This window comes from Deinococcus maricopensis DSM 21211 (assembly GCF_000186385.1).
Classification (GTDB): domain Bacteria; phylum Deinococcota; class Deinococci; order Deinococcales; family Deinococcaceae; genus Deinococcus_B; species Deinococcus_B maricopensis.
On the sequence record NC_014958.1, the window covers coordinates 3,180,001 to 3,236,918 of the forward strand.

General features: G+C 68.6%; 52 protein-coding genes. 29 read left to right on the plus strand and 23 right to left on the minus strand.

The window, feature by feature from the left end; all coding sequences use genetic code 11:
• Window positions 1–25: 25 nt before the first annotated feature.
• From DEIMA_RS15070 to DEIMA_RS15080, 3 genes are all read left to right on the plus strand, one after another.
• Window positions 26–2,635, plus strand: a complete 2,610-nt coding sequence (locus DEIMA_RS15070) for a DEAD/DEAH box helicase (RefSeq protein ID WP_013558138.1) — start codon at window positions 26–28, stop codon at window positions 2,633–2,635.
• A 440-nt stretch (window positions 2,636–3,075) separates the two neighbouring features.
• A complete protein-coding gene (gene dnaB / locus DEIMA_RS15075) occupies window positions 3,076–4,428 on the plus strand; it encodes a replicative DNA helicase (protein WP_013558139.1) in 1,353 nt (450 codons plus the stop codon).
• A complete protein-coding gene (locus tag DEIMA_RS15080) occupies window positions 4,425–5,063 on the plus strand; it encodes an NUDIX hydrolase (RefSeq protein WP_043816822.1) in 639 nt (212 codons plus the stop codon). Before dnaB ends, DEIMA_RS15080 begins: the two co-directional genes overlap by 4 nt.
• A 54-nt stretch (window positions 5,064–5,117) precedes the next feature.
• Here the strand turns inward: DEIMA_RS15080 and DEIMA_RS17085 are convergent, their stop codons facing one another.
• The gene (locus DEIMA_RS17085; protein ID WP_013558141.1) at window positions 5,118–7,403 is read right to left on the minus strand and encodes a putative bifunctional diguanylate cyclase/phosphodiesterase; all 2,286 of its coding nucleotides are present in this window, start codon (window positions 7,401–7,403) and stop codon (window positions 5,118–5,120) included.
• Between the two features lie 189 nt (window positions 7,404–7,592).
• Between DEIMA_RS17085 and DEIMA_RS15090 the strand changes: the two genes are divergently transcribed.
• The 3 genes from DEIMA_RS15090 to nrdR are packed head-to-tail and all read left to right on the plus strand — an operon-like array spanning window position 7,593 to window position 8,965.
• Window positions 7,593–7,793: a hypothetical protein gene (locus DEIMA_RS15090; protein WP_013558142.1), complete on the plus strand. Its 201-nt coding sequence runs from the start codon at window positions 7,593–7,595 to the stop codon at window positions 7,791–7,793.
• A 23-nt stretch (window positions 7,794–7,816) separates the two neighbouring features.
• Entirely contained in the window at window positions 7,817–8,512 is a 696-nt protein-coding gene (locus tag DEIMA_RS15095; protein WP_013558143.1) for an SDR family NAD(P)-dependent oxidoreductase, read from the plus strand.
• Window positions 8,513–8,518: 6 nt separating this feature from the next.
• Window positions 8,519–8,965, plus strand: coding sequence for a transcriptional regulator NrdR (gene nrdR, locus DEIMA_RS15100; protein ID WP_013558144.1), 447 nt, complete (start codon window positions 8,519–8,521; stop codon window positions 8,963–8,965).
• Between the two features lie 46 nt (window positions 8,966–9,011).
• On the opposite strand, the gene DEIMA_RS15105 is transcribed toward nrdR, so the two are convergent.
• The 6 genes from DEIMA_RS15105 to DEIMA_RS15130 form a co-directional block, all read right to left on the minus strand.
• A complete protein-coding gene (locus DEIMA_RS15105; protein WP_013558145.1) occupies window positions 9,012–9,971 on the minus strand; it encodes a branched-chain amino acid ABC transporter permease in 960 nt (319 codons plus the stop codon).
• Complete coding sequence (locus tag DEIMA_RS15110; RefSeq protein ID WP_013558146.1) at window positions 9,968–10,858, minus strand: branched-chain amino acid ABC transporter permease; 891 nt, start codon at window positions 10,856–10,858, stop codon at window positions 9,968–9,970. Before DEIMA_RS15110 ends, DEIMA_RS15105 begins: the two co-directional genes overlap by 4 nt.
• 52 nt (window positions 10,859–10,910) lie before the next feature.
• Entirely contained in the window at window positions 10,911–12,128 is a 1,218-nt protein-coding gene (locus DEIMA_RS15115) for an ABC transporter substrate-binding protein (RefSeq protein WP_013558147.1), read from the minus strand.
• Between the two features lie 16 nt (window positions 12,129–12,144).
• Window positions 12,145–12,882 carry an ABC transporter ATP-binding protein gene (locus tag DEIMA_RS15120; protein ID WP_013558148.1) on the minus strand — a complete coding sequence of 246 codons (738 nt, stop codon included), beginning with the start codon at window positions 12,880–12,882 and terminating at the stop codon, window positions 12,145–12,147.
• A complete protein-coding gene (locus tag DEIMA_RS15125; RefSeq protein WP_013558149.1) occupies window positions 12,879–13,631 on the minus strand; it encodes an ABC transporter ATP-binding protein in 753 nt (250 codons plus the stop codon). The genes DEIMA_RS15120 and DEIMA_RS15125 overlap by 4 nt, the downstream gene beginning before the upstream one ends.
• A 99-nt stretch (window positions 13,632–13,730) precedes the next feature.
• Entirely contained in the window at window positions 13,731–14,342 is a 612-nt protein-coding gene (locus tag DEIMA_RS15130; protein ID WP_013558150.1) for a 1-acyl-sn-glycerol-3-phosphate acyltransferase, read from the minus strand.
• Window positions 14,343–14,462: 120 nt separating this feature from the next.
• Here DEIMA_RS15130 and DEIMA_RS15135 point away from each other — a divergent pair, with 120 nt between their 5' ends.
• From DEIMA_RS15135 to DEIMA_RS15155, 5 genes are all read left to right on the plus strand, one after another.
• Window positions 14,463–15,638: a class I SAM-dependent rRNA methyltransferase gene (locus tag DEIMA_RS15135; RefSeq protein ID WP_013558151.1), complete on the plus strand. Its 1,176-nt coding sequence runs from the start codon at window positions 14,463–14,465 to the stop codon at window positions 15,636–15,638.
• Window positions 15,639–15,925: 287 nt separating this feature from the next.
• Window positions 15,926–16,159, plus strand: coding sequence for a DUF3248 domain-containing protein (locus tag DEIMA_RS15140; protein ID WP_013558152.1), 234 nt, complete (start codon window positions 15,926–15,928; stop codon window positions 16,157–16,159).
• Window positions 16,160–16,187: 28 nt separating this feature from the next.
• A complete protein-coding gene (locus tag DEIMA_RS15145; protein WP_013558153.1) occupies window positions 16,188–16,664 on the plus strand; it encodes a DUF3809 domain-containing protein in 477 nt (158 codons plus the stop codon).
• A gap of 133 nt (window positions 16,665–16,797) precedes the next feature.
• On the plus strand, window positions 16,798–17,478 hold the full coding sequence (locus DEIMA_RS15150; protein WP_013558154.1) for a metal-dependent hydrolase: 681 nt from the start codon (window positions 16,798–16,800) through the stop codon (window positions 17,476–17,478).
• Between the two features lie 146 nt (window positions 17,479–17,624).
• Window positions 17,625–18,584, plus strand: coding sequence for a serine/threonine-protein kinase (locus tag DEIMA_RS15155; protein ID WP_013558155.1), 960 nt, complete (start codon window positions 17,625–17,627; stop codon window positions 18,582–18,584).
• 46 nt (window positions 18,585–18,630) lie between these two features.
• Here DEIMA_RS15155 and DEIMA_RS15160 read toward each other — a convergent pair whose 3' ends face one another.
• The 10 genes from DEIMA_RS15160 to DEIMA_RS15210 all read right to left on the minus strand — a co-directional run bounded on the left by DEIMA_RS15160 (window position 18,631) and on the right by DEIMA_RS15210 (window position 29,089).
• Entirely contained in the window at window positions 18,631–19,311 is a 681-nt protein-coding gene (locus DEIMA_RS15160) for an HAD-IA family hydrolase (protein ID WP_013558156.1), read from the minus strand.
• A 42-nt stretch (window positions 19,312–19,353) separates the two neighbouring features.
• Window positions 19,354–21,273 carry an ATP-binding protein gene (locus tag DEIMA_RS15165; RefSeq protein ID WP_013558157.1) on the minus strand — a complete coding sequence of 640 codons (1,920 nt, stop codon included), beginning with the start codon at window positions 21,271–21,273 and terminating at the stop codon, window positions 19,354–19,356.
• 34 nt (window positions 21,274–21,307) lie between these two features.
• Window positions 21,308–22,963, minus strand: a complete 1,656-nt coding sequence (locus DEIMA_RS18020; protein WP_013558158.1) for an eCIS core domain-containing protein — start codon at window positions 22,961–22,963, stop codon at window positions 21,308–21,310.
• Window positions 22,964–23,055: 92 nt separating this feature from the next.
• Window positions 23,056–24,483 carry a hypothetical protein gene (locus tag DEIMA_RS18025; RefSeq protein ID WP_148234982.1) on the minus strand — a complete coding sequence of 476 codons (1,428 nt, stop codon included), beginning with the start codon at window positions 24,481–24,483 and terminating at the stop codon, window positions 23,056–23,058.
• Between the two features lie 92 nt (window positions 24,484–24,575).
• The gene (locus DEIMA_RS18030) at window positions 24,576–25,700 is read right to left on the minus strand and encodes a hypothetical protein (protein ID WP_013558160.1); all 1,125 of its coding nucleotides are present in this window, start codon (window positions 25,698–25,700) and stop codon (window positions 24,576–24,578) included.
• 31 nt (window positions 25,701–25,731) lie between these two features.
• Window positions 25,732–26,322 carry a phage tail protein gene (locus DEIMA_RS15195; RefSeq protein ID WP_013558161.1) on the minus strand — a complete coding sequence of 197 codons (591 nt, stop codon included), beginning with the start codon at window positions 26,320–26,322 and terminating at the stop codon, window positions 25,732–25,734.
• Window positions 26,323–26,324: 2 nt separating this feature from the next.
• Window positions 26,325–26,468 carry a hypothetical protein gene (locus tag DEIMA_RS18360; RefSeq protein ID WP_013558162.1) on the minus strand — a complete coding sequence of 48 codons (144 nt, stop codon included), beginning with the start codon at window positions 26,466–26,468 and terminating at the stop codon, window positions 26,325–26,327.
• Window positions 26,465–26,848, minus strand: a complete 384-nt coding sequence (locus tag DEIMA_RS15200; protein WP_013558163.1) for a hypothetical protein — start codon at window positions 26,846–26,848, stop codon at window positions 26,465–26,467. The genes DEIMA_RS18360 and DEIMA_RS15200 overlap by 4 nt, the downstream gene beginning before the upstream one ends.
• 76 nt (window positions 26,849–26,924) lie before the next feature.
• On the minus strand, window positions 26,925–27,374 hold the full coding sequence (locus DEIMA_RS15205) for a phage tail protein (protein WP_013558164.1): 450 nt from the start codon (window positions 27,372–27,374) through the stop codon (window positions 26,925–26,927).
• 56 nt (window positions 27,375–27,430) lie between these two features.
• Window positions 27,431–29,089: a phage tail sheath family protein gene (locus tag DEIMA_RS15210; protein ID WP_013558165.1), complete on the minus strand. Its 1,659-nt coding sequence runs from the start codon at window positions 29,087–29,089 to the stop codon at window positions 27,431–27,433.
• A gap of 190 nt (window positions 29,090–29,279) precedes the next feature.
• On the opposite strand from DEIMA_RS15210, the gene DEIMA_RS15215 reads away from it, so the two are divergent.
• The 12 genes from DEIMA_RS15215 (at window position 29,280) to alaS (ending at window position 46,327) form a co-directional block, all read left to right on the plus strand.
• On the plus strand, window positions 29,280–30,110 hold the full coding sequence (locus tag DEIMA_RS15215) for a Pvc16 family protein (RefSeq protein WP_148234983.1): 831 nt from the start codon (window positions 29,280–29,282) through the stop codon (window positions 30,108–30,110).
• 224 nt (window positions 30,111–30,334) lie between these two features.
• The gene (locus DEIMA_RS15220) at window positions 30,335–30,730 is read left to right on the plus strand and encodes a GPW/gp25 family protein (protein ID WP_013558167.1); all 396 of its coding nucleotides are present in this window, start codon (window positions 30,335–30,337) and stop codon (window positions 30,728–30,730) included.
• Window positions 30,731–32,752 (plus strand): putative baseplate assembly protein, encoded by a 2,022-nt coding sequence (locus DEIMA_RS15225; RefSeq protein WP_013558168.1) that lies wholly within the window; start codon window positions 30,731–30,733, stop codon window positions 32,750–32,752.
• Complete coding sequence (locus DEIMA_RS15230) at window positions 32,752–33,807, plus strand: phage tail protein (RefSeq protein ID WP_013558169.1); 1,056 nt, start codon at window positions 32,752–32,754, stop codon at window positions 33,805–33,807. Before DEIMA_RS15225 ends, DEIMA_RS15230 begins: the two co-directional genes overlap by 1 nt.
• Window positions 33,804–38,390, plus strand: a complete 4,587-nt coding sequence (locus tag DEIMA_RS15235; RefSeq protein ID WP_013558170.1) for an FHA domain-containing serine/threonine-protein kinase — start codon at window positions 33,804–33,806, stop codon at window positions 38,388–38,390. The genes DEIMA_RS15230 and DEIMA_RS15235 overlap by 4 nt, the downstream gene beginning before the upstream one ends.
• Window positions 38,391–38,433: 43 nt before the next feature.
• On the plus strand, window positions 38,434–39,012 hold the full coding sequence (locus tag DEIMA_RS15240; RefSeq protein ID WP_013558171.1) for a CIS tube protein: 579 nt from the start codon (window positions 38,434–38,436) through the stop codon (window positions 39,010–39,012).
• On the plus strand, window positions 39,009–40,715 hold the full coding sequence (locus DEIMA_RS15245) for a VgrG-related protein (RefSeq protein WP_013558172.1): 1,707 nt from the start codon (window positions 39,009–39,011) through the stop codon (window positions 40,713–40,715). The genes DEIMA_RS15240 and DEIMA_RS15245 overlap by 4 nt, the downstream gene beginning before the upstream one ends.
• A gap of 11 nt (window positions 40,716–40,726) precedes the next feature.
• Window positions 40,727–41,401, plus strand: a complete 675-nt coding sequence (locus DEIMA_RS18035; RefSeq protein WP_013558173.1) for a hypothetical protein — start codon at window positions 40,727–40,729, stop codon at window positions 41,399–41,401.
• A gap of 16 nt (window positions 41,402–41,417) precedes the next feature.
• Entirely contained in the window at window positions 41,418–42,128 is a 711-nt protein-coding gene (locus DEIMA_RS18040; RefSeq protein ID WP_013558174.1) for a C39 family peptidase, read from the plus strand.
• Between the two features lie 40 nt (window positions 42,129–42,168).
• Window positions 42,169–42,855, plus strand: coding sequence for an N-acetylmuramidase domain-containing protein (locus tag DEIMA_RS17440; protein WP_013558175.1), 687 nt, complete (start codon window positions 42,169–42,171; stop codon window positions 42,853–42,855).
• 2 nt (window positions 42,856–42,857) lie between these two features.
• Window positions 42,858–43,571 carry a hypothetical protein gene (locus DEIMA_RS18045; protein ID WP_013558176.1) on the plus strand — a complete coding sequence of 238 codons (714 nt, stop codon included), beginning with the start codon at window positions 42,858–42,860 and terminating at the stop codon, window positions 43,569–43,571.
• A gap of 71 nt (window positions 43,572–43,642) precedes the next feature.
• Window positions 43,643–46,327 (plus strand): alanine--tRNA ligase, encoded by a 2,685-nt coding sequence (gene alaS, locus DEIMA_RS15250; protein ID WP_013558177.1) that lies wholly within the window; start codon window positions 43,643–43,645, stop codon window positions 46,325–46,327.
• Between the two features lie 59 nt (window positions 46,328–46,386).
• Here alaS and DEIMA_RS15255 read toward each other — a convergent pair whose 3' ends face one another.
• Window positions 46,387–47,577 carry an MFS transporter gene (locus DEIMA_RS15255; protein ID WP_013558178.1) on the minus strand — a complete coding sequence of 397 codons (1,191 nt, stop codon included), beginning with the start codon at window positions 47,575–47,577 and terminating at the stop codon, window positions 46,387–46,389.
• A gap of 57 nt (window positions 47,578–47,634) precedes the next feature.
• Here DEIMA_RS15255 and DEIMA_RS15260 point away from each other — a divergent pair, with 57 nt between their 5' ends.
• Genes DEIMA_RS15260 through DEIMA_RS15270 form a run of 3 tightly spaced genes read left to right on the plus strand, consistent with a single transcriptional unit; the run spans window position 47,635 to window position 49,772 of the window.
• Complete coding sequence (locus DEIMA_RS15260) at window positions 47,635–48,528, plus strand: MBL fold metallo-hydrolase (protein WP_013558179.1); 894 nt, start codon at window positions 47,635–47,637, stop codon at window positions 48,526–48,528.
• Window positions 48,529–48,585: 57 nt separating this feature from the next.
• On the plus strand, window positions 48,586–49,254 hold the full coding sequence (locus DEIMA_RS15265) for a Dps family protein (protein WP_013558180.1): 669 nt from the start codon (window positions 48,586–48,588) through the stop codon (window positions 49,252–49,254).
• A gap of 2 nt (window positions 49,255–49,256) precedes the next feature.
• A complete protein-coding gene (locus DEIMA_RS15270) occupies window positions 49,257–49,772 on the plus strand; it encodes a DUF4385 domain-containing protein (protein WP_013558181.1) in 516 nt (171 codons plus the stop codon).
• A gap of 12 nt (window positions 49,773–49,784) precedes the next feature.
• Here DEIMA_RS15270 and DEIMA_RS15275 read toward each other — a convergent pair whose 3' ends face one another.
• Window positions 49,785–50,300, minus strand: coding sequence for a GNAT family N-acetyltransferase (locus tag DEIMA_RS15275; RefSeq protein ID WP_013558182.1), 516 nt, complete (start codon window positions 50,298–50,300; stop codon window positions 49,785–49,787).
• Between the two features lie 94 nt (window positions 50,301–50,394).
• Between DEIMA_RS15275 and DEIMA_RS15280 the strand changes: the two genes are divergently transcribed.
• Window positions 50,395–51,054, plus strand: a complete 660-nt coding sequence (locus DEIMA_RS15280) for a metallophosphoesterase family protein (protein ID WP_013558183.1) — start codon at window positions 50,395–50,397, stop codon at window positions 51,052–51,054.
• 37 nt (window positions 51,055–51,091) lie between these two features.
• Here the strand turns inward: DEIMA_RS15280 and DEIMA_RS15285 are convergent, their stop codons facing one another.
• A complete protein-coding gene (locus tag DEIMA_RS15285; protein ID WP_013558184.1) occupies window positions 51,092–52,825 on the minus strand; it encodes a M3 family oligoendopeptidase in 1,734 nt (577 codons plus the stop codon).
• A gap of 78 nt (window positions 52,826–52,903) precedes the next feature.
• On the opposite strand from DEIMA_RS15285, the gene DEIMA_RS15290 reads away from it, so the two are divergent.
• A complete protein-coding gene (locus DEIMA_RS15290; RefSeq protein WP_013558185.1) occupies window positions 52,904–53,368 on the plus strand; it encodes a flavin reductase family protein in 465 nt (154 codons plus the stop codon).
• Between the two features lie 32 nt (window positions 53,369–53,400).
• Here the strand turns inward: DEIMA_RS15290 and DEIMA_RS15295 are convergent, their stop codons facing one another.
• Genes DEIMA_RS15295 through DEIMA_RS15305 form a run of 3 tightly spaced genes read right to left on the minus strand, consistent with a single transcriptional unit; the run spans window position 53,401 to window position 55,306 of the window.
• Window positions 53,401–54,129, minus strand: coding sequence for an SIR2 family NAD-dependent protein deacylase (locus DEIMA_RS15295; protein ID WP_013558186.1), 729 nt, complete (start codon window positions 54,127–54,129; stop codon window positions 53,401–53,403).
• On the minus strand, window positions 54,129–54,629 hold the full coding sequence (locus DEIMA_RS15300; RefSeq protein ID WP_013558187.1) for a thioredoxin-like domain-containing protein: 501 nt from the start codon (window positions 54,627–54,629) through the stop codon (window positions 54,129–54,131). Before DEIMA_RS15300 ends, DEIMA_RS15295 begins: the two co-directional genes overlap by 1 nt.
• Before the next feature lie 47 nt (window positions 54,630–54,676).
• Window positions 54,677–55,306, minus strand: a complete 630-nt coding sequence (locus tag DEIMA_RS15305) for a hypothetical protein (RefSeq protein WP_013558188.1) — start codon at window positions 55,304–55,306, stop codon at window positions 54,677–54,679.
• 70 nt (window positions 55,307–55,376) lie between these two features.
• Between DEIMA_RS15305 and DEIMA_RS15310 the strand changes: the two genes are divergently transcribed.
• Window positions 55,377–56,819: a sigma 54-interacting transcriptional regulator gene (locus DEIMA_RS15310; RefSeq protein ID WP_013558189.1), complete on the plus strand. Its 1,443-nt coding sequence runs from the start codon at window positions 55,377–55,379 to the stop codon at window positions 56,817–56,819.
• Window positions 56,820–56,918 lie beyond the last annotated feature (99 nt).

Below are 56,918 nucleotides of genomic sequence, written 5' to 3' on the forward strand. Positions count from 1 at the left end.
CCGCACCGCCCCCTAGACTGACTCCGTGACCGCTCCACCTCTTCCCTACGCGCGCCTCGAAGTCTTCCTGCGCGACATCCTGGGAAGCGGGGCGGCCCTCCTGCACGAAGAAGAGGTTCAAGCTGCCCAGACCGTCCGCGTCGAAGACCTCGGCTGGTCACGGGCGCTGCGCGCAGGCTTCGGCTTCCCGGAGGTCTACAGCCACCAAGCCGAGGCGTACCGCCTCATGACGGGTGGACAGCACGTGATCATCACGACGCCCACCGCCAGCGGCAAGACAGGCGCCTTCTTCCCCGCCGTCTTCGAACGCCTGGAAGCGGACCCCCAGGCCACCGCACTGTTCATCTACCCCCTCGTCGCACTCGGGCAGGATCAACGGGAGAAACTCGACGCGTTCCGCGACCGGGGCGCGTTCGCGTGGAACATCGGCGCGTTCCAGGGCGGCGCCCGACCCGAAGAGGTCTTCGGCCCGGACGTCCGCATGGTGACCGCCACGCCCGACAAGCTGCACTGGGCCCTCGCCAACCGGCACGTCCGCGCCTTCCTCGCTCGCCTGAGCTACGTCGTGCTCGATGAGGCGCACACGTACCGCGGCGGCTTCGGCAGCGAAGTGGCCGGCATGATCCGCCGCCTGCTGGACCTTGCCCGCGCCCTCGGCGCGCGCCCCCAGGTGGTCCTGAGCACCGCCACCATCGGCAACCCGGCGGCCTTCGCGCAGGAACTCGCCGGTGTCGACGCCGTTGAGGTCCGCGAGAGTGGCGCCGCTCGCCACGGCAAACGCTACTACCTCGCCGACCACCGCGGCCAACCGCGCCGCTTCTGGGACGCCGTGATGCAGGCCAGCCTCGAACACGGCCTGAAAGTCCTCGCGTTCTACCGCGGGCGTTCCCGCGCCGCGCGCCTCTACGGCACGTACCGCACCCACCCCCGGTACGCGCAGGCCGCGCACCTCTATATGGCCGGCACCAGCGACCGCGAAGGCCGCCTCACGGAGTTCCGCAAGGCCCGCAGCGGCGTCATGTTCGCCACGAACGCCCTCGAAGCCGGCGTGGACATCGGCGACCTCGAAGTCGTGATCATCGACGGGTACCCGGGCTCACGCATGGCGTTCCGCCAGATGGCCGGCCGCGCCGGCCGCGTCGCCCCCGGCCTGGTGCTGTACCTCCCCGCCCTTGACGAACGGGGCCTTCCCCACCCGGTCGACGCGTTCTACAGCAACGTCGGGAACTTCCGGGAACTCGTGACCGGCCGCATCGAGAACGCCGTCGTCGAAGCCGGGAACCCCTACCTCGCCCCCCGCCATCACGCGCGCGCACAGGAGGAACGGCGCGCCGCCGGGCTCAGCGCCGAGAACGTCGCGCCGGAACGCTACTGGAACCTGCGCGGCGAAGGCAGCGCCAAATACTACGTCGTGGAAGAGGACGCCTGGACGGCCCGCGGCGTGGCCTGCTTCCAGGCGCCACTGGAAAGCCCCAGTCAACACTACGCCCTCACCGAGAAGCACGCCGGCGCCGTATTCACGCTCGACGGCACCGGCTACAAGGTCACGCGCTGGGAGGAACACCCGGCCGGCACCGCCATCTTGGTGCAGCGGTACGCCGCGCAGGACCTCTACACGCGCGGCGTGTACGCCACGACCGTGCAACCCACCGGACACATGGGCGCGTGGGTGAAACGCGGCTCGCTCGCGTACCGCCACGGGGACGTCGTGATCCGCCGCCGCTACACCGGCTTCATGCTGATGCGCACCGTCTTCGCGCGCGCCTGCACCCGCTGCGACCGCGAACCCGGCCTGCTGGAACGCGAGTGCCGCGCGTGCGGCGGCCGCATCCAGGACCGCATGCAGGACCACAAGCTCAGCGAACACGACTTCGACGAAGTGATCGAACTCCCGCCGTTCCGCACCGCGGCGCTCGAAGTCGCCGTGGACGCCCGCGCGACCGACCAGCCCCACGCCGTCGCGCACACCCTCAAGCACCTGCTGCAGAAACTGATTCCCGAGCGGGTCGCGTGCGACGAGAACGACCTGTCCGGCGCGTTCCGCGAGGACCGCCCCACGTACTTTTTCCTGTACGACGACTGGCTGGGCGGCCTGGGCGTCACCCGCCGCGCCGCCGAAAGCATGGACGACCTGCTCAGCCGCGCACTGGACCTCGCGGCGCAGCCATGCTGCGACGCCGGCTGCTACGCCTGCACCGCCACGTCCCGCTGCCACAGCCCTTTCATGCCCAGCGGGGAGCGGCGCCCCACCGACAAACGCGCCACCCGCGCGTACCTGGAAGCGATCCTCGGCGCGCGCGCCCACCCCAGCGTTCCCGCGGACCTGCACGCCCGCCCGGAACGCGGCGACTGGGTGATGGAAGCCCGCGAACTGCTGGACCTGCAGGGCCTGAGTCTGCCGGAAGTGAGCGCCCGCCTGGGCGTGCCGTCCCGCGAACTGCAACGGGCCGTGCAGGGCAGCGCGCCCCTGCGCGTGCAGCACGCGAAGTTCGGCGTGGGCACCCTGATGGGCGGCAGCGGCAGCGGCGAACGACGCCAGGTGAGCGTGTACTTCCCCGGGTCCGGGCAGAAGACCCTTCTGGTCACGCACGCGAACCTGGCCGTCATCCGGGACGCCCAGGGCCCGAGCGACTGAACCAGAGCAGGACCCGGCAGCAGGCTCTGAAGGGTCTGACCGCTTGAAAATCGCCGTTGATCTGCGCCTCCGTGCGCCGACAGCAGCGCCGAACCGCTCTGGCGCGTTCAGTCGCCCAGGCGGTGCGCACAGCGTGGGCCTGGGTCCATGACGTCCAGCCTGGACCCAGGCCGCGCAGGGCATGACTTAAGGCGCTTCGGCGCACGGGCAGCGTGCTGCCCGGCCTCCAGTGCGGGCAGCACGCTGCCCTATACGCTTCAGGACGCCACGCCAAGTGGGGTGCGGCACTCTGCTGTATGATCGGAGGCAGCCATCGCCGTGGGTGCACAACCCCGGCGCGCGAGGCCCAAGCGCCTCGCAGCGCGCCCACAGCGGCGCACCACCTCCGACTTCACCCCCACGTCTCCGAGCCTGCGCGGCCCGGCGGCGGGAAGGACAGCATGGATCAAGTCACGCGCGTACCTCCGCACAACAATGACGCTGAAATCAGCGTTCTGGGCAGCATCCTGCTCGACAACGACACCCTGATGAGCCTCGGCGACACCGTCCAGCCCGAAATGTTCTACCGCGACGGGCACCGCAAGATCTTCGCGAGCATGCGCGCCCTGCAGGAGCGCGGCGAGCCGGTGGACCTCGTGACGCTGAGCGAGGACCTGCGCGTCAAGGGGCAGCTCGACGAGGTCGGCGGCCTCGCGTACCTGATCGGCCTGTCGGACCAGGTGCCGACTGCCGCGTACGCCGAGCACTACGCGCGCCTCGTGCAGGAAAAATACACGCTGCGTCAGCTGATTCAGGTGAGCGGACGCGTCATGCAGCTCGCGTACGACGCGCAGCAGCCGCTGGAGGACATCCTCGACCGCAGCGAGAAGCTGATCTTCGAGATTGCCGAGCAGAAGAAGCAGGGTGAGCAGTTCCAGGCGATGAGTTCGGTCGTGCACGACACGTTCGAGTACATCACGCTGCTGCACAACAACAAGGGCATCCCGGACGGCGTGCCCAGCGGCTTCCGCGATCTTGACGAGCAGATCAGCGGCCTGCAGAAGGGCAGCCTGAACGTCCTCGCGGCGCGCCCGTCCATGGGCAAGACGGCGTTCGCGCTGTCCATCGCACAGAACGTCGCGCTGCGCGGCGAGAAGACCGTGGCGGTATTCAGCCTGGAAATGCCCGCCGTGCAGCTGGCGCTGCGCATGCTGTGCAGCGAGGCGCGCGTGGACATGAACCGCATTCGCAGCGGGCAGCTGAACGAACGGGACTTCGAGCGGCTCGCGCACGCCGCAGGGCGCCTTGCGGAAGCGCCCCTCGTCATCGACGATGAGGCGGACCTGACGCTGAACCTGCTGCGCAGCAAATGCCGCCGGATTGCCGCGCAGCACGGGCAGCTGGGGCTGGTCGTCATCGACTACCTGCAGCTGATGAGTGGCGGCAAGGGCGGCGGGGGCGGCAGCGAGAACCGGCAGCAGGAGATCAGCACCATCTCGCGCGGCCTCAAGAGCCTCGCGCGTGAACTGGAAGTGCCGATCATCGTGCTCAGTCAGCTGTCGCGCGCAGTGGAGCAACGCCCGAACCACCGCCCGATGCTCAGCGACCTGCGTGAGTCCGGCGCCATCGAGCAGGACGCGGACATCGTGATGTTCATCTACCGCGACGAGTACTACAACAAGGAAACGGACCAGCAGGGCATCGCGGAGATCATCGTCGGGAAGCAGCGCAACGGTCCGGTCGGTACGGTGAAACTGCAGTTCCACAGCCAGCACGTGCGCTTTAACGACCTGGCGCCCGAGGGCGTGTCGTGAGCGCGGACGTGAAGGTCGCAGCGGCGCCCGCGGCGCGTCGCCGTCGCCGTCGCCGTCGTGGCGGACGTCCGGACGGCGACGGCGCGGCGCCCGCCGCGAAACCGCAGGCGTCCACGCCGGCCCGCACGCGCGCGCCGAAGCCGCCCAAGAAGCCGATGGCGGAGCCGCGCATCGGAGTGGGCTCCATCGTGCTGCGCGGGGATGAGATCCTGCTGGTGCGCGAGCGGGGCCGCTGGAGCCTCCCGAAAGGCGGCCTGGAAGCCGGGGAGCTGGTGCAGACCGGCGCGATCCGCGAGACGTACGAGGAGACCGGCCTGCGCGTCGAGACGCGGGAGCTGGCGTTCATCGTGGAGTTCCACGCGCAGACGTGGGGGCATCACCTGCAGTTCTTCTACGTGGGCCGCGAGGTGGGCGGCACGCTCGGTCCGCGCGATCCGGACAAAGAGGTGCAGGAGGCGAAGTTCATTCCGATTCGGCAGCTGCGCGAATACCTGCGGTTCCGTCCGCGGCTGCTGGCGCTGGAGGCGTGGCTCAAGGAGCGCCGCCCGCGGCACTTCGTGTTCGACCTTGATCAGGAGCCCGCGATGCTCCGCAAGCGCCGCCGCGTGGACGGCGCCGCCGACGCCGTCGAGTAACCCCGGCTGGAGGACGGTCGGACCAGGCCACGCCCTGGTCCGACCGTTCGCCGTTCAGGGGTCAGGCCACGGCTCCAGCGCGGGGCGCGCGGCGCGCAGGAACGCTTCGGCCTGCGCCACGGGAAGCGGACGCGAGACGTGGTAGCCCTGCACGGTGTCACCGCCGAGGGCCTGCACGGTGCGCAGTTGCTGCGCTGTTTCGACGCCTTCCACGACGACGCGCAGGTCCAGGTCGTGTGCGAGGTGCGTGATGGCGCGCACGAGCGCCCCGCCGCGCCCGTCGATGGCCTGCATGAATGACCGGTCGATTTTCAGGGTGTTGACGTGCAGGCGCTGCAGGTAGCTGAGGCTGCTGTACCCGGTGCCGAAATCATCCAGGGCCGTGCGGACGCCGAGCGCGTGGAGGGCAGCGAGTTTGGCGTTGCTGGCCTCGAGGTCCTGAATGAGCGTGGACTCCGTGAGTTCCACGGCGAGCGCGTGGCCGGGCACGCCGTGGGTCCGCAGCGTCGCCTCGACGCTGCGGACGAAGTCCGGCAGCGCGAACTGCAGGGCGGAGACGTTCACGCTCACGCGCGCGTGCGTGTACCCGGCGGCGTGCCAGGCGCGCAGCTGCCGGCAGGCGGCGCGCAGCACCCACTCGCCGATGGGGACGATCAGGCCGCGCGTCTCGGCGACCGGAATGAACTGGGCGGGTGACACCGCGCCGAGGGTGGGGTTGTGCCAGCGCAGCAGCGCTTCGAAGCTGCGGAGCGTGCCGGTGCGGGCGTCCACGAGGGGCTGGTAGTGCAGTTCGAACTCGCCGCGGGCGGCGGCGCCCTGCAGTTGCGCGTCGAGTTCGAACTGTGCGCTGCTTTGGTGGTGCCAGTCGTGCTGGAAGGTGCGGTGGGTGTTGCGGCCTGCCTGCTTCGCCTGGTACATGGCGAGGTCGGCGTAGCTGAGGGCGGTGCTGGCGTCGGTGGTGTCGGCGGGGACGTGCGCGATGCCGATGCTGGCGGACAGCGTGAGCTGCCGGCCGTCTACGCGGAACGGCTGGGCGAGGTGGTCGAGGAGGCGCGCGGCGGCGTGTTCGGCGGTGGCGCCGGGGGCGTCGGCGTTGAGGTCGCAGAGGACGACGACGAGTTCGTCCCCGCCGACGCGGGCGATCAGGTCGTTCGGGCGCAGGTGGCGCTGCACGCGCGCGCAGGCCTCGCGCAGGACGACGTCGCCGGTGGCGTGTCCGAACAGGTCGTTGATGGGCTTGAAGCGGTCCAGGTCGATGAACAGCACGGCGAGCGGCACGCCGGTCATGGCGGCGCTCTCGATGAGGTTCGGGAGGTCGCGTTGCAGGGCCGCGCGGTTCGGCAGTCCGGTCAGGGCGTCGAGGTACGCCTGGCGCTGCAGCTGGCGTTGCAGGTGCGCGTTCTGGTATTCGGTGAGGCTCAGTCGGGCGACGACGAGCAGCGCCGTGATGAGGGTGAGGGTGTCGGGGCCGGTGGCGCGCGCGCCGGCGAACGCGCGGATGAACGTGACGGTGATGGCGAGGTACGGGAGCAGCCTGAGGACGACGGGCGCGATGGTCGCCCAGCGTCCGCCGGTGTGCGTGGCGCGCCGGGCGGTGGCGGGCATGACGCTGCGGTGAGCGGCGAGGCCGATCAGGGCCGCGGCCCACACCCACAGCGGGTCGAGGGGGCTGCCGACGGCGTACAGGCCGCGCGTGACGAGGTTGCCGTACAGGATGTGCGCGGTGCCGAACAGCAGCAGGGCGAGGGTGAGCCAGCCGGTGTACGCGCGGGCGGGGTTGTGGGGTTGCCGCAACGCGAACACCATCATGGTGGTGAGGAGCAGCAGGTTGGAGATGTGCTGCGCGACGACGATCGGGTGGTCGTGCAGGAGCGTGTTGACGTTCAGGCCGATGACGGGGACGCTGGCGAGGGTGAGCAGGACGATGGCGACGTCGAGCGCGAAGGTGGCTGTCTGGACGCGACCGGCAGGGGCGTTGAACATGTAGCCGATCCCGGCCAGGAACAGCGGGGGGAAGAGCACGAAGCCGATTTCGGCGGGTGAGGGGTACGGGACGGTGGCGTACCGAGCGTCGATGATGGTGTAGGTGAGCTGGCCGGCAGTCCAGCAGGTCATGGCGGCGGTGATGAAGGTCCAGGCGCGGTTGAAGCGGCCGCTGAGGTGGCGGGCGGCGCGGGCGCTGAGGATGGTGGCGAGCGCGTAGCTGCTGAAGAAGGCGAGGTTGCCGATCAGGTCGCGGGTGGTGGCGGGGGGCGCGCCGAGCAGCACCCAGGCGGTGTGCAGGGCGCTGAGCAGCAGCGTGACGCGCAGGGTGAGGGCAGGGGGCGCAGGCTGGGTCATAACCAGATTCGGCGGGGCCGGAGTGTCATTGTGGTTACGATACCCGAGCGGGTCTGACAGTGCTCTTCCGGTGGGGGTTGTGCTTGGGCGTGGGGGCGTGTAGGGTGCGTGTTCTGCTGACGGGTTGACGGCGCGCAAGCTTGTGTCCTGAGCTGAATTCGTCGGCAACACTTCTGCTAGCATCAGAATATGAAGCGTAGATTCCGCGAAGACCCTTATCCGGCCAGCGGACGCGGCTACGTCCACGTCTGCCCCACCTGCACCGCCCCTATGCCCCTGTACGACACCCGCGACGGCGACCAGGCCTACTGGTGCCACACCTGCGACCGCGGCCACCGCGCCAGCGACCCCCCACCCGAAGCGCTCCGCCCGCTCCAGAACGCCGGTTAACCCCGCTGCGCTATGCTGACGACATGGACCGCCTGGAGGGACAAGTCATCGCCGTCACCAACGCCGACAGCGGCTACGGACGCACCGTCAGCGCCGCCCTCGCGCGCGCCGGCGCCAGCGTCGTCCTGATCGGCAGCAACCCCGAAACGCTCGCCGCCCTCGCCAGCACCCTGGAACAAAGCGGCGGCCACGCCATCCCCCTCAAAGCCGACGTCGGCGTTCCCCTCGACTGGATGAGCGCCCAGACGCGCATCACCGAAATCTTCGGCGCGCTGCACGGCGTCGTCCACCTCGCCGACAAACGCGCGCACGCCACCTTCACTTTCCTGAGCGAAAACGAGTGGCTCGACCTCTTCAACTGCAACGTGAAGAGCAGCGTCAGCATCACGCAGATCCTGCGCCGCCGCCTGCCCGGCGTGTGGCTCACCATCGTCGGCCCGCACGCCGACGAACGCGGCCTGCACGTCGCCCCGCAGCGGGGCGCGCTCGGCGGCCTCGTCCGCCACGCCCACGAAGAGGACCTGCGCGTCAACATGGTCCTCCCTTCCCGCGCCAGCGGCAGCGACGACGCCCTCGACAAACCCCTCGCGGACGCCGTCACCATGCTCGCCAACCCGAACATGCGGCACCTGCGCGGCAACATCATGCAGGTGCCGCTGCCGCCCCTGCCGGACACGCGCGGCACCGACCCCAACCTCCCCCCCTACCTGTACCGCTGACGCCGCATGAAGTGCCCCTACTGCAGCGCCCCCGACAGCAAGGTCGTGAACTCCCGCAGCTCCGACGACGGCACCGCCATCCGCCGACGCCGCGAATGCCTCGCGTGCGCGCGGCGCTTCACGACGTACGAACGCGCGCAGCTCGAACCGCTGATGGTCGTCAAACGCGGCGGCGTCCGCCAGGCGTTCAACCCGGACAAACTCCTGCGCGGCCTCACGCTCGCCACCGAGAAACGCCCCGTCACCGAAGAGCAGCTGCGCGCGTTCGCGTACAGCTTCGAGGACGAGGTGCAGACGCCGGAAATCAGCAGCGAGGAAATCGGACGGCGCGCCATGAACTTCCTCAAACCGCTCGACGAGGTCGCGTACATCCGCTTCGCGAGCGTGTACCGGGACTTCGACAGCCTGGAGCGCTTCATCGAGGAAATCCGCGGCCTCAAGGACGAAAGCTAGGCCGCCGCATCAAGCGGGGCCCCCACCAGGTGAGGGCCCCGCGGCTCTACCGCCGACGGAACCAGTGCTGCACGCTGCCGACCACGCCCCGGCGGAAGAACAGCACCACCAGCACGAACACCAGCCCGGTCATGATGCCCACCGGGATGTTCGCCTCAGTGAGCACGTCCCGCAGCAGCAGCACCAGGGCCGCGCCGACCACCGGCCCGAACAGCGTGCCGGTCCCGCCGAGCAGCGTCATCATCACGACTTCGCCGGACGTGCGCCAGCTCACGACGTCCAGGCTGACCACGCCGTGCCCGAAGGTGTAGAGCGTGCCTGCCAGGCCGCTCAGCGCCGCGGAGATCAGGAACGCCATGAGCTTGAAGCGCGTGGGGTTGTACCCGATGCTCTGCGCGCGCGTGGCGTTGTCCCGCACCGCCTGCAGGGTCTTCCCGAACGGGCTGCGCACCGTGCGGTACGCGACGTAGAACCCCGCAGCGAACACCGCGAGCGCGAAGTAGTACCGGGTGACGCCGTTCGTGAAGTCCAGGCCGAGCAGGTTCGGGCGGGTGAGCCCCTGCAGGCCGTTCTCGCCGCCGGTCACGTCCGTCCACTGCAGCGCGAGGAACGACAGCATCTGCGCGAACGCCAGGGTGATCATGCTGAAGTAGATGCCGAGCGAGCGGACGCTCAGGAACCCCACGGGCACGGCGAGCAGCAACGCCGCGGCGGTCCCGCCCAGCAGGGCGACCGGCACGCCCTGCCCGTGCCCGAGCAGGTACGCGCTCGCGTACGCGCTCACGCCCCAGAAGGCCGCGTGCCCGAAGCTGAGCAGCCCACTGAACCCGAACAGCAGGTCGAACGCGACCGCGAAGAGCCCCCACGCGAGAATGTCGATGGCGAGCACCGGGTAGATGACGTGCGGCAGGGCCAGCAGCGCCAGCCCGAGCCCGGCGAGCCACGCGGCGCGCGTGCGGCGCGCGCGCCCGTCCGCGGCGGGAAGAGGGGTGCTGACGGCGCTCACCGCGCGCCCTCCGGCAGCCCGAACAGGCCACTCGGGCGCACCAGCAGCACCACGGCCATCAGGATGAACACCAGGGTATTGGCGATGGGCGGGTAGAAGGCCGCGCCGATGGCCGACAAGACCCCCACCGCGAACCCGGTGACGACGCTGCCCAGGATGCTGCCCATCCCGCCGATCACGACCACCGCGAACGTCGTGATGATCAGCTCGGCGCCCATGTACGGCTCGACGCTGTAGATGGGCGCCGCGAGCACCCCGGCGAGCCCGGCGAGGGCCACGCCCACGCCGAACACGCCCGTCACCCAGCGGCCCACGTTGATGCCGAACGCGCGCGTCACGCCCGGGTTCTCGGTGGCGGCGCGGATGGTGGCGCCCACGCGGGTCCGTTCAATCACGAACCACGTGATCAGGCACACCGCGAGCGCCAGGGCAATCACGAACAGGCGGTACTTCGGGAAGATCACGAACCCGAGGTTCACGACGCCCGCGAGGGCCGCCGGGGGCGTGAACGGCGCGCTCGACACGTCGAAGCGGCTGAGCATTACCTGCTTCACGAGGTCCTGCGTGAGCAGCGTCAGCCCGAAGGTCAGCAGCAGGTTATAACTGTGGTCCAGACCGTACAGGCGGGACAGCAGCGTCCGCTCCAGCAGCATGCCGAGCGCCCCCACCAGCAACGGCGCCAGAAGCAGACTCGGCCAGAAGCCCAGCCCGAACGCCTGCCCCAACGCGAACGCCGTGAACGCCCCCAGCATGTACAGCGCGCCGTGCATGAAGTTCACGATGCGTAGCATCCCGAAGATCACCGCGAGGCCGAGGCTGAGCAGCGCGTAGAACGCGCCGTTCACGAGACCGTTGAACACCTGAATCAGCAGCAGTTGCGTGTTCATGCTCGCTCCGTACGGGCGACGCCGCGCCCCTCCACGCCGGTTTCGGCGTCACTCAGAATTTGCATTTGCTTTCGCTCAGCGGCTGGAACGCGCGCGCGGCGGGAATCGTGGCGACTTTCGCGTAGATGTCGCCCGGCTCCTTGCTCTGCGCCCGGCTCTTGACCTGCACGGTGTACACGTCGAGGATCACGCGGTGGTCCTGCGGGCGGATGTAGGCGTTACGCGCGAAGAAGTCACTGAAGCGGTACCCTTCGAGGGCCTTCACGACGGCGTCGCCGTTGTCGCTGCGGGCGCGCGCGACCGCCTGCAGGTACTGCATGGTGGCGCTGTACACGCCGGCCTGCGCGAAGGTGGGTTTCTTCTTGAAGGCCTTCTCGAATTTCGCGGCGAAGTCGCGGGCGCGCTGGTCGAGGTTCCAGTACCACGGCACAGTCGCGAGCGCGCCCGCGAAGGCGTCCTGGCCGAGCGCGGCGACGTCCGTCTCGAACAGCAGGCCGATCCCGAGGCCGATGCCCTGCTGACGCAACCCGAACTCGTTGTACTGCTTCACGACGTTCACGAGGTCCGCGCCGGCCTGCATGGTCCCGAAGATTTTCGGTTTGAGGCCCTGCGCCTTGAGCAGGTACGAGGAGAAGTCGGTGTTCGGGAACGGCGTCGCCTCGGCATTCGTGACGAGCTTGCCTTTGTTCTCGCTGATGGCGCTGGCGAACTGGCGGCTGAGGTCCTGCCCGAACGCGTAGTTCGGGTACATGATGTACCAGCTGTTCCCGCCGCGTTTCGTGACGGCCGTGCCGGTGCCGTTGGCGAGCATGTAGTTGTCGTACGCGTAGTGGAAGGTGTACTTGCTGCACTTCTCGTTCGTGAGGGCGGTGGTGCCGCCCGTGACGACCATCACGGGGATCTTCTTCTGCCGCGCGACTTCGGACGCGGCGAGCGCGGCGCTGCTGGTGGGGAGGTCCATCAGGACGTCCACGTTCTGCCGGTCGATCATCTCGGCGGCTTTGTTGCTGGCAACGTCCGCTTTGTTCTGGTGGTCGACGCCCACGACCTGCACCTTGCCTTTGAAGCTGGGGTTGGCGCGCATGAAGTCGTCGGCGGCCATCTGCGCGGCGCGGACGCTGCCCTGCCCGGACAGTTCGCTGTACACGCCGGACAGGTCGGTGAGCACGCCGACCTTCACGACGTTGTCGGTGAGCCGGGCGTTCTGCGCGACGGCGCTGCTGGTGACGAGGGCGACGGTAAGCAGGGCGGTCAGGGTGGTGTTGCGCATGGGTTCCCTCCGTGGGTCAGATGCTGAGGTGCCGGGTGAGGTCGTCGCGGCGCGCGTCCACGTCATGGCGGTGGACTTCGTCGACGATGTGACCGTCAACGAGGACGTAATGCCGGTCGGCGAGGCGCGTGGCGAAGCGCAGGTTCTGCTCGACAAGGATGATCGCGAGCCCCTCCCGCTTCAGGGTTTCGAGCATGGCGGCGATGCGTTCCACGATCACGGGCGCGAGGCCCTCGCTGGGTTCGTCGAGCAGCAGGAGTTTCGGGGCGCCGCGCAGGACGCGCACGATCGCGAGCATCTGCTGCTCCCCGCCGCTGAGTTTGCTGCCGGGGTGGTGGCCGCGTTCGCGCAGCACCGGGAACGTGTCGTAGATGCGCTCGAGCGTCCACCCGCCGGGCCGCGCGGGCGGCAGCTCCAGGTTCTCGCGGACTGTGAGGGTGCTCATGATGGCCCGCTCCTCAGGCACCCACGCAACGCCGCGCGCGGCGATCTGGTGACTGCCGAGGCGCGCGAGCCGCTCCTCCCGGAAGGTGATCTCGCCGGTCCGGCTGCGCAGGACGCCCATGATGCTCTTGAGGGTGGTGCTCTTGCCGGCGCCGTTGCGGCCGATCAGGCTCACGACCTCGCCGGGCTGCACGCTGAGGTTCACGCCGTGCAGCACGTGACTCTGACCGTAGTACGCGTTCAGGTCGCGGACGCTCAACAGCGGCGCGGAGGGCGCGGGCGAGGCCAGTGGGGCGTGGGGCGCCGTCACGGGTGCGCCTCCTGCCCCAGGTACGCCTCGATCACGCGCGGGTCGCGGCGGACCTCCTCGTATGTGCCGGTGGCGAGCACCTGCCCGTACTGCAGCACCGTGATGCGGTGCGCGAGCTGCGCGACGACACTCATGTTGTGCTCCACGAGGACGACGGTGCGTCCGCGCGCCACCTCCCGCACAAGCGCGATGACCCGCGCGATCCCTTCGGAGCCCATGCCGCTCGTCGGTTCGTCGAGCAGGAGCACCCGCGGGTTCTGCGCGAGCGACAGGCCGATTTCCAGCTGGCGTTTCTCGCCGTGGCTGAGGTCCGCCGCGGGTCGGTCGCGGGCCCAGTCGAGGCCCACCTGCGCGAGCAGGTCGTCCGCGCGCGCGCTGAAAGCGTCCATCGCGCCGAGCGGCGTGAGGAACCGCCCGGGCAGGCGTGTACCCGCCTGCAACGCCACCAGCAGGTTCTCGCGGACCGTGAGGGTCGGGAAGACGCTGCTGATCTGAAACGAGCGCGACAGGCCGCGCCGCACGATGGCGTCCGGCGGCAGCGGGTCAATGCGCTCCCCGAACAGGTGCACCTCGCCGCTGCTGGGCTTCAGGAAGCCGGACAGCAGGTTGAACAGCGTGGTCTTGCCGGCGCCGTTCGGGCCGATGACGGCATGAATCTCCCCCTCGTGAATGTCGAGGTGGACGTGGTTGGTGGCCTGGAAACCCCGGAAATCCCGGCACAGGTCGCGGGCTTGAAGCGCGACCGTCATGAGGTCTGACCGCAACGCGGCATAACACCCCCCTTTCAGTGATTGATGCTGTCAGGGTAGGTGCGGCGCGTTACCGTCCGGTTACACCGCGCGGGCGGTTCAGGTGCCGGTCGGCTCCTCGCGCGGGCGGATCGGCGTTTCGTTCTCGGGTTTGCGTCCTCGGCGCCCGTCGAGGCACACGCGGAACTTCTCGTAGTCGGCGTGGACGTTGCCGGTCGGTCGGATGTACCCGACCGTGCCGATCTCGCGTCGGCCCCAGTCGAGGACGGTCATGGCGATGCTGACGTCGGCTTTCACGGCCATGTAGTAGAAGCCGCTCTTCCAGTGGTCCGCGCGGGCGCGGGTGCCTTCGGGCGCGACGACCAGCATGATCTCCTTCTGGTCGCGGATCATGTCCGCGACGGCCTGCACGAAGTTCCCGCCGGCGCGGCGGCGGTCCACGGACACGCCGCCCATGGCGCGCAGCACCCCGCCGAACGGCGGGCGGAACAGGCTGTGTTTCGCGACGAACTTCACGGGCGAACGCGTCGCCCACGCCCACAGGATGCCGATGGGGAAATCCCAGTTGCTGGTGTGCGGGTACACGACGGACACGACTTTCGGGCCGGGCGGCTGCTCGAGCAGCACCGTCCAGCCGGCGGCGCGCAGCACTGCGCCGGCGATGCGTGAGGCGAAGGTCGGCGGTCGGTTCCGCCACAGGGGTTGCGTCATGATGACGGAAGTGTAGCGTCGGCACCCTCCGCTGTCCGCGCAGGAGGTCACACCCTCGCGCACGCCTCAAGTGAACATGAAGCGTTCGGTGAGGCCGCGCGGGGTCCGTATGCTGTGGGCATGACGAACGCCGCCGTTCTTTCCCCACGCGGGGCCGCGCGCCTCGCGAGCGGGCACCCGTGGGTGTACCGCAGTGATACCCTCAACCTTCCGGACACACCCGGCATTCACGCCGTGCAGGACGTGCGGGGTCGCCCGCTCGGCTGGGCACTCGTGAACGCCCGCAGCGAGATCAGCGTGCGCCTGCTGAGCGCCGACCCGGCCGTGCGAGCGGACGAGGCGTTCCTGCGCGCCCGCCTGGACGCGGCACTCGATTACCGCGCGCGCCTGAACCCGGACGCCGACGCGTACCGCCTCGTGCACGGCGAAGGTGACGGCCTGCCGGGCCTCGTGGTCGACCGCTACGGCCCGTACGCGGTCGTGCAGAACGGCACCGCCGCGCTGGAGCCGCACCTGGGCGCGCTCGTGCAGCACCTCGCGGAACGCCTGGGGCTGCAGGGGGTGCTCGCGCGCCACGAGGGGAAGGTGCGGGCGCTCGAAGGCCTGGAGACCGGCATTGATGAGCTGTACGGCCGCGTGCCGGATCGCCTGGAGGTGCAGGAAGCGGGCGCGCGCGGCCCCGTACGGTACCTGGTGGAGCCGCGCACCGGGCAGAAGACGGGCGCGTTCCTGGATCAGCGCGTGAACCGCGCGCTGCTGGGCGCGTACGCGCGCGGCGCGGCACTGGACGTCTTCAGTTACCACGGGTCGTTCGGGCTGCACCTCGCGCCCGGCGCGGCGCACGTGGAGTTAATTGACGCGTCGGGCGCCGCGCTGGCGCGGGCCGAGGAGAACATGCGCCTGAACGGGCACACGAACGTCACGTACACCGAGGCGAACGCCTTTGATCGTTTGCGGGACCTGGAATCGGCAGGGCAGCGGTTCGACACGATCAGCCTCGACCCGCCCGCATTCGCGAAACGCGCGAAGGACCTGCCGAACGCATACCGGGCGTACAAGGAGCTGAACCTGCGGTGCCTGAAGCTCCTGCCGGTGGGCGGCGTGATGGCCACGACGAGCTGCTCGTTCCACGTGTCCGACAGTGACTTCCACGGGATGCTGGCGGACGCGGCAGCCGACGCGCGCGTGCGGATGCGAGTGCTGCACCGTGGGACGCAGGCGCCGGATCATCCGGAGCGGCTGGGCGTGCCGGAAACCCGGTACCTGAAGTTCACGCTGCTGGAACGCGTGGAGTGAGGGCAGGACGGCGCAGGGAGAGGGCCTCCTGCGCCGCCCTCTTTGAACGCTGTCCTTTGCGGCGTGGAGCCCCCGCGTTCGCGGCACACGTCCAGCACTACGTGGGGGCCGAGTCGCGGCAACGCTCACGAGCTGGAGGTGCAGGCGTGCAGCGTCACGGTACCGGCGGTGACGCTGCACGCCCGCAGCGCACGGAGGCTGCGGACGAGCGGAAGGAGCGTGCGGACCTGCGGACCCGGCCTTGAAGATCGGATGAGTGCGCGGCGCCCCTGAGCTACACTGCGGGCATGAGTGAGCCGTCCGCGCTGCCCCCGGAGCTGCAGGCGCAACTGGAGACCCTGGGCGGTCATCTGGTGTGGCGCATCGGCAAGGACGAAGCGTCCGAGGACGTGATCGTGCGGGTCGGGTACGCGTCGGCGACGCCGCGGTTCGCGTTCCTGCCGCGCCTGCGGGCCGCGTCGGACGCCGAAGTGCAGGACGCCCTCGCGCGCGGCGCCGTGGTGATTGAATGGGTGGACTGACCCGTCAGCCGCCCGGAAGGACGCGCCGTTGATTTTCGAGGCGACGCAGACGTTCGAGCTGCCATACCCCGGCGAGCGCGCCGCCGCGCTCGCGTTCCTGCGCGACCCAGCCCGCGCGCTCGCCCGCGTCCGCTTTCTGGAGGGGCTCCACGTGCACGGCGACCGGGTCCGCGCGACGCTACGCGCACCCATTCCGGTGCTGGGCGAGGTGACCCTCCCCTTTGAGAGCGTCCTGCAGGTCACGGCGGACGGCGCGACCCTGACGCCCCAGCCGATCAGCGGTGAGCGCGCCTGGGTGGAAGTGGCCGGACAGGGCCACGCGCGTGGCGACGCCGAACACGTGATGCTGATGTACGCCTTCCAGTTCCGCGCGCACCTGAGCGCCCCCGCAGCCGAACACTGGGGCGGCGCGGCGTTCGAGAAGATGGCGCGCGAAACGGCGCGGCGCACCCTTGAGCGCGTCGCGGCAGCCTTCCCGGACGCCGTGCGCGCCGCCATGCCCTGACCCTGGCTGCGGGCCATGAAGGGAGCGTCAATGGCCGGGCCGGGCGCGACGTGTACACTGCGCGCGGCCAGCGCCACCCGTTCCCGCGTCTGCGCGGGCACCTGAACCGCGCAGGCCTGAAGGAGGACCCGGCATGAACATCACCTTCTGGGGACACAGCGCATTCCTGTTTGAGCACGGCGAGCACCGCGTCGTCGTGGACCCGTTCATCAGCGGCAACCCCACCGCGCCGCTCACGCTGGAGGACGCGCTCGCGCTGCAGCCAAGCGCGGTGCTGATCAGCCACGCCCACGGGGACCACTGGGGTGACGCGCTCGCGTTCGCGGAGCGGGGCGCGACCATCATCGCCACGGCGGAAATCGGCGGGTACGCGCAGGCGCACGGCGCCAGCAGCGCCATCGGCGCGAACATCGGCGGGACCGTGCGGCAGACGTGGGGCAGCGTGACGTTCACGCCCGCGTGGCACTCCAGCAGCTTCCCGGACGGCACGTACGGCGGGATGCCCACGGGCCTGATCATCGAGATGGGCGGCGTGCGCGCGTACTTCGCGGGCGACACGTCGCACTTCAGCGACATGCGCCTGATCGGTGACCGCGGCCTGGACGTGGCGGTGCTGCCCATCGGTGATCACTTCACCATGGGGCCGGAGGAGGCGGCGCGGGCCCTCGCGGACCTGCGGCCGCGCGTGGCGATCCCCATGCATTACGGTACGTTCCCGCCGCTGACCGGCGACCCGCAGGTGTTCGCTCGACTGGCGGGCGAGGCGGGCGTGGAAGCGCGCGTCCTGAGCCCCGGCGAGCGCACGACCCTCTGAAGCAGGGGCCCTGGGGGACAGCCCCCAGGGGCCCCTGCGGCGCGCATGACACTTGCTCATGCACGCGTTCACGTGGCGTTGAGGACTTCACGCCGCGGTGCGGACGCGTTCGTTACACTGGCGGTGACGATGCGGAGTGAGCGAGCGTGACCACAGACGGCGGGATCCCCGGTTACCGGGTCCTCAGGGCACTCGGGCGCGGTCAGACGTCCCTGGTGTCGCTGGCCGTGGATGAACGCGGCCAGAAGGTCGCCCTGAAAATCCCCCACCCCGAGACGCTCAAGGACTCGAAAGCCGCGGAGCGCTTCGGGAACGAGGTGCGCCTCAGCCTGCGCCTCCGGCACCCCCGCGTGGTGGAGGGCCTCGCGGGCACCGCCTTCGGGGCGGGCGCGTTCCTGGCCATGCAGTACTTCCCGGAAGGGACGCTGACTCGCTGGATGGAAATCGCGCGCCTCACACCCGAGGAGGCGTACAGCGTCGGCGCAGACATCGCCGAGGCGCTCGCGTACCTGCACGCCCAGGACATGATCCACCAGGACGTGAAGGCGCAGAACGTGTACCTCAAAGACGGCCGCGCGGCCCTCGGGGACTTCGGCAGTGCGTACTTCGCGTCGCAGGGCGGCAAGCCCGCCGGCAGCCCCTTCTACATGGCACCCGAAATCTACCTCGGCGAGACCAGTTCGCCTGCCAGTGACGTGTACAGCCTGGGCGTGCTGCTGTACGAGATGCTCGGGGGCCGCCGCCCGCACGTTGCCGCCACGTACGACGCCCTGATGGCGGCGCACCTGAACGCGTACCCCGCGCCGCTCGCGTCACTCGCGCCGAACCTGCCCGCCGGCGTGACCCGCGTCGTGGAGCGCGCCCTGGCGAAACGCGCGTCGGACCGGCCGGACGCGCAGACCATCCATGACATGCTGGTGCGCGCGCAGGGCAAGCTGACCCTGTCCGACGCCGTGGCCGCCCCGCCGCCGGCCGCGGCCGTCCCCCCCGCGAAAGCGGTCGGGCGTCACGGCGCCACGCCCGCCCCCGCCAAACCGGAGCCGCAACCGCCGGCACCGGAGCCACGCGGGTTCAGCTTCAACCCCTTCAAGAAACGCAAAGGCTAAAACGCGCGGCGCCGGAGTGACTCCGGCGCCGCGGTTCAGTGCCCGCTCAGCGGGTTGACGTAGCGGCCACCTCGACGCCCGCCACCTCCAGCAGCGCGCGCAACCCCCCCTCGAATCCCTCCAGGCGCGGCCAGGTGGGCGGGAACGGCTGCGTGGCCGTCACCTCGTTCGGCACGACCACGGTCCGCAGGCCCGCAGCGACCGCCGCCGTCGCGCCGTTCAGGCTGTCCTCCACGGCAATGGCGGCGTCCTCGTGCAGACCGAGGTTCCGCAGCGCCAGCCGGTACAGGGCCGGGTCCGGCTTCACGCGTTCCACTTCGTAGCGGGTGGCGAGCGTTTCGAACGCGCCGGTCAGGTCGTGGTGCGCGAGCCAGCGTTCCACCCACTCGCGGTCACTGCTGGTCGCCACCGCGAGCCGCAGCCCCGCCGCGCGCGCTTCCTCAATCAGGGCGCGCACGCCCGGGCGCACGTCCGACGCGCCGATATCCTCCAGAATCCCTGCATGCAGCGCCGCATGCACCCGCTCGCGGTCCGCGCGCACCGCTTCCGGCAGCCCGGCCCACGGGTCGAACGCGTCCCAGGTGCCGACGCCCCGCTGCCAGTCCGCGAGCGCCAGCTCAAGGCCGTGCGTGCGGTACAGCGCCGCCCAATGCCGGAACTCGTGCGTTTCCGTGTCGAAGATCGTGCCGTCGAAATCGAAAATGATCGCTTGAATGCCCGACTTCATACCCCCCAGTGTAGGGGTCAGGCGCGGCCGGCCCCGCGGACCTCAGCGTTCCCACAAGTGCCCGTCGTCCAGCACCAGACGCCCCAACTTGCGGTACTCGAGCAGCAACGCCTCGTGCACGATGCCGTCACTGAGGGCCTCGCCGCGCGACACGGCCATGAACACGGCGTTCATGGCGACGCTGCGGATGTTGCCCCCCGCGATGTCCGCGCGCGCCAGCTGCGCGAAGTTCACGCCGCTGGTGTCCAGGGTGTCCGGGAACGCCGTGCGCCACAGCCGCTCGCGCTCCTGCGGGCCGGGCGCGCGGAAGTTCAGCACGAACTGGATGCGGCGCATGAACGCGCTGTCCATGCTGCTCTCCAGGTTCGTCGTGAGGATCGTCAGGCCGTTGAAGGCTTCCAGACGCTGCAGGAGGTAGTTGACCTGCACGTTCGCGTAGCGGTCGTGCGCGTCCTTGACTTCACTGCGCTTCCCGAACACGGCGTCCGCCTCGTCGAACAGCAGGATGCAGCCGCCGTCGTCTGCCGCGTCGAAGATGCGCTTGAGGTTCTTCTCGGTCTCACCGATGTACTTGCTGACGGTGCTCGACAGGTCGATGCGGTAGAGGTCCAGCTTCAGTTCGTTTGCGAGCACCTCGGCGCTGAGCGTCTTACCGGTGCCGCTCGGGCCGCTGAACAGCGCCGTCAGCGCGCGGCCCCGCCCGGTGGCGCGCGCGCCGAGCACCTCATACACGTCCGCGCGGTGCCGGACGTGCGCGACGATCTGCTTCAGCACGCCCAGGTCCGGCGCGGGCAGCACGAGGTCATCCCAGCCGGACGTGCCGGTCACGCGCTGCGCGAGGCTGCCCAGGCGGCGGCGCCCCGCGACGCGCGCCGCCTGCCACGCGCGCTCCGTGCGCGTCGCGTAGGTGGCGTTGCCCGGCATGGACGCCCGCACCTCCAGCGCGAGCGCGTCAATACGGTCCAGACTCATCCGGAACTGGTCCGCGAGCTGCCGCACGCCCGGGTGGTCCGGGTCGCTGATGTGCAGCGCCGCCGCCCAGTGCGCCCGCTGCTCCACCGCGCTCGGCTTGTGCACTTCGAGCGGCAGCACCGCCCGCTCCGTGTGCAGCGGGAGGGGCGCGTCACTGAGCAGCACGAACGGCCCATGAATGGCCGCGAGAGCGCTGTGCAGCGTGCCGTCCAGCGTGACCCCTTCGGGCAGGTCACCGCCCGCGTCCAGCACCACGCCGAGCGGCTTGAGGCGCGTATCACGGCCCAGCGTCCGTGTGAGGCCCGCCAGGTCATCCGGGCGGGTAGCGAGCGCGGCGAGGTCCACCAGCAGCACCTCGCCACGGTCCCCCATCAGGTGCGCGGCGAGGTCCCGCAGGGCCTGCGGGTCACTGCCGTACAGCATGACCGCGCGGTCATCCGCGCGTTTCGAGAAGTGCTTTTGCCCCTGCGCGAGCAGCGCCTCCTGCGACTCGGACAGCGCCGTCGTCGGCGTGATCACCTGCGCGACCACCGATAGGGCCGGGTCGAACCCGTCCGCGCCGTGCGCGTACGCCAGCACGCCCGGCGCGACCCGCAGCGTCCGCATGCTGTGGTCCGGCGTCACCCCGGGGGTCGCCAGCAGCAACCCCCAGCGCAGCAGCGGCGCACCGTCCAGAAACGCGGACGGGTCGCCGCCCGTGAGCCAGTCGAGCGCCAGGTGGGGCGTCAGCGACCCGCGCGCCAGGTCCCCGTCGAACCCCAGGTGCAGGGCCGCCACACGGCGGAACCGCACCGGGAACAGCTCACACGCCAGCGCGAGCGCGAGTACGCCCTGCTCGAACGTGCTGAGCGTGAACACCTCCGCCAGATGCCCGAGGCGGCCATCCGGACCGTCCGGCAGGGTCAGGTCGACCGGGCCCTCCGGCCCGTCCGGCAGGAACGCACTTTCGAACGCGTTCAGGAACAGGGACGTCGTCTCGGTCAGCGACATGGCATCAACAGCAGGGTTCAACATGAGGGTCCGTTCAGGTGAGGCGTTTCACTTCGGTGTCCAGACGCGCCTTGAGGACCGCGTACACGTCCCGGGCGAGCTGGTCGAGGTCCGGCCCGGCCGCCGCGGCGCGCTGACGGTTGCCGATGTTCGGCGTCTCGGCCTTCTGCGCGGGCGGCGCGCTGGGTGACGGGGCGCCGGCAGAACGATCCGTGGCGGCCGTGCGGACAGCGGCCCGTTCCGGGGCCACGGGCGGCGTGGACGGCAGCGCCGACGCGAGCGCCACCGCCACTGTGGGGCTCGGCGTGAACGGCACGCTGGGCTGAGCGCCGAACTGAGGGCTGGGCTGAGCAGGTGCGGCTCCGGGCGCGGGCGCCTCCCAGAACGGCATGGGCTCCCACGGGGCGGGCAGCCCCGCGAACACCCCATGGTCCGCAGGGCGCTCCGGAGCGGCAACCGGCACTTCTGCGGGAGCGTCCGCCCTGCCCGGGCGGCGGGCTCGGGCCCGCACCTGACGTTCCGCCTGAACGGCCACGTGCTCCTCGTCATCGCCGGGACGCACTACCTCACGCGCGATCTGCGGCACGAAGTTCGGCTGGGTGTCCCGCAGCACGTGCGTGAACTCGTGCGTGAGCAGACCAACACCGCCCGGGTCGCTCAGGTTCACGTCCGGTCGGACCAGCACCGCGCCTGGAACGGCCAGCGCGTCGGCACGGTACGCGTCCAGCGCGGCCGTTACTCCCGCATGCTGAACAACGCGCACGTCCGGCGCCTGCACCCCCAGCGTCCGCGCGAGCGCGTCCTGCGTGCTGAGTGGCAGCGGTGTCCCGTGCCCGTCCGCGTTCACGGCGTGCGCGATCAACTGTGTGGCGTCCAGCGGCGTCAGGGCGTTGCTGGGCGTGTCCGTGCTGTCCTCCGTATCGGGCGCGCCCGACCGCGCGGCGCGGCTGGTGCGGCGCGCGCGGGTGCGCGGCGCTTCCGGTGCGACCGGCAACGCTGGTGCGGATGGGGCCGTCGGGACTTCCAGCATCGGCGCGGTCAGGGCTGCCGTTTCGCGGCGTGGCCGGGCGGCGCGCGCCTTTACGGGCGCGACGTCCGTTGGCGCTTCGGGCGTCGGCACCTCCGGGAGGGGCGTTGCGGCCGCGCGGGCTTTGGCTCGGGCCGGACGGGCCACCGGTACTTCCGCAGGTTGCTCCGCTGTAGGTGACGGCAGGGCTGGCTGCCCCTGACGCTGCACCCCCGCAGGTACACGGGCGGCAAACCCCGGTCCGACCACGTCCACCGACGGCGTCGGGGGGACCACCGGAACGGGATTTGGCGTGACGGGCGCTGCGAGCGTGCTGGGCGCGGCGCGGCGCACCTGAGCCGCCTGGGAGGCCGAGGGGTCCTGCGCAGCCGGCAGAGCAGGGCGCGCGTCCAGCATGGGGGTAGATTCAACGGCCGTGGGGCTGACCGGCGTGAACAGCGGGGTGGAGGGCTGGGGGCTGTGCACCGCAGGGGCAGGGTCGAAGGTGGGCGCGTCGAGCAGGTTGCGTTCCGGATGGTGATCCTGCCACGCCTCCAGCTGGTCGTACCGCAGCGACTGCGGCTCCACTTCCCCGCTCGACTCCAGTTCCTGCAGGCGGTTCAGCCGCGCCAGCAGCCCCTGCGCCACTTCCGGCGCCACTGGCGGCGGCAGTTCCTCTACCACCGGCGTCTCCACCACTGGCGCTTTGAGTGGCACCGGGCGTGGACGGCGCGGCAGTGACACCGGCAGGTCCGTCGCGCTCTGCAGCAGCGCCTTCAGTTCCGCCCGCTCCGCTTCCTCCGCGCGCAGGCTCCCCCGCCCACCGGCGCCTCCACCGGCGTCGCCACCCCGTCCGGCTGGGTGAGCGTCACCTCGGCGGCGGGTGCCACCACGGGCGTGGGCATCACCACGGTGCTCACCGCCGCCGCCTCGCTCGCCACGACCGGCGACTCCCCCGGCTCCACCGCCAGTCCTTCGGGCGAGAGGGCCAGATGGGCCTGAGCACTCTGATGAGGTTCCTGGTTGTTCACTGAAGGGGGCGTTGTCACGGCAGCCCGCTGCAGGGCGGTGGGCGCTACCGGTACGGCGCGGGCCGGCTGTCCGGCGGCCGGAGCGGCCAGCGGCGCTGCCGGGGGCACCGGAACTGCCGTGGGCACGCCAGCGTTCAGGGTTGAGGGCGCAGTCGGGACTGGCACGCTCGTGGCCTGAACGACGGGTACCGGCAGGGTGGGCGCGGGGGCGACGGTAGGGGGCTGGGGGCTGTGGACGGCGGGGGCAGGGTCGAAGGTGGGCGCGTCGAGCAGGTTGCGTTCCGGATGGTGATCCTGCCACGCTTCCAGCTGGTCGTACCGCAGCGACTGCGGCTCCACTTCCCCGCTCGACTCCAGTTCCTGCAGGCGGTTCAGCCGCGCCAGCAGCCCCTGCGCCACTTCCGGCGCCACTGGCGGCGACAGTTCCTCTACCACCGGCGTCTCCACCACTGGCGCTTTGAGCGGCACCGGGCGTGGACGGCGCGGCAGTGACACCGGCAGGTCCGTCGCGCTCTGCAGCAGCGCCTTCAGTTCCGCCCGCTCCGCTTCCTCCGCGCGCAGGCTCCCCCCGCCCACCGGCGCCTCCACCGGCGCTGTGGCAAGAGGGACTGTTGGTGTGGGGTGGGCCTCGCTGGTCGCCTGCTCTTCAGACCGGGCCGGCGTGTTGACAGCGCTGACCTCCGGCGTTGGGGCGGTCGCAGGCGCTGCGGGTACGGCGGGCGCTGCCTCTGCGGGGGTGTTCACGTTGTGGCGTGGCGGCTCCTGCGTCGGCTGGACGGCTGGCGGGGTCAGGGGTGTTCCGGCACGTTGAACGCTATCGGGGGTGCGCACCGGCACCCCCTCCGGTGCCGCCTGAGCGGGAGCGTTCATGATGGTTGGCGCAGCCAGCGGGTTTTGTGAGCCCACAGGCGCAGGTTCAACGGCCGTGGGGCTGACCGGCGTGGACAGCGGGGTGGAGGGCTGGGGGCTGTGCACCGCAGGGGCAGGGTCGAAGGTGGGCGCGTCGAGCAGGTTGCGTTCCGGATGGTGATCCTGCCACGCTTCCAGCTGGTCGTACCGCAGCGACTGCGGCTCCACTTCCCCGCTCGACTCCAGTTCCTGCAGGCGGTTCAGCCGCGCCAGCAGCCCCTGCGCCACTTCCGGCGCCACTGGCGGCGGCAGTTCCTCTACCACCGGCGTCTCCACCACTGGCGCTTTGAGCGGCACCGGGCGTGGACGGCGCGGCAGTGACACCGGCAGGTCCGTCGCGCTCTGCAGCAGCGCCTTCAGTTCCGCCCGCTCCGCTTCCTCCGCGCGCAGGCTCCCCCGCCCACCGGCGCCTCCACCGGCGTCGCCACCCCGTCCGGCTGGGTGAGCGTCACCTCGGCGGCGGGTGCCACCACGGGCGTGGGCATCACCACGGTGCTCACCGCCGCCGCCTCGCTCACCACGACCGGCGACTCCCCCGGCTCCACCGCCAATACCTGACGACTAACCGCTGTTTCCACGGTAGCTTCCATAGCGGGTGAGGGTTCACCGGGCGCCACCGGAGGGGTCGGCAGAGCGGCAGGTGCGGGGACGTCCGCCTGCACGTGGGGAGGCGTGGGCCGAGCAGGTTGAATGCTTGGTGTGGTGGTGGGCGGGTTTGTGCGCGGAACGTCGGCTGGCGGGGGCGCGCTCAGGGTGGGAGGCGCTGGCATGGGGGCCGGGTCGGGCAGCAGGCCAGCTTGTTGATTCATCGCCATGGTTTCAGCGAAGCTGGCACGGCGTGGCGCGCGAGGTTCAGGCGCGGGCGCAGGCAGGGGTTCTGGTTGGAACGGCGGCATGGTCACGCCGGGCGGCAGCTCGGCGAGCAGGCCCTCCGGCACCGCGAGGGCCGTCTGCAGGTCAAGGACCTCCGGCAGGCCCGGCGCGACCTCTGGGAGAGCTTCGTCCACGTACACGGGCTCAGGGGTGGGCGCGGCCATCCAGGAGTCTGCGGTCCAGCTGTCGGCGGACAGGGCCTCGTCTTCGAGAGGCAGGTCCGCTTCGAGGGCGAGCGTTGCGGGCGCCGGGGTGTCTTCTCCGGGCGCCCAGGTGGGCTCGGCGTGGAGGAGGGGGGCTGGCGTGGGCGCCCAGGTCGGTACAGCCGGGGTTGGTGGCGTCGGCGCGACGGCGGGCGCGGCGAGCGGAACCGGCGTGGGCGCGCTCGGAGGCAGGCGCAGCAGGCGCGCGGCGACGCGCGGCGGGCGCTGCGGCGCGTAGGCCTGAGGCGCGCTGGGGCGCGGCGTCGCGAACGGGGCGGGCAGGGAGAGGGGGACGGGCGCGCTGGTCGGTAAAGGTGCGCGCGGCGCGTTCGGGCGTGCCCCGAGGGTCACGGCGAACGCGCCTGGGTCGCGCAAGCGCTGCAGTCGTTCCTTGAAAATGTTCACGTCTCTCCCTTCGGCCCCTTCGGGCGGGTGGTCAGCTGCTGCTCAGGTTCAGGGTGCCTTCGTGGGCGAGTTCGAGTGTCTCGACAGCGACCGTTTCGCCGTTCGCGGCGAATTGCGGGCCACTCCACTTCACGGGGTACGCCTTCTGAAAGTTGAAGACCATGAGTTTGTCGCCGCGGGTGTTGTAGGCGGTGACGGTGACGTTGCGGAGGTCCAGGACGCCCTGCACGATGCGCAGGTGCCAGTTGAGGAGTTCCGCGCCAACGGTGATGCCGCGCTTGAGGGTGATGTTGCCCACGCGGGAGCGGACAGGCAGGCGCATGATGCGGTCGTTCACGCCGCCTTCGATGATGTCGAGCGTTTCCGTTTCGATCTGCAGGCCGCTGATTTCCGAGAACACCGCGCGGTTCATGCCGTTGATTTCGACGTAGAAGCGGCTGTTGACGTTCGTCTGGAAGCGGTCGCTGCGTTCGCTGTTACCGCTGTTGCTGGTGGGGATGGTGGGGACGCGTGTGGGGCCGCGGGTGAGGCGGCTGACCTGATCCGCGAGGTGGCGGGCTTCGTTGGTGAGGCGCTCGGCTTCGTGTTGGATGCCCGCGGCGGTGTAGCGGTTGATGGCCATGCTTACCGTCCTTCCCGGCGTGCGCGCTCGAGGCGCAGGTCTTCGAGCATCAGGGCGTACACGCGGCGCGCGAGTTCCTGGATGTCCACGGGGGCGGCCTGGCGGGTGTCGCGGGCGCCCGTGGTGTTCGTTTTGGGGGCGCTCACGCGATCATCTCACTGAGGTCCACTTCCAACAGGGCGTGGCAGTGCGGGCACTGGGCTTCCACGGCGGGTGGGAGGGTGGGGGTGGTGGGCAAGGGCTCCTGGCGGGCGTTGAGCTGCGCGTAGAAGTCCTGAAGGTACGCGTAGTCGGCAGCGGGGAGCGCGGCAATCACGTCGGGCGTGAGGGGGCCGTATGGGCCGAGGCGGGTGACGACGCGGGCGAGCAGCAGCAGGCCGTAGTAGGCTTCGTTGCGGCGGACGCGGTCGTCGCCGAGCGGTTCGATTTCGTCCAGGGCGGTGGCGGGGCGCATGCGGCCCTCGCGGTGAGCGCGCCCGTCGGCGGTGCTGAGGCCGACGGGCAGCGTGAACCCATATTCGTTCATCGGTCCTCCGCGCGCGGTGAGGTACGCGCAGAATGCGGGTGGGGCCGCCCGTGGGGGCGGCCCTCACGCGCGGTCGTTACTGAACGCGCTTGTAGCCTTCGTGGGTGATGGTGAGCTCTTCCACGGCGACTTCGTTGCTCTTGGCGTCGTACGTGGGGCCGTTGAGCTTGCTGGGCCACGCACGGGTGAATTCCCAGCGGGCGACGGGCTCACCCTTCTGGTTGTGCAGGGTGATGGTGCCGCTCTTGCGGGCGTCGTCGATCTTGCCTTCTTCGACGTCACGGCGCCACGTCCACATGTCCATGTCGTTGGTGATGCCGCGTTTCAGGACGATGTCGTTGTACTTCATCGTGCCGGGCTCGCGGATCATGACGGGGCGGCCCTGCGCGTCGGTGGCTTTGTACTCGACGACCTGGCTTTCGCTGCCCAGGCCGGTGCACTCGCGGAACGCGCCGACGACTTTGCCCTGGAATTCGACGCTGAAATATGCAGCAACGAGCGGATCTTTACGGGGTGTAGCAGTCATATCTGAACCTCCTGAGGAAATTTTAGGTGCCGCCGCTCAGGCGGCACCAGATGTGATTACTGACCGCCGCCCGCGTACTGGCTGAAGCGGAAGGCGATGAATTCGGCAGGTTTGACGGGCGCGAGGCCAATCTCGATCTGCAGGATGCCGCGGTCGCGAATTTCGGGCGGGTTGAGTTCCGCGTCGCACTTCACGTAGAACGCCTCGCGGGCGTTGGTGCCGAACAGCGCGCCGTCACGCCACACGGTCGTGAGGAACGCGTTGATGTCGCGGCGGATCTTCGACCAGAGGTTCTCGTCGTTGGGCTCGAACACGGCCCACTGGGTGCCGTTCTCGATGCTCTTCTCGATGAAGTTGAACAGGCGGCGCACAGAGACGTAGCGCCAGCGGGCGTCACTGGACAGGGTGCGGGCGCCCCAGACGCGCAGGCCCAGGCCGGGGAACTCGCGGATGCAGTTCACGCCGATGGGGTTGAGGATGTCCTGTTCACCCTTGGTGATCTGCATGGCGGGGCCGAGCGCGCCGCGCACGATTTCGTTCGCGGGGGCCTTGTGCACGCCGCGTTCCACGTCGTTGCGGGCGTAGATCCCGGCGACGAAGCCGCTGGGCGGGACCATGACCGGCTGGCCGTTGGGGCCGTCGACCTTCATCCAGGGGTAGTACATGGCGGCGTAGCTGCTGTCGAAGTTGGTTTCGACGTTGCGCCAGTGCTGCGCCTGCTGGGCGGTGAGGTCCGGCAGGGTGTCGAGGATGGCGATGCGGTTCTGGTTGCGCTCGCAGTGGTCGATGAGGGCGCGCTGCACGGCCTTGACGCCGTCGCGGTCGATCAGGCCGGCCTGGTAGGCGCTCATCAGGTCGGGCACGGCGATCATGCTGACGTCGTCGGCGATTTCCAGGCCTTCGATGCCGCTGCGGGCGTCCACGGAACCGACGAAGTCGCGGCCCTTGAGGCTCTTCGCGTGCACGATGGGGTTGCTGTCGGCGCGCAGGACGTAGGTGCCGGCTTCAGGGGCGCGCTCGACGAGCGGGCCGACGTTGCTGGCGTCCTCGATCTGGATCATCACGCTTTCGCGGTTGATGACTTCGGTGACGTTGCGCGAGTGCTTCTTGCCGATGCTGACGTTCTCGAAGGTTTCGGTCTGGCCGTCACGCGTGACTTTGAGCGTGAACAGGCCGTCGTTGCCTTCTTCGGGGTCGCGCGGGGCGTCCTTGCCGTCTTTCTGGTTGGGGTTGCCGGGCTTGCCGTCCTTGCCGGGCTCCTGCGGCTTGAGGGCGTCGGCAGATGGGGGCAGCACTTCGATCTGGATGTCGCTGGTGCGGCCGTCGCGCGCAGCGATGCTCAGGGACGGCACGGCCTTGCTGGCGCGCGTGGGGAGTTGCAGGGGCTTGACGGCGTCCACGACCTTGCCGGTGCTGGCGTCCGTGGGCGGCGCGAGGCGCACGACGTAGCAGCGGGTGCCGCCGTTGTTGAAGTACGCGTACACGGAGTGCGCGAGGTACGCGCCGTCCATGTAGGGGTTCTTCTCGCCGTTGCCGTCGAGGCTGCCGAAGGCTTCCTTGAACTGCTGCCAGTTCGAGACGAACACGGGGGTGTTCGCGGGCCCGCTGGGCGCGAAGCCGACGAAGGCGGCGGTCGTGGTGCTGATCCCCTCGATGGGGCGCGGGCCGGATTGCGTTTCTTCGATGTAAACGCCTGGTGACAGGTACTCGGGCATGCTTGACCTCCTGACGCGCGTGGCGTCGTGTGTTGAAGCCCCCCCCCGCGAGGTCGGGTCGAACTTCTCCCTTTCACGATGCAACGACTTTGAAAATAGTCAACGCAGATTTGACCAACCGCTCACGGGGGGCCAGTCGTATACTGCCAAGACGTGGCCGCAACGCGGCATGAAAGAGGGGGACCCTAGGTTGATCAGTGACGTTCAGGACGCGCTCAAAGCTCTGTTGTACCGCGAGGCGAACCTCCCCGCCGACGCGCTCGACATTCGCTTTGCGACCCCCACATCCGCGTGGGTGTCGGGGCTGACGCGCCCGACGGTGAACTTCTTCCTGCATGACATCCGCGAGAACACCGCCCTGCGCCGCATGGAGCACCAGATGGTGCTGGAACGCAACGCGGCGGTGGAAACGCTCGCGCCGCGCCGCATGGACTTGCGGTACGTCGTGATGGTGTTCTTCAAGTCGCAGGTGGACGAGTTCGGGCGCAACGAGTGGAACGTGCTGTGGCGCGTGCTCGCCGCGCTGATGCGGCACGACACCTGGCCGGAAGGCGACGTGCCCGCGAACTTGCGGGCGCTGGACACTGACGTGCTCGGGCAGGTGGCGCAGCCGGACGCCAACCGGCCCAGTGAGGTGTTCTCCGGGCTGGGGCTGACGATGCGGCCGCACCTGACGTACACCCTGACGGTGCCGCTTGACCTGGCGGTCACGCGGCACGCGCCGTTGGTGCTGGAGCGCGACATGCGCCTGTTCCAGAGTGGCGACGACACGCCCGCGGTGGACCTCGTGCGCAGCACGTGGCAGCTCAGCGACGTGGACGGTCGCCCGCTCGCGGACGCGATGGTCCGCGCGAACACCGGCGCGCGCGGGTTCACGGACAGTCGGGGGTTGGTGCACCTGAACACACCGCGCGACGCTGTCACGCACCTGCAGGTCATGGCCGCCGACGGTCGCACGCTGCACCTGCCGGTGCTGCCCGGCGGTCCGCCGCTGCTGGCGCTGCCGCAGGACGGCAGCTGACCCCCATCAGACCAGGGGGCCCCGCACGCGTCGCGGGGCCCCTGGTCTGATGGAGTGGCAGACCGCGCGGGCGTCGACGCGGCACCGACCGTGGGTCGTCCGGGGGGTGGCGGTCCGCTGTAGGGCGCCCGGCGGGCGGCTGGTCATAGTTGCTTGCATTCCCGCCCAGATTCGCAAGAATCCGAAGGAATGCCGCACGTGTGGCTCGAGGAGGGCGAAACGCCATGAAAGACGTTCTGGGCGCAGGCTGGGCTTTCCCAGTGGCGGTGAATCCGCGTGGGCGCATCGCCATGGTGCAGGGGGAGCAGGCCGTGGCGCAAAGCATTCTGATGCTGCTGATGACCCCCAAGGGACAACGCGTCATGCGGCCCGAGTACGGCTGCCGCATTCACGAACTGGTGTTCGCGCCGAACGACGCGACCACGCTCGGCCTCGCCTCGTACTACGTGGACGAGGCCCTGCGCATGTGGGAACCCCGCATCAACGTGGGCCGCGTCAACGCCCGCACCGACCCTGCCGACGCCTCCCGCATCCTGATCGACGTGAACTACACCATGCGGCAGGACGCGAGCCCCCGCTCGCTGGTCTTCCCCTTCTACCGCCTGCCCGAGGAGAACTGAGTGCCGCTGCCCACTGTCAATCTCGATGACCGCCGCTTCGACGACATTCTCGACGAAGCGCGCCGCCTGATCCCGCAGTTCTGCCCCGAATGGACGGACCACAACACCTCCGACCCCGGCATCGCCCTGATCGAAGTGTTCGCGTGGATGACGGACCTGCTGCTCTACCGCGTGAACCAGGTGCCGGACAAGCTGTTCGTGTCGTTCCTGGAAATGATCGGCGTGCAGCTTGACCCGCCGCGCGCCGCGACGGTCCCCGTGACGTTCTACCTGAGCGCCCCGCAGGACATGCCGCTCGTCATCGACGCGGGCACCGAGGTGGCGACCGTGCGCACCGAGGTGAGCGAGGCGATCGTCTTCGGCACCGAGCAGGACGCGACCGTGCGCCCGCCGCGCCTGCACGGGGCGTTCACCGCGAACACCGTCGCGCCGGACAGCGCCGTGATCCGCCATGACCTCTCGCACCTGGGCCTGCCCGGCCAGAAGTTCCCGGTGTTCAGCCCCGCGCCCGCCGCCGGCGACGCGCTGTTCCTGTCGTTCCGCGATGACCACTCGCAGCACGTCCTCGCGCTCGTGATGGACTGCGAGGTCGCGGGCGGCGCGGGCGTGAACCCGAACCAGCCGCCGTACGTCTGGGAAGCGTGGCAGGGCGGCGTGGGCCGCTGGGTGCCGTGCGAGGTGGAGTACGACGGCACGGCCGCGTTCAACGTGTCCGGCGAGCTGATCCTGCGCCTTCCGAACCTGCGCGAAGGCGAGTTCTTCGGCGTGAACGGGTACTGGCTGCGCTGCCGCCTCACCAGCGAGCAGAACCACGCCGGGTACAAGGTCAGCCCGGACATCGAAGCGATCACCGTGGAGGCGCGCGGCGTGACGACTGTCGCGCGGCACGCCACGGTTGTCACGAACGAACTGCTCGGGCAGTCGAACGGCACGCCCGGCCAGAACTTCAAGTTGATGTACGGCCCTGTGCTGGACCTCGACCCGGACCGTGACGTCCTCGAAGTGCACACCCAGGACGGGCAGGTCACGACGTACGCCCCCGTGCGGGACTTCAGCGAGAGCGGCCCCGACGACCGGCACTTCCGCCTTGACTACCCCGACGGCACCATCACCTTCGGGCCCACGATCCTGCAGCCCGACGGTAGCGTGTACCGCTTCGGCGCGATCCCGCCGCAGGGCGCCAGCATGAAGATGCGCCGCTACACCTACAGCGGCGGCGTCATCGGCAACGTCCCCGCGCGCACCCTGACGGTCCTGAAAAGCAGCATCCCGTACGTCGCGCGCGTCACGAACCACCTGCCGGCCGTGGGGGGCCGCAACGCGCAACCCCTCGAGGACGCCATCCATCAGGTGCCCCGCATCCTGCGCACCCGCACCCGCGCCGTCACCGCCGACGATTACGAGTACCTCGCGGCGCAGGTGGAAGGCGTGGCGCGCGCGAAGTGCATCACCCCGAACGCCGTGGCGGGCGCCGCGCAGAACTACCCCGGTCAGATCCGCGCCGTGAACGTCCAGCCGGGCCAGGTGACGCTCGTGGTCCTGCCGCAGGGCACGACGCGCGAGGGCCGCGTCCCGCCCGAGCAGCTCACGCTGTCCGCAGAACTGCGCAGCACCGTGCAGGACTACCTGGACGCGCGCCGCCCCGTGGGCATCACGCTGGACCTGCGCGCGCCGCAGTACGTGTGGGTGAGCGTGACCGCCACCGTGCGCGGGCACGCGGGCGCCAGCCGCGCCGAGCGCGAGGACGTGCGCCGCGCCGTGGAGCGCGCGCTGTACGCGTACCTGAACCCCTTCACGGGCGGCCCCGACGGGCGCGGCTGGGCGTTCGGGCGCACGCTGACCGTCCCAGAGCTGTACGGCGTGCTGCGCGCCGTGCCCGGCGTGGAGGTCGCCGAGGACGTGCAGGTCGTCCTGACCGAACCGGGCCGCCCGCAGCAGCGTGACACCGTGAACGGCAGCCTGCCGCTGCCGCCGCAGGCTGTGATCGTCTCGGACGTGCACCACGTGCGGGTGGACGACTGATGCCACGCCTGCACGTCCGCCAGCGTGGCGAGACGCTCCGGGTGCTGCCGCTCGACATGCGGCAGCTCTCCATCGGGCGCACGCCCGACAACGGCCTGCCGCTGCGTGACGCGTCCGTCGCGGTCCGCCATGCGGAGATCAACTGGGCGCCGGACCGCAGCCTCACCCTGACCGACCTGGGTGGGGGCGACACCTTCGTGAACGGCCGGCGCCTCGCGCCGAACCAGCCGCACCGTCTCCTCGACGGTGACGAAATCCAGGTGGGACCGTTCACGGTCACGTTCGTCGCGTCCGACACCGACGCGCCCGCCGCGACGCCCGCGCCGGCCACGCCCGATGACCTCCTCGAAGGGCTCGCCGCGACGCCCGCGCCGCCACCGCGCCCCACCTTCCCGGCCCCACCCCCGCCCGCGCAGAACGCGATGTACCTGAACTTCCTGCCGGGCCTGTTTCAGGAAAGCCCGTTCCTGAACCGCTACCTGAAAATCTTCGAGGCGATCTGGGAGCCGCTGCAGCACCGCCAGGACCACCTGGAACTGTACCTGGACGCCCGCACCACGCCGCCACGGTTCCTGCCGTGGCTCGCGGACTGGTTGGGCCTCCCCCTGAACACCCGCTGGCCCGAAGCGCGGCAGCGCGCGTGGGTACGTGAGGCGATGGCGCTGTACCGCTGGCGCGGCACCCGCTACGGCCTGACGCGCGCCCTCGAAGTCGCGTTCGGCCTGACGCCCGCGCTGATTGAGGACCCGAACCGCCCGCACACCCTCCGTGTCCTGGTCCTCGACCCCGGCGAGGACGACGAGCACGTCACGCGCGAAGGCGTGCGTGAACTCGTGTACCGCCACGCGCCCGCGCACGTGCTGTGCAGCGTCGAGTTCATCGACCCGGCCCGCGTGCAGCGCGCACCGACGCCCGACGCGCCGACGCCGCCCGCGCCGGGTACGCTGAACGCCAGTCCCCCCACCGTGCGCGCCGAAGGTGCGTCCGCCACCCCCGACTCCACCCCTGACGAAGGCGCACCCACGCCCGGCACGCCGCAAGGACCCACTGCATGAAAGAAGGCAAGCTCTTCCACCAGTTCCAGTTGCACCGCCTGCTCGGCGAAGGGTGGCTCGGGGAGGTGTACGCCGCCACTGACCTCGACGAGAACCGTGAGGTCGCCGTGCGCATCCTCGCGGACGCCAACGCCGCCCAGTCGCACCTGGTCCTGCACCTGGAGCGCTTGCTGCGCAAGGTCGCGGACCTCCGCCACCGGCACATCCTGCCGGTGCAGCCGCTGGAGGAACGCGAGCACCGCGTCTTCCATGCCATGACGCTCGCGGAGCGCGGCTCCGTGCGGCAGATCCTGCAGTTCCAGGCGCGCAGCGGCCAGCCGCTCGACCTGCTCGTCACGCTCGACATCGCCCGCCAGGCGGCCGAGGCGCTCGCGTTCGCGCACACCGCCGACCTGATGCACGGCAACCTCAAACCGGAGAACCTGCTGCTGCAGCCCGGCCGGGCCCTGTTGGGCCGCGAGGGCTACACCGTGCAGGTCGCCGACTTCGGCCTCGCGGAACTGCGCGCCGCCAGCTACGGCACGCACGACCGCGTGATCGTCAACGCCCTCACGTACATGAGCCCGGAGCAGTGCCGCGGTGAGCGGCATGACACCCGCACGGACCTGTACGCGCTCGGCGTGATCCTGTACGAACTGGTGACCGGCATGGTCCCGTTCGAGACGCGCGACGCCGCCGACGCCCTCGAGAAGCACCAGCACGTCGCGCCGACCCAGCCGTCCAAGTTGCGCCGCGACCTGCCCGGCGACGTCGAGGAGATCATCCTCACCTGCCTCGCCAAACGCCCCGAGGACCGCTACGCGGACGCCCGCGAACTGCACGACGCGCTGCAGCACGCCATGAACCGCATGATGCCGAGCGGCCCGGAACCCACCGTGCGCCTCCCGACGCTGCCCGCGCTGCCCGCTGCGCCGCGCGTGAACGCGCCGCTCGAACCGCTGCGCGCGCCGCGCCTGCTGGTGTTCGACGAGCGCCACGAACTGCTGCTGGAGCAACCTTTCACGGACGCCAGCAGCAACTTCACGATTGGCCGCGCGCCCGGCAACACCGTCGTTCTTGACCACGCGGGTGTCAGCCGCCACCACCTCAGCGTCGAGTTCGACCACGGCAAGCCGTATATCACGGAACTGAACGCCACGAACGGCACCATGATGGACGGCCTCCCGCTGTCCCCCATGACGCGCGCCGCGTGGCCGTACGGCACCATGCTGTACCTCCGCCCGTACTGGCTCGTGATGCAGGCGCCACAGCACACCGGCACGCCGCCCCGCATCGTCGTGCAGCCCGAGGTAAGCGAACTCACGCTGGTGCCCGGGCAGGCGCACACCCTGAACGTCACGCTCGCGAACACCGGCCCGACCGTTGACCACTTCCGGCTCAGCCTCGACGGCGTCCCGGAGCACTGGGTCACGAACGCGCACCACGAGGTGCAGCTCAACCCGGGCATGCGCACGCAGGCGCAACTGCACCTGCTGGTGCCGCGCAAGTCCGACAGCACCGCCAAGACGTACGACACCACGGTCCTCGCCCGCAGCCGCGAGAACACCAGCCAGTTCGGTCGCGCGCCGCTGCGCGTCACGGTCACGCCGTTCTTCGACACGCGCCTCACCATGACGCCGCGCGTGCGCCGCGCGTGGCGCCGCACGCACTACACGCTGCGCGTCGAGAACCACGGCAACACGCCCGTCCGGTACACGCCGAACATCAACGACAACGAGGAAGCCGTGCGCCTCCTCCCGCAGGCGGGCGAGGTGCTGCGCATCCCTACCAGCGGACGCCTGCAGGACGCCGTGAACATCCAGGCAGCGAGCGCCGGGATGCTCTCGCGCCTGCGCAGCGGCCTCGGGAAGATCACCATCGACCAGCCGCGCGCGGACCAGCTGGTGAACCCCGGCAGCAACTACGAGGAACGCCTGAACGTCCGCCTGCCGCTGAAGTGGGTGGGCGTCACCTCGCACCGCACGCTGCACGTGGACGTGGACGCCGACCTGCACGAGCCCGGCCACGTGGACGCCGACCTGCACCACAACCCGTTCATTCCGCTGTGGCTCCTGCCGATCCTGCTGGCGCTGCTCGCCCTGCTCGCCTGGTGGCTGTCCCGGCCGCCCACCATCACGCGCTTCGACCTTGCCACGACCGGGACGCTTCCCGCCGGCCAGCCGTTCAAGCTCGCGTGGGAAACGAGTGGCGCCCGCAGCGTCGAAATCCGCGAACTGCCCGGCCAGAAACTCGCGCGTGACGGCACCGTCACGGTCCCCGGCCTGCAGGAGCCCCGCACGTACACCATCGTGGCGCGCGGCTGGTTCACGCAGACGCAGAAAGAACGCACGGTCACGCCGAAACTGCCCGCGCCGATCATTCAGCAGTTTGAGGCGACCCCCCCCACCGCGCCGAGCGGGTCGACCGTGTCGGTGCGCTGGAACGTCCTGAACGCCAAGACCGTGAACATCGAGCCGTTCGGCACGGTGCCCGCCAAAGGCAAGCAGCCGTTCAAGGTCACGCAGGACACCGTCTTCCGGCTGGTCGCGCAGAACGGCGACGAGTCGGTCACGAAGAGCCGCACCGTCCGCGTGCTCGGCCCGCAGATCCGCACCTTCAAACCCAGCATCGAGGCGGTCAAGAAGGGCGAGTCGATCACCCTCACCTGGGACGTCGCGAACGCCACGACCGTCACCATCGACCCGCTCGGCACGGTCCCCGCGCGCGGCTCCCGCGTGCTCCAGCCGCAGCAGAACACCACGTACACCATCGAGGCGTCGAACGGCAGCGGCGCGCCCGCCCGCGCCGTCACCGCCGTGACCGTCACGGCCCGCCCGCCCAAGATCACCGTGTTCAACGTCTCCCCCACCCGCGTCGAGGCGGGCGGCACCGTCCGCGTCCGCTGGAAGACTGAAGACGCGCAGACCGTAGAGCTCCTCACCGGCACCGGCAGCCAGACGATCGGGCCGGAAGGTGAACTCATCGCGCCCGCGCCCGTGCAGTCCACGGACTTCACGCTCACCGCCACCAACGCTGAAGCCATCGCCGTCACCCGCAGCCAACCGCTCACGGTGGTGCCCAAGCCTGTCGTCACGCCGCCCCCGCCGCCCGCCGGTGGCGGCACCACCGGCGCCACGAACGGCGGCAGCGCCGGCACGGGCACCGGCAGCGTGACGCCGCCCCCCGCCAAACCCCTCAAGGTCGTGTACTTCAAAGCGACGCCCAACACCCTCGTCGGCGGCGGAAACACCACCCTCAGCTGGCAGGTCGAGAACGCCGGCAAGATCCGCATTCAGGGACTGCGCGGCCCCAACCTCGACGGGACCTTCCCCGCGCAAGGCACGTACCCCACCACCGTCAGCAAGACCACCACGTTCGTGCTCCTCGCCGGAGACCCGAAGAAACCCGTCAAGGCCAGCGCGAAAGTCATCGTCACGCCACGCCCCATCAACGTCGTCCGCTTCGAAACGACGACGCCCACCCTCACCGGCAAAGGCACCGCGAACCTCCGCTGGGAAGTGACCGGCGTGAACAGCATCCGCATCCAGGGCGTGCGCGGCCCGAACGTCGACGGCAGCTTCCCCAACAAGAGCGCCACCACCGTGCCCGTCAGCAAAACCACCACGTTCGTGCTCCTCGCCGGCGATCCGAAGCAACCCAAGAAAGCCACCACGGTCGTTACCGTCAAGGCGCGCCCCGTCGTGATCAACAGCTTCCGCGCGTCCCCCACCAGCATCGTCGGGCAGGGCACCGCCACGCTCAGCTGGAGCGTCAGCGGCGTGAACAGCGTCCGCATCCAGGGCGTGCGCGGCACCAACAACGACGGCAGCTTCCCCGCCGCCGGCAGCTTCGCCGTGCCGGTCAGCAAGACCACCACATTCATCCTGCTCGCCGGTGACCCCAAACAACCCGCCCGCAGCACCGCCACGGTCCTCGTGACCCGGCCCGCCTCCACGCCCAACACCGGCACGGTCACGCCCCCGGCGAACCCACCCGCGAACACCATCCGCATCGTGGACTTCAGCGCGAACCCGCCGTCCGTCCGCGCCGGCGAAACCACCACCCTGACCTGGAACGTCCAGGGCGTCGCGCGCATCCGCATCAGCGGCGCGACCAGCCCCACCGGCGGCAACGACTTCCCCGCGCAGGGCAGCACCACCGTCACCGTCGACCGCACCAAGTCCTTCACGCTCAGCGCCGGCACCGGCACGAACACCCAACGCCGCAGCCAGCAGGTGCGCGCCACCGGCAGCGTCAGCAGCGCCGGCAGCGCCACCGTCACCGACCCCGGCATCAGCGGCGTCTGGAAGCACAGCTTCGGCGAACTGCGCCTCACCACCAGCGGCAAACGCGTGACCGGCACCTTCATCTCCGAACGCACCGACGTCCCCGGCGGCCCCGTCACCGGCACGTTCTCCAACAGCGGCACCACCGTCACCCTCAACGCCACCACCAGCACCGGCGACCCACAAACCGCCTTCTCATTCATCGTGCAGTTCGACGAAAACCGCCGCACCTTCGTCGGCCCCTACACCTTCCGCGGCGAAAGCGAACGCTGGTGCGGCTGGCGCCCCGGCACCACCCCACCCACCGCCTGCCAATAATCACGCGCGCGGCGGGCGCCCGCCCGCCGCAAAGGAGGACCGTATGAGCGATGGCCACCTCGTCAAAGCCAAGATTCGCCGTCTCGAACCGTACTCGGAAGAAATCGAGTGCATGTTCAACCCGCGTGAATACACCATCACCAAAGCCAACAACTGGGGCAAAGACCCCAACAGCCGCGAAAACACCGAGAACATCACCTTCCAGGGTGGCGGCACCGCGCAACTCACGCTCGAGCTCTTCTTCGACACCTACCTCAACCAGAAAACGCCCAGCGACGTCCGCCAGCACACCGACCGCCTCTGGCGCCTGATGGAGATCATCAAGCCCCCCGGCGCGAGCAACATCGACAAGGGCCGCCCCCCCAAAGTGCTCTTCCAATGGGGGAACACCTGGCACTTCAACGCCGTCATCCTCAGCATGGAGCAGCAATTCACGCTGTTCATGCCCGACGGCATGCCCGTGCGCGCCACCGTCAAAGTCCAACTCCAGCAGACGGACCACGAAACCCTCAAACCCGGCGGCGGCGACCGCACCTCCGTGATCAGCAACGCCGTCCGCGCGTCCGGCCAGACCGGCGACGGCCGGAAACTCCCGCAATTCAAAGGGCTGCCCTCCAAATGACCGCCCAGAACACCATCACGGGCGCCACGTCCAACCTGTTCGTGCTGTTCGGCGGCGGCAGCCCCGACATGAAACTCATGCACGCCCTCGAGGAAGTCACGGTCGAAAGCAGCCTGCACCTCCCCGACATCGCCACCATCACCTTCCGCGACCCCGACGTCGACCTCATCGAAAGTCCCGCCTTCAAACTCGGCGCGACCGTCCAAGTCAAAGCGAAAGTCGGCGGCAACGAAGAAACCGTCTTCGACGGCGAACTCGTCGAAGTCGAACCGCGCTACACGCGACACAACCAGAAACTCCGCCTGCGCGCCTTCGACCGCATGCACCGCCTCGCGCGCGGCACGCACACCCGGTCCTTCCAGAACGTCAGCGACATGGACCTCGTCAAGAAACTCGCAGGAGAAGCCGGCATGCAAGCCAAAGTCGGCCCCGCCAGCTTCGTGCACCCCTACATCCTCCAGCACAACCAAACCAACCTCGCGTTCCTCCGCGAACGCGCCGCTCGCCTCGGGTACGTCCTGTACGCCGACGGCAAAACCCTCCACTGCGAACCCCCCACCGGCCCCGACAAGATCGAGCTCACCTGGGGCAACGACCTCGTGGAATTCGCGCCGCGCCTCAGCAGCATCCAGCAGACCACCCGCACCGTCGTCCGCGGCTGGGACCCCAAACAGAAACGCGCGGTTGTCGGCCAGGCCGACACCGGCAACGGCAAAGTCAGCGTCGGCGACAGCAGCACCAGCGAACAGGTCGCCCCGCAGGCATTCAACATGCCCGCCCCGGAAACGCAGAGCACCGTCATCGTCCGCGACCAGAGCTACGCCACCGCCATCGCGCAGGCCGAACGCAACCGACGCGCCGAAGGCCTCATCGAAGCGACCGGCGTGTGCGGCGGCTACCCGAAACTCACCGCCGGCACCACCCTCACCATCAAAAACGTCGGCAAACGCTTCGAAGGGGACTACGTCGCCTCCAGCGTCCGCCACCAGTACCGCACGGACCGCGGGTACTTCACGGAATTCACCGTGTCCGGCAGCCGCCCCGACACCATCCCCGCCCTCCTGCGCGCCAGCACCAGCGGCACCAGCGCGAACAGCACCGCCACCGGCACCACCGGCCTGATGATCGGCATCGTCACCAACAACGACGACCCCGAAAACCAGGGCCGCGTCAAAGTGAAACTCCCTGCCCTCACCGAACAGGACGAAAGCGACTGGGCGCGCGTCATCAGCGTCGGCGGCGGCCCAAACCGCGGCTTCCAGTACACCCCCGAAGTGAACGACGAAGTCCTCGTCGCCTTCGAACACGGCGACATTCACCACCCCTACGTCATCGGCGGCCTCTGGAACGGCCAGGACAAACCCCCGAAGCCCACCAAGGAAGTCGTCAAAGGCGGCAAAGTCATCCAGCGCGTCATGAAGTCCCGCACCGGACACGAATTCATCATCGACGACAGCGACGACAAACCGCACATCCAGCTGCGCACCAAACAAGGCCACGAAATCACCCTCCACGACGACAAGAAAAAACCCTACGTCCTCGTGAAGGACCAAAGCGGCAACGAAGTGTACATCGACACGAAACAAAACCTCGTGCGCGTCACCTCCAAAGGCAAACTGGAACTCAAAGCGCAACGCGGCGTCCTGATTGACGGTGGCGGCGGCAACGTCGACGTCAAGGGCGTCATGATCAACCTCAACTGACGGAGGCCCACATGCTCGAACCCCAAGCGAAACCCGCCGCGCCCAACACGAGCGCGACCAAAGCGCCAACCTCAACCACGCCCGCGACGCCCCAAATCAAGAAGCCTGCGCCCCTCAAAGCCGTGAAAGACGACGGTGAATGGGAACGCAACTTCATGGGCAACAAAGCAGGAATTACCTTCTGGCTCCGCCTTAAGCGTGACGCGAGCGGTCATCTCCACGGGCGTTACATGGTCAAACCCGGCCGAGGCCATGGGTGGCACTTGGAGGGTCAAATTAGGCAAGATGGCACTTTTGTGCTGGCTGGTACAGAAAATAAAACTCTCTTTCATGGCTATGTCTCAAACGATGGCAGTCTGCAAGTTTACAGCTTTGTTAATAAAAGCACGAATTTCAGCATTAATAATCTAGAGATGTATATCTCCAAAGAGATATACATGCCAGAAGAAAAATCCACGACATCCAAAAATTCTGATCCTTTAAACGATAATCAAACACAATATAATAGGCCTGATACTCAAGATGACAAGAAATCTACGGATAAGATTATCCCCGTAGATAAAGCTCAGCCGGGACAGCCAGATATATTAGACCAACTAATGGGATTTTCATCTTCTCGAAAAACCTATACTGTCGAAGAAGTCAGACGGGCACGATCATTAATTTTAAAAAAATGGCAAAAATAATACAGAGGCCCTCTTTATGCGCCTACAAACAAAAATAAAGTATAGAAATCAGAGAAATAACGATAATGATGCAGCAGATGGTATGTGCAACCTAACTTCTTTAGCAATGGCCCTTGAAACTGTTGGCATAGGGAAGCCGAGTAAGTTACCGGACCAATCAAAAATACCTCCAGCTCTAAAACTGACTCAAAAAAAGTTCGATGATATGCAACCAGAGGATTATCTAGAATGGGTCAGAAGAGTAAATCGCTATGGACCGCGTACTTCAGAGAAGGGTATTGCCAATACAGCAATATATATGGGCGCTGAGCACAAAAGGCTATATAGCGGCATTATAAAACGGCAAGAATGGGAAGGAAAAATTCGCAAGCATCTTGGAAGGGGCGAAGGCGTATTCTTTAGCGTAGATGGGCATATCGTTCGATTGCAAGGGATGAACGACAAGGGCCTTATTGTAGATGATCCATATGGAAAAATTAAGCTTTATAAAGGCTCAGGGACGGGGAACTACTCATGGCGAGCTTACAACACACGTAAAGGCGAAGAGGGCCCCGGAGAGGACGCTATATGGCCTTGGGGTGAAGTAGAAAGCCACGCCATGCTATGGGTAGCTATAGTTAGTAACACTACACTAACTCTCAATAGCGCAAGCGATATATCAAAAACAGATAAAGAGACTCTGAATCAAAAAAATACAGATCCCAAAAAAAGACGACTCACCCCCTAAAAAAATCTTTGACCTAAGCAAGCTTAAGGGCGATCAATTAATGGTCGCAAGAGTATATAATAAGAACTATTCTACAATAATAAAACTATCTCAGGACCTCGGAGCAACGCCTGAAGTACTCGTAGGCATTATTTCTACAGAAAGCCAAGGTACCGCAGGGCTTGATGATAAGATGCTCATCAGGTTTGAGGTTCATAAATTCTATGAAGGATGGGGGTCAAAGCATCCTGAAAAATTCAGGGAACACTTTAAATTCAATCCTACACAACAATGGTTGGGACACAAGATCAGTCATGATGGAAAAAATTGGAAAGTACTGCATCCAACTGGGTCTCCTAAAGACCTTCCTCTACAATATGAGGCTTTACAACTTGCGCTATCTTTAGATGATTCAGCCAAAGAGGCAGCCTATGGCTGCTTAGGAATGGGACTTGGTCAGGTACAAGGCTTCAATGCCAAAAGTCTAGGCTATAAGAATGCCAGTGACATGTTTAGTAAACTTAGTGGCAATGAGGCAGAACAGATACACAGCGTGTATATGTTCATTAAGTCCCGCCCTAAGTTACTGACTGCAGTCATTAATCATGATTGGCAAAAAATAGAGAAGTATTATAATGGAGGCGGCCAAGGCGGCATTTATGCCACAAGAATGTCTAGCCTTGCAGGATCTTTAGAAGAAGTCGCAAAAGCTCAACATATCGACCTAAAAACAGGTAGGAAGGCTTAAATATGAAGTTTTTTAAAGTTGTCATCATTTCCATTGTGGCTGCTACTAATAATACTGCTCAAGCAATAGATAAGTCATTAGCTCAAGGAATATATCAAAAGGATATAGCCAAAGTAAAATACGGTGCCAAATTGGAAGCCAGAGATATTTTAAATGAATCAGAATGCGAATCTATAGATTATAGAATTTTACCTTTGTCTAGAGTAAATAATACGATAAGCTACTTTGAAGAGGTTTATTTGAGCGGGAAAAACTGCGGTGCATCAGGAGTTTCATATCGCATGGGGATTCGCGCCATAAGAATAGACAACCAGAAGCTTTCCAGTCTCTATGAAGTCTTCGGAAAGAACCTAATCGAATCAAAGATGAAACAAGATAGTTACATAAAAAGCATTATGCAAAAGAATGGATACAATTTTAGTACATCTCTTAATAAAGATTTAGACAAAGATTTCGAGACGTATAATTCTCAAAATTGTTACAAAGTTATAAGTTCTGATATATTAGACAGTTTTTATATTTTCAAAGAGGTTAATAACACTCTGATGGTACGCATAGGCCTAGGATTTAATTGCTTGTATCCAAGTGATGGGATAAGGTTCCCAGTCCAACTAGGAGTATCAATACCAAATAATAAAAATTATAAGGTTTATTATACTTCAGAAGAGGCCAAAAATATATTTGGAGAAGGGATAAGATTACGTTTATCTAAATAGATTTTAGTATATAGACTAATGCACATGTCGAGCCAAACAGACTATAACCGCGCTAGGTTATACTCTGTTTTATGCCATCACCTACCCCGCGTTCGACAGCTGAAATTCGCGAGAAGTACCTGCAGTTTTTCGAGAGCAAAGGGCACCTGCGGCTGCCGTCGCACAGCTTGATCGCGCCGGACCCTACGACACTCTTCACCGTCGCCGGCATGCAACCCTTCAAACCGCAGTTCATGGGCAGCGCGCCGAAGTTCTCCGGAGTCCCTGGGGAGCATCGGCGCGTCACCACCGCGCAGAAGTGCATCCGCGTGGGCGACATTGAGAACGTGGGGCGCACGCGCCGTCACCTCAGCCTGTTCGAGATGCTGGGGAACTTCAGCTTCGGTGATTACTTCAAGCGTGACGCGATTCACTGGGCGTGGGAGTTCCTCACGGGCCCCGAGTGGATGGGGCTGGATGCCAGCAAGCTGTACGTGACGATCTACGAGGATGACGATGAGGCGTTCGGGTACTGGACGCAGGAGATCGGCCTGGATCCGTCGCACGTGCACCGGTTCGGAGCGGATGAGAACTTCTGGCCTGCGGACGCGCCGCTGAAAGGCCCGAACGGGCCGTGCGGGCCGTGCAGCGAGATTTACTTCGATCGTGGTCCGGCGTATGGGGATGACTCGTGGGCGGATTACGCGACGACGCGGGAGTCCGCGCGGTTCCTGGAGATCTGGAACCTGGTGTTCCCGCAGTTTGATCGTCAGGACCCGGCGGCGGATGGTTCGCCGGTGCTGGCGGACCTGCCGTTCAAGAACATTGATACGGGGATGGGTCTGGAGCGCATCGCCTCGGTGGTGCAGGACGTGCCGGACTTCTACAGCAACGACGTGTTCAAGCCGTTGGTGGAGCGCGTGGCCGAGCTGAGCGGGAAGCCCTACGAGGGTGAGGTGAGCGTGTCGCACCGCGTGATTGCGGAGCACGTGCGCAGCGTGACGATGACGGTTGCGGATGGCGTGGTGCTGAGTAACACGGGGCGTGGGTACGTGATTCGGAAGATCCTGCGCCGTGCGTCGCGGCATGCGTACCTGCTGGGCCTGCGGGAGCCGACGCTGCATAAGTTGGTGCCGCTGGTGGTGGAGGCGATGGGCGGTGCGTACCCGGAGGTGCGCAGCGAGGCGGCGCGCGTGGAGGCCGCGATTCGTTCCGAGGAGGAGCGGTTCCTGCGCACGCTGGAGAGCGGCATGGGCCGCTTGGATGCGCTGCTCGGCAAGATGGAGCGCGGCGCGACGCTTTCCGGTGAGGAGGCGTTCACGCTGTACGGCACGTATGGCTTCCCGCTGGACCTGACGCGCGAGATCGCGGAGGAGTACGGCGTGAGCGTGGACGAGGCCGGCTTTGATAAGGCGCTTGAGGCGGATCAGGAGCTCGCGCGTGCGGGCAGCAAGTACGGGAAGAGCGAGCTGTTTGGCGTGGTCGCGGAGGTGCTGGGTGACCTGCCGGCGACGACGTTCGTGGGGTACGACGAGCTGGAGGCGGAGGGGCGCGTGCTCGCCATCGTGAGTGGCGGGGAGCCACTGTCGCGCCTGACGGCGGGCAGTGAGGCGCAGGTGGTGCTGGACCGCACGCCCATGTACGCGGAGGGTGGCGGCGAGGTCGGCGATACCGGCGTGCTGACGTGGGACGGCGGGGAGGCGGCGGTGCTGGATACACGGAAGACGCCGGGCGGGGTGTTCCTGCACACCGTGGAGGTCCTGCACGGTGAGTTGAGCGAGGGTGCGGAGGTGCGTGCGCTCGTGAACCCGGACCGTCAGGCGACGGAGCGGCATCACACGGCCACGCACCTGCTGCACGCGGCGCTGCGCGCGGTGCTGGGTTCGGGCGTGCGTCAGGCGGGGAGCCTGGTGGCGCCGGATCGCCTGCGGTTCGACTTTACGCACGGCTCGGCGCTGAGTGCGGACGAGGTGGCGCAGGTGGAGGCGCTCGTGAACCGTTGGGTCACGGCGGACTTCCCGGTCACGTGGCGCACCATGCCGATCGATGAGGCGCGCGCGAGTGGCGCGATGGCGTTGTTCGGCGAGAAGTACGGTGATGAGGTGCGCGTCGTGAGTGTGGAGGGCGGCGTGCCGTTCGGCGACACGGAGGTGGCGAGCAGGGAGCTGTGCGGCGGCGCGCACGTGACGCGCACGGGTGAGATCGGCGCGTTCGTGATTCTGAGCGATGAGAACGTCGCGGCGGGCGTGCGCCGCGTAGAGGCCCTCGCGGGCGAGGCGGCGGTGCGCTGGGTGCGGGAGCGTCTGGGCGCGGCGGGTCGCGCGGCGAGCAGCGTGAACGCCACGGTGGATCAGCTGCCGGAGCGGATTGCGCAGGTGCAGGCGCAGCTGAAGGCCGCGCAGGGTGAGATTGCGGGCCTGAAGCGGCAGCTGGCGCAGGCGCAGATGGGCGGCGGGAGTGCTGGCTCGCAGGTGCGTGAGCTGGGCGGCTTCAAGGTCGCGGCGGTGCGCTTGAGTGGCGTGGAGGGGAACGAGCTGCGCGGCGCGGCGGATTCGTTCCTGGAGCAGACGGGCGCGGACGTCGCGGTTGTCGCGGGCGACAAGGGCCTCGTGGTGAAGGCGACGAAGGACGCCGTGGGGCGCGGCGCGCACGCCGGGCAGCTGATCGGGAAGCTCGCGGCGGCGGGCGGCGGCAAGGGCGGTGGCCGCCCGGACATGGCGCAGGCGGGCGTGCAGGATGCCGATGCGGCGCTGGGCGCGCTCGACAGCGCCTTCTAACGTGTACAGCAAGGCGGGCCGGGGAGCAATTCCCCGGCCCGCCTTGCTGCGGGTGACGCTCAGGCCTCCTGGGTCTGCTCAGGGTCCTTCACGGCAAGGAGCAGGCCGGCGGCGCTCAGGAGGCCCAGAAGCATCAGCGTGATCCACGGGAGGGCGGGGAGGTGCAGGCGAGCGCCCGCGTCGATGAGGGTGCCGCCGATGAGGTTCCCGACGGCGCCGCCCACGCCGAGGCTGAGGGCGCCCACGCCGAAGTAGCTGCCGTACAGGCCCGGGCGGGCGAGGTCGGCGGTGAGCGTCTGTTGCGTGGGGAACACCAGCATGGTGCCGAGACTGAACGCGGTGACGCTCGCCAGCAGGGCGGGAAGCGTATGCGCGAAGCTGACGCTGCCGAGCGCGAGGGCCGTGAGGGTAATGCCGCCGACCAGCACGAGGCGCGGCGGGAAGTGCCGCGCGGCGAGGCGCGTGAGGGGCAGCTGCAGGAAGACGGCGAGGCCGGCGTTCAGGGCGTACACGAGGCTGGGCGCGCGGACGCCGCCGAGGTGCACGGCGAGGAGCGTGATGGCGACGTTCAGCTGCGTGCTGAGCAGGAAGTAGCCGCTCATGAGGGCCGTGAAGCCGAGGAAGCGGCGGTCGCGGAGGGGCACGGCGAGGGCGCTGAGGCCGCCGCGGGCGTTCGCGGCGGGGCGCATGGCGGGGAGGGTCGCGGCGAGCACGGCCCACGCGAGGACGTACACGCTGCCGGCGGCGACGGCGACGATGCGGAAGTCGACGTCCGCGAGGAGGCCGCCGATGAGGGGGCCGGTGACCATGCCGAGGTTCCCGGCGACGCCCATACGGGCGAACATGCGTGGGCGGTCCGGTTCGGGCGTGAGGGTGGTGGTGGCGGCGTTTTTGGGCGCGTCGAACAGGCTGCCGCCGAGGCCCGCGAGGACGCTGGCGGCGAGCAGGACCGGGAACGTCCCGGCGAAGCCCATCCACGCGAAGCCCAGCGCGCGGATCAGACAGCCGGCGAGGATCAGCCCGCGCGGGCCGAAGCGGTCGGCGAGGGCACCGCCGAGGACCGTGAGGCCCTGCTGCGTGAGCTGCCGCGCGGCGAGCACGGCGCCGATGCTCGCGGCGGCCCAGCCGAGGCGGTCGACGTAGTGCACGGTGACGAGCGGGATGACCATGAAGAACCCGGCCCACATCAGGAAGTTCGAGAGCAGCAGGGCGCGTTGCGGCGCGGTGACGGGCGAGGCGGGCGTGGACACGTGCGTCAGCGTACGCCTGTTGGCGAGGGCGGCGGTGTCGCCCGGTACGCTGCACCCATGACGGAACTGGTGCAGTTGGGGGCGGGCGCGTGGGCGTTTCTGGGGGCCGTGAACAGCGGGGTGCTGGAGGACGGCGTGGGCGGCGCGCTCATTGTGGATACGGGCCTGGACGAGTCGCACGCGCGCAAGCTGCTGCGGGCCGTGGCGTCGGCGGGCCTGACGCCGCGCGCGGTGCTGAACACACACGCGCACGCGGACCACATCGGCGGGAATGCATTCATCGTGGCGCGCTTCCCGAACGTGGAGGTGTTCGCGCCGCCGGTGGAGGACGCGCTGATCCGGCATCCGGAGCTGGCACCGCGCGTGTTGTTCGGGGCGCGCCCGCCGGCGGCGCTGAGGGGGAAGTTCCTGCTGGCGCCCGCGAGTCCGGCGGTGCCGCTCGGGGCGGGTGAGGTGACGCTCGCGGGCGTGCCGGTGGAGTTGCGAAGCGTGCCGGGGCATGCGGGGGCGCAGGTCGCGGTGCAGTTCGGGGAGGTGCTGTACGCGGCGGACGCGCTGTTCGGCGCATCGGCGCTGGCGAAGCATCCGCTGACGTTCTGCGTGGACAGCGCCGCGCAGAAGGCGAGCGCGGCGGCGCTTGGGGCGTTGGCGGGTGTGGGGGTGGTGCTGCCCGGTCACGGCGCGCCGGTGCCGGACGTGGCGGACCTGGCGCGCGTGAACCTCGCCGCGTACGCGCGCACGACCGACGCGGTTCGCGCGGCGGTGCAGACGCCGTGCACGACCGATGAGGCGCTCGCGCGCGTCGCGGACGCGTTCGGGGTGGTCATGCGGGACATGGCGGGCGTCGTCCTGAACCGCGCGGTGGTGAGCGCGCACCTCGTGGAGTTGCAGGAGGCGGGCGCGGTTCACGCGGACGTGCGGGCGAACCGGCTCGTGTGGGTGGGAGCGTGAAGGTTCCCTTACGGGCGCATCATCCTGGCGTTTTGAGGGGCGGGTCACACTGGGCGCATGACCAAAGGCCGCAAGAAGTCCGAGACGAGCACCGCCAGCAAGAAACCCACCAAGAGCCGCGCCGCCGCGCGTGACGAGCAGGACACCGACGTGATCGCGGCCGGCACCACGAATGACCTCGCGGAAAACGAGAGCGGCACGCAGACGGACGCCGCCCACATGCAGGAGGCGTTCTCGCAGCTGGTGGACCACAATTACCTTGACGAGAACGGCTTCAACCAGGTCGCGGAGACGCTGCAGCGCAACATCGCCACGACGATCAGCCTGTACCTGAAGCTCAAGAAGTTCCACTGGGACATCCGCGGGCGGTTCTTCCGGGAGTTGCACATCGCGTACGACGAGTTCATCGCGGAGATCTTCCCCAGCATTGACGAGCAGGCCGAACGCCTCGTGATGCTCGGCGGCAGCCCCGTGGCGTCCCCGGCGGAAATCGCGCGGTACAGCGCCGTCGAGGTGCCGAGCGAAACGATCCGCGACGCGCGCACGCAGCTGCAGCAGCTCCTCGCGGACTTCACGCGCGTGGCGCGCAGCTACCGCGACGACAGCCAGACGGTCGATGAGGCCGGCGACCCGGCCACGGCGGACATGTACAACGGCATCCTGCACGTCATGGACAAGACCCGCTGGATGATCCAGGCGATGCTCGACGACGGCCGCCTGGACTGACCGTGGCGGGCCGCGCGCCGGGCGCCTCGCGCAAGTTCGATTACACCCTGGACTACGCGCACCTCGACCTGCGCGCCCACCCGGAGCTGTACCGGGTGGGCGTCGGGGAGCAGGGGGTGCTGCTGGTCGAGCCGTACAAGAGTGAGCTGCTGCCGCACTGGCGCTTCCGCACGCCCGAGGTGGCGCGCGAAAGCAGCGAAGCGCTGTACGCGATGTTCCTCGCGTACCTGGACGCGGACGATTTCGTCGGGGCGGACATGGCGCGCAAATTCATCCAGATGGGCTTCACGCGCGCGCGGCGCTACGCGAACCACCGTGGCGGCCGGAAGTACGCGGGGCCCGTCCCGGACGACAAGAAGGGGCAGAGTGGCGCGCACGGCCGCGCGGAGCGGCCACGCGACCCGGAGGACCCCGTGAAGGCCGAGGCGGCGCGCATCTTCAAGGCGAAGTGGGACGAGGCGAAGGCGCACCCGAAGTACGTGGAGCTTCAGCGGGCGCACCGCGCGAAGTACGGCTAAGCGCCCCCGTTCTCAGGGGCGCGCCAGCGTCCATTGCAGCAGCGGTCCGTCGTCCGGTTCGCTGCGCGCGCCCGTCTGCCGGAAGCCGACCTTCTGCAGGACCCGTTGCGACGCGGCGTTCTCCGGCGTGGTTTCCGCCGTGACGGCCCGGATGACGTCCTGGGAGAGCAGGTGCGCGCACAGCGCCCCGACCGCTTCGGTGGCGAGGCCACGTCCGCGCGCGTCCGGGGTCAGGCCGTACCCGATTTCCACGTGGCCGGCGGCGTCCGGGCCGCCCTTCATGCCGAGCTGCCCGACCGCCTCATGGGACGCGCGGTCCACGAGCGTGTACTGCCCGGCCGTGAACTGGGCGCGCAGCAGGACCGGGAACAGCGCGAGCGCGTCGCCGGGCCAGGCGCTCGGGAAGTGCACGGGCACGCCGTCGAGCGTCATGCGGAACGTGTCGTGCGTGAGGCGCGCGCGCACCACGTCCAGGGAGGTGGGCAGCAGCCACAGGCGCGGCGTTTCCAGCCGGTCGGACACAGTCATGCCCGCAGGGTAACGCGCCGGGCGTCTGGACCGCGTGGCCCGCCCGGGCACGCCGACGCGTACAATGCCTGTCACGACCGCAACCTGGACCGTCATGACCGAGACGCCCCCACCCTTACGACTGCTGCTGCTGGCTGATTACGTTCACCCGTTCGTGTACCGCGAGGGCTTCCCGCAGGGCGTCCCGAACGTGGACGTGGTGCTGGTGGCCGGTGACGTCCCCGGGTACTACCTGGAGTTCATCGCTACGAAGTTGCCGGTGCCGGTGCTGTACGTGCCCGGCAATCACGCGAACGAGTACGTGAACGAGGGGGACGGGCGGCGCGAGCCGCGCGGCGTCACGAACGTGCATGGCCGCGTCGTGACCGCCGCGGGCCTGCGCGTGGCCGGGTGGGGGGGCGTGCCGAAGTACCGCGAGAAGGGCGACGGGCAGTACACGGACTGGCAGGCCCGCTGGGGACTGGGGGTGTTGGGGGTGCGCGCGGGCCGCGCGCCCATCGATGTGCTGCTCACGCACGCGCCGCCGCTCGGGCCGCACGCGGGCAGCGACCACGCGCACCGCGGGTGCCCGCACATCACGGCGTTCGTGCGCGCCCGGCGGCCCCGCCTGGTCGTGCACGGCCACATTCACGAGTACGAGGGCAAGAAACTCGAGTACACCGATGAGGCCAGCGGCGCGCGCGTCGTGAACGCCTACGGGTACCGCGTGCTGGAATTGCCCGCTCGCGCCGCCGACGCGCAGTCCGCGCCCTGAGGCGGGGGCCCGGCCGGGCCCCCGTGAACGCCGCCGGTCAGTGGCGCGCGGTGGTGTCGCTCAGTTTGGCGGTGGCGAAGTCCATCAGGCCGCGCAGGTACGCGCGGTCGAAGCGGAACTCCAGGCCGGCGGCGCGGTACAGGTCAGGCACGCCGACGCTGTTGCCGAGGCGCAGCGCGGCCTTGTAGCGGGCCAGGGCGGCGGGCGCGTCGTCGAGCGCGCCGCGCCACAGCGCGAGCGCGCCGAGGTAGCACATCGCGTACTCGAGGTAGTAGAAGGGCGCGCGGAAGATGTGGTAGTACTGCCAGCCTTTGGCGCGCATGTGGTCCATGTTCAGGCCGTCCCAGTCCACCCACGGGTGGAAGGCGCGGTCCAGTTCCAGCCATTTCGCGTCGAGGTCCGCCACGCTCACGTCTTCGGGCGCTTCGGTGTACAGCCAGTGCTGGAAGGCGTCCATTTGCGCGGCCCACGGCAGGAACACGATCAGCCCCTGGAGTTGCTGTGTGAGGACGCGCGCGCGCTCCTCGGGTGTGTAGATGTGGCTCATGTGGTCGAGCGTCAGGAACTCCATGCCCATGCTGGGAATTTCGACGAACTCGATGGGGCTCCAGGTGTTCCATACGAGGCGTTGCGACTGGCCGCTCGCGAAGCCGTGGAAGGCGTGCCCGGTTTCGTGCATCAGGACGTTCACGTCGTTGGCGGTGCCGACGACGTTCATGAGCACGAACGGGACGGCGCGGCGCGGGAAGAACGCGCAGTACGCGTGGCTCATCTTGCCTTCGCGGCTCTCGAGGTCCATGTAGCCGGTACGGAGCGTGCGGAACTGCTCGCCGAGTTCGGCGTCGAGCGCGTCGAAGGTGCGCTGCGCCTTGTCTTCGAGGTCCGCGCCGCCGCTGAAGGGTTGCAGCGGTTCACGGCGGTGCGGGTCGAGGAGCGCGCCGCGGTGGTAGTCCCAGGGGCGGACGGTGTCGAGGTTCAGGGCGGCGGCGATGTCCCGCACAATAGTCGCGGCGAGCGGGACGGCTTCGGTGCGGATGGCGTCGTGGAAGTCGAGGCAGTCTTGGGGGGTGTAGTCGACGCGGTCGAGTTCACGCCAGGCGTACGCGCGGTAGTCGCTCAGGTCGGCGTTGCGGGCGAGCTGGCGGCGCGTGCGGAGCAGCTCGAGCATCAGCGCGTCGAGGTCCGCGGCGACGCCCTGTTTGCTGTCGGCGAGGGCGCGCCAGGCGCGCTCGCGGGCGTCACGGTCGGGCCGTTCGAGGTGCTGCGTGGCCTGCGGGACGGTGAGGTCCTCGCCGTTCAGGTGCACTTTCTGGTTGCCGGTGATGACGCCGTAGCGGTTCATCTGCGCTTCGTGTGTGACGCCGAGCTCGACGTTCGCTTCGCGGAACAGGTCGGCTTCGTCGCGGAAGCGGCGGTACGCCTGCGCGAAGTCCGGCGCGGGCGTGAAGTCCGGCACGGCGAGGAGTTTTTCCTTGAGCGCCTGGTTGAGGCGTTCGGCCTGCGGCATGACCGTTTCGAGGAAGGTCATGAGGCGCGTGCGGGCGTCGTCATCGCCGGTGTGCAGGTCAGCGTAGACGCTGAGGCTGGTGCGGGCCTCGCCCATGTCGGCACTCAGGTCACTCCACGCCTGCACCCACTCGGGCACGGTTTCGGCGCTGAGGGGCGCGTCGAGCAGGGCCTGCGCGCGGTCCTGGTACGCGCCCCAGGTGGCGAGGTGCGGGTCGAGCGCGAGCGTCTGGTCCACCAGCGAACGTTCGGTCGGTTGTGTCATGCGGGCAGTGTAACGCGCGCCGTTTTCGCCTCCGCCGAATGGCGGAGGCGGCGCGGGGTGGTGTGCGATACTCCGCGTATGGGCATTCCCGCGCATGAATTCCGTCAGACGCTCGGGCGTTTCGCGAGCGGCGTTACCGTCATCACCGCGGACCACGGGGGGGAGCGGCGCGGCATGACCGCGAGCGCGTTCCTGAGCGTGAGCCTGGAGCCGCCGCTGATTCTGGTGAGTGTCGCCACGACCGCACAGATGCACGCGGTGCTGGACGGCGTGGACCGCTTCGGGGTAAGCATCCTGCACGCCTCGCAGCGCGCGCTCAGCAACCACTTCGGTGGGCGCCCGGACAGCGCGCTGGACATCCCGTGGATGGACCACGAGGGCCTGCCGCTCATCAGCGGCGCGATTGCGCAGCTGGTGTGCCGCAAGGTGCAGGTGGTGCCCGCCGGGGATCACACGCTGTTCATCGGCGAGGTGCAGTACAGCCGCTACACGGACGATGACCCGCTGGTGTACTTCCGCGGGCAGTACCACGAGCTCGGGTGAGGGTTGGGGGCGCCGCGCAGCGCCCCCTCTCTTTACGCGTGCAGGAGCTGCTGAAGGCCTTCGCCCGCGCGTTCGTGCAGGGTCAGGGCCGCCCAGGCGCTCAGAGGCGTGCGTTCCGGGTTGATCTCGATGATCGTCCCGCCGGCCTCGGCGGTGAGCAGCGCGAGGCTCGCAGCGGGCTGCACGACGCTGCTGGTGCCGATCACCAGGGCCACCTCGGCGCTTTCGAACGCGCGCGCGGCGGCATCGAGCGCAGCTTCGGGCAGCAACTCCCCGAACCACACGACGTTCGGGCGCATGCGGTGCCCGCAGCGGGCGCACGCAGGCGGCGGCGTGAAGGCGTCCGGGTCCGGAAGGGCCTGCACGTACCCGCAGGTTTCGCAGCGGGCCGTCGTGAGGTTCCCGTGGAGTTCCACGACGCCCACGCTGCCCGCGCGGGCGTGCAGGCCGTCCACGTTCTGCGTGACGAGCGTGAACCCCTCGCCCACGCGCGCCTGCAGGGCGGCGAGCGCGGTGTGCGCGGCGTTCGGGCGGGCGCGCGTCACGTCCGCGTACCGGCCCGCGTACCACGCCCACACGGTGTCCGGGTCGCGGGCGTACGCGTCCAGACTGGCAAGGTCCTCCGGGCTGAACCGCGCCCAGTGGCCCGTCTGGGCGTCGCGGAACGTCGGGATGCCGCTTTCCGCGCTGACGCCCGCGCCCGTCAGGACCGCCACGCGGCGCGCGGCGCGCAGGGCCGTGCGGGCCGCCGCGAGGTCCATCAGTCGCCCTGCGTGCCGTTGAAGCCGGTGCAGCTCGCGCCGCGCTCCGGCGCGTTCGAGCCCTGCTCGTACTTGTCGAGGAACGCCTTGAGGCGGTTATCGTCCGCACTGTCCACCGCGAGCTGCGCATTCCACGCGCTGATCACGACCGGGTGCGGCAGGTCCGGGTAGGGGCTGAGGAGCGCGTAGCTGTGGCCGTCCACCAGGGTCTTGAGTTTCGCGATGGCGTCCGCGCCGAGGTCCGCGCGGTACGTGACCCACACGGCGCCGTGCTCCAGGCTGTGCACGCCGTACTCGTTGTAGATGGGCTGGTCGTACACGGCGCACGTCTGCCACGTCGGGTTGTGCGGGCCGCCGGCGGGAGGCGTCTGCGCGTACTGAATCTGGCCTTCGCGGTGTTCGCCGCCCTTGTAGTCGAAGGTCTGGACGCCCTCAATGCCGCCTTTGTTGCAGGCGGCGAGGGAGACGGCGAGCGCGGTCAGGAGGAACGTGCGTTTCATGTACGCCTTAGGGTAACAGGTGCGTGTGAGGCCGCACGTCCCGGGCGCTACCGCACCAGCAACGGGTTGAAGTCGGTGTCCCAATCCAGCGGGTCAACGCCCGCGCGGCGTTTCAGGCGCCGCGCCAGGGCCGCGCCGAGCGGCGCGAGCAGCAGCGCCACGAACGGCCACGGCGTGAGCGCCGGCATGACCGCGCCCAGGGCCGCGCCCGGCAGCGCCCCCAGCAGCAGCCGCACGGTCAGGCGCGCGCCCCCCAGGAACAGCTTGAGTTTCGCGGTGGCGAACGCCACCAGAAACGCGCCGAGCAGCACACCGAGCGTGCCCAGCAGGGCCGCGTGCACCCCGGACGTGTCGAGCGGCGCGCTGCGCAGCGCGAACGCGAGCGCCACCGGCACCCCCGTGAGCGCGTGCGCCGCCACGCCGCGCCACGCCACCGGACGCGTCCGCGCGTACCCGTACGCGTCCGTGTGCACCGCGAGCAGCAGGAGCGCCAAGGCGGACAGGCCCGCCGCCAGCGCCCCACCCGGCGCCCACGGCAGCGCGCGCAGCACGCCCGCGACCGCCAGCAGCCCCGCGGCCGCCCAGCCCATGCGGCGCTCCGCGCGGGACGACGCGCCGTTCAGGCCGCCCAGCGACAGGTTCGGCACGCGGGACGGCGGTGGGCCAGGGCGGAACATGCGCTCAGGCTAGCGCACGCGAACATCCGGCACAGTTCCGCGCGAACGCGGATGGTACGGTGCGGTGGTCATGCAAGCCAACACCGTCGGTGAACTGCTGCAACTTCCCGCCTACCAGGGCCGCGCGCCGTTCGACGGCCGCACGCGCCTCGTGCAAGACGAAGTCCGTGACAACCTCATCCGTAAACTCCGCGCGAAGGAGAACCTCTTCCCGGGCGTCGTCGGCTACGACGAGACCGTCGTGCCGCAACTCGTGAACGCCCTGCTGGCCCGGCAGAACTTCATCCTGCTCGGCCTGCGCGGCCAGGCGAAAAGCCGCATCCTGCGCGCCATCACGAACCTGCTCGACGAGACCGTGCCCGCCATCAACGCGAGCGACATCAACGACGACCCCCTCAACCCCATCAGCGCGCACGGGCAGGAGCTCCTGCGCGAGTACGGCGACCGCCTGGAAATCCGCTGGATTCCCCGCGAGGAACGCTACGTCGAGAAGCTCGCCACGCCCGACGTGACCGTCGCGGACCTGATCGGCGACGTGGACCCCATCAAGGCCGCGCGCCTCGGCACCGCCCTCGGCGACGTGCGCGCCATGCACTTCGGGCTGCTGCCGCGCGCGAACCGCGGCATCTTCGCCGTGAACGAACTCGCGGACCTCGCGCCGAAAGTGCAGGTGGCGCTGTTCAACATCCTCCAGGAAGGCGACGTGCAGATTAAGGGTTACCCCGTGCGCCTCGAACTGGACGTGATGCTGGTGTTCAGCGCGAACCCCGAGGACTACACCGCGCGCGGCAAGATCGTCACGCCCCTCAAGGACCGCATCGGCAGCGAAATCCGCACGCACTACCCCCGCACCGTGGACCTCGGCATGGACATCACCGCGCAGGAAGCGTACCGCGACCCCAGCGTCGTCGTGCCGACCTTCATCGCGGAACTCATCGAGGAGATCGCGTTCCAGGCGCGCGAGGACAACCGCGTGGACAAGCTCAGCGGCGTGTCGCAGCGCCTCCCCATCAGCCTGATGGAACTCGCCAGCGCGAACGCCGAGGTGCGCGCCCTCACGGGCGGCGACGACCCGGTCGTGCGCGTCGCGGACATCTACGCGGGCCTGCCCGCCATCACCGGCAAGATGGAACTCGAGTACGAGGGCGAACTCAAAGGCGCAGAGAACGTCGCCCGCGAGGTGATCCGCAAGGCCGCCGGGCAGGTGTACGCGCGCCGGTTCTCGTCCGCGGACACGCGCGACCTGGAGAAGTGGTTCGCGGACGGCAACGTGTTCCGCTTCCCGCAGGCCGGGGATGCGCGCGCCGCCATGAGCGCCGCGCGGGACGTGCCGGGCCTCGCAGACCTCGCAGTGGACGTGGCCGGTGACGCGCGGGACGCCGTGCGCGTCGCCGCTGCCGAGTTCATCCTGGAAGGCCTGTACGGCCGCAAGAAGCTTTCCCGCGCGGAGGAGAGCTACGCCGCGCCGGAACCCGAGATGAAACAGCCAGGCCGCGGCGGACGCTGGAACTGAGGCAAGCGGCAGGGGGCGGCGCTGACGGCGCCGCCCCCGCTTGTGCCTGTGCGTGGCGGCAGTTCAGTGTGCCGGGAGGGCGGAGGGCCACGCAGCGCG

What these genes read in the sequence shown, in the direction of transcription:
- DEIMA_RS15260 (WP_013558179.1), top strand. Translation starts at nt 47,635, where the DNA reads ATGACGGAACTGGTGCAGTTGGGGGCGGGCGCGTGGGCGTTTCTGGGG.
- DEIMA_RS15230 (WP_013558169.1), top strand. Translation starts at nt 32,752, where the DNA reads ATGCCACGCCTGCACGTCCGCCAGCGTGGCGAGACGCTCCGGGTGCTG.
- DEIMA_RS15200 (WP_013558163.1), bottom strand. Translation starts at nt 26,848, where the DNA reads ATGAACGAATATGGGTTCACGCTGCCCGTCGGCCTCAGCACCGCCGAC.
- DEIMA_RS15135 (WP_013558151.1), top strand. Translation starts at nt 14,463, where the DNA reads ATGACGAACGCCGCCGTTCTTTCCCCACGCGGGGCCGCGCGCCTCGCG.
- DEIMA_RS17085 (WP_013558141.1), bottom strand. Translation starts at nt 7,403, where the DNA reads ATGACCCAGCCTGCGCCCCCTGCCCTCACCCTGCGCGTCACGCTGCTG.
- DEIMA_RS15280 (WP_013558183.1), top strand. Translation starts at nt 50,395, where the DNA reads ATGACCGAGACGCCCCCACCCTTACGACTGCTGCTGCTGGCTGATTAC.
- alaS (WP_013558177.1), top strand. Translation starts at nt 43,643, where the DNA reads ATGCCATCACCTACCCCGCGTTCGACAGCTGAAATTCGCGAGAAGTAC.
- DEIMA_RS15115 (WP_013558147.1), bottom strand. Translation starts at nt 12,128, where the DNA reads ATGCGCAACACCACCCTGACCGCCCTGCTTACCGTCGCCCTCGTCACC.
- DEIMA_RS15285 (WP_013558184.1), bottom strand. Translation starts at nt 52,825, where the DNA reads ATGACACAACCGACCGAACGTTCGCTGGTGGACCAGACGCTCGCGCTC.
- DEIMA_RS15290 (WP_013558185.1), top strand. Translation starts at nt 52,904, where the DNA reads ATGGGCATTCCCGCGCATGAATTCCGTCAGACGCTCGGGCGTTTCGCG.
- DEIMA_RS15095 (WP_013558143.1), top strand. Translation starts at nt 7,817, where the DNA reads ATGGACCGCCTGGAGGGACAAGTCATCGCCGTCACCAACGCCGACAGC.
- dnaB (WP_013558139.1), top strand. Translation starts at nt 3,076, where the DNA reads ATGGATCAAGTCACGCGCGTACCTCCGCACAACAATGACGCTGAAATC.
- DEIMA_RS15165 (WP_013558157.1), bottom strand. Translation starts at nt 21,273, where the DNA reads ATGTCGCTGACCGAGACGACGTCCCTGTTCCTGAACGCGTTCGAAAGT.
- DEIMA_RS15240 (WP_013558171.1), top strand. Translation starts at nt 38,434, where the DNA reads ATGAGCGATGGCCACCTCGTCAAAGCCAAGATTCGCCGTCTCGAACCG.
- DEIMA_RS15265 (WP_013558180.1), top strand. Translation starts at nt 48,586, where the DNA reads ATGACCAAAGGCCGCAAGAAGTCCGAGACGAGCACCGCCAGCAAGAAA.
- DEIMA_RS15205 (WP_013558164.1), bottom strand. Translation starts at nt 27,374, where the DNA reads ATGACTGCTACACCCCGTAAAGATCCGCTCGTTGCTGCATATTTCAGC.
- nrdR (WP_013558144.1), top strand. Translation starts at nt 8,519, where the DNA reads ATGAAGTGCCCCTACTGCAGCGCCCCCGACAGCAAGGTCGTGAACTCC.
- DEIMA_RS17440 (WP_013558175.1), top strand. Translation starts at nt 42,169, where the DNA reads ATGGTCGCAAGAGTATATAATAAGAACTATTCTACAATAATAAAACTA.
- DEIMA_RS18035 (WP_013558173.1), top strand. Translation starts at nt 40,727, where the DNA reads ATGCTCGAACCCCAAGCGAAACCCGCCGCGCCCAACACGAGCGCGACC.
- DEIMA_RS18040 (WP_013558174.1), top strand. Translation starts at nt 41,418, where the DNA reads ATGCGCCTACAAACAAAAATAAAGTATAGAAATCAGAGAAATAACGAT.
- DEIMA_RS15245 (WP_013558172.1), top strand. Translation starts at nt 39,009, where the DNA reads ATGACCGCCCAGAACACCATCACGGGCGCCACGTCCAACCTGTTCGTG.
- DEIMA_RS15130 (WP_013558150.1), bottom strand. Translation starts at nt 14,342, where the DNA reads ATGACGCAACCCCTGTGGCGGAACCGACCGCCGACCTTCGCCTCACGC.
- DEIMA_RS15295 (WP_013558186.1), bottom strand. Translation starts at nt 54,129, where the DNA reads ATGGACCTCGCGGCGGCCCGCACGGCCCTGCGCGCCGCGCGCCGCGTG.
- DEIMA_RS15150 (WP_013558154.1), top strand. Translation starts at nt 16,798, where the DNA reads ATGAACATCACCTTCTGGGGACACAGCGCATTCCTGTTTGAGCACGGC.
- DEIMA_RS15220 (WP_013558167.1), top strand. Translation starts at nt 30,335, where the DNA reads ATGAAAGACGTTCTGGGCGCAGGCTGGGCTTTCCCAGTGGCGGTGAAT.
- DEIMA_RS15275 (WP_013558182.1), bottom strand. Translation starts at nt 50,300, where the DNA reads ATGACTGTGTCCGACCGGCTGGAAACGCCGCGCCTGTGGCTGCTGCCC.
- DEIMA_RS15125 (WP_013558149.1), bottom strand. Translation starts at nt 13,631, where the DNA reads ATGACGGTCGCGCTTCAAGCCCGCGACCTGTGCCGGGATTTCCGGGGT.
- DEIMA_RS15310 (WP_013558189.1), top strand. Translation starts at nt 55,377, where the DNA reads ATGCAAGCCAACACCGTCGGTGAACTGCTGCAACTTCCCGCCTACCAG.
- DEIMA_RS15160 (WP_013558156.1), bottom strand. Translation starts at nt 19,311, where the DNA reads ATGAAGTCGGGCATTCAAGCGATCATTTTCGATTTCGACGGCACGATC.
- DEIMA_RS18045 (WP_013558176.1), top strand. Translation starts at nt 42,858, where the DNA reads ATGAAGTTTTTTAAAGTTGTCATCATTTCCATTGTGGCTGCTACTAAT.
- DEIMA_RS15235 (WP_013558170.1), top strand. Translation starts at nt 33,804, where the DNA reads ATGAAAGAAGGCAAGCTCTTCCACCAGTTCCAGTTGCACCGCCTGCTC.
- DEIMA_RS15210 (WP_013558165.1), bottom strand. Translation starts at nt 29,089, where the DNA reads ATGCCCGAGTACCTGTCACCAGGCGTTTACATCGAAGAAACGCAATCC.
- DEIMA_RS15140 (WP_013558152.1), top strand. Translation starts at nt 15,926, where the DNA reads ATGAGTGAGCCGTCCGCGCTGCCCCCGGAGCTGCAGGCGCAACTGGAG.
- DEIMA_RS15300 (WP_013558187.1), bottom strand. Translation starts at nt 54,629, where the DNA reads ATGAAACGCACGTTCCTCCTGACCGCGCTCGCCGTCTCCCTCGCCGCC.
- DEIMA_RS15305 (WP_013558188.1), bottom strand. Translation starts at nt 55,306, where the DNA reads ATGTTCCGCCCTGGCCCACCGCCGTCCCGCGTGCCGAACCTGTCGCTG.
- DEIMA_RS15090 (WP_013558142.1), top strand. Translation starts at nt 7,593, where the DNA reads ATGAAGCGTAGATTCCGCGAAGACCCTTATCCGGCCAGCGGACGCGGC.
- DEIMA_RS15195 (WP_013558161.1), bottom strand. Translation starts at nt 26,322, where the DNA reads ATGGCCATCAACCGCTACACCGCCGCGGGCATCCAACACGAAGCCGAG.
- DEIMA_RS15110 (WP_013558146.1), bottom strand. Translation starts at nt 10,858, where the DNA reads ATGAACACGCAACTGCTGCTGATTCAGGTGTTCAACGGTCTCGTGAAC.